Annotated in this window: 42 protein-coding genes; 19 read left to right on the forward strand and 23 right to left on the reverse strand. The window is 69.1% G+C overall.

All coding sequences use genetic code 11. The features are described from left to right. Positions 1-43 precede the first annotated feature (43 nt). The 3 genes from ACTJKF_RS15535 to ACTJKF_RS15545 all read right to left on the reverse strand — a co-directional run bounded on the left by ACTJKF_RS15535 (position 44) and on the right by ACTJKF_RS15545 (position 3,264). On the reverse strand, positions 44-814 hold the full coding sequence (locus tag ACTJKF_RS15535) for an ABC transporter substrate-binding protein (RefSeq protein WP_440624398.1): 771 nt from the start codon (positions 812-814) through the stop codon (positions 44-46). A gap of 151 nt (positions 815-965) precedes the next feature. Next, on the reverse strand, positions 966-2,195 hold the full coding sequence (locus tag ACTJKF_RS15540) for a cyanate transporter (protein ID WP_440624399.1): 1,230 nt from the start codon (positions 2,193-2,195) through the stop codon (positions 966-968). Positions 2,196-2,394: 199 nt separating this feature from the next. Beyond that, positions 2,395-3,264: a helix-turn-helix transcriptional regulator gene (locus ACTJKF_RS15545; RefSeq protein WP_440624400.1), complete on the reverse strand. Its 870-nt coding sequence runs from the start codon at positions 3,262-3,264 to the stop codon at positions 2,395-2,397. A 95-nt stretch (positions 3,265-3,359) separates the two neighbouring features. Here ACTJKF_RS15545 and ACTJKF_RS15550 point away from each other — a divergent pair, with 95 nt between their 5' ends. Further along, entirely contained in the window at positions 3,360-4,253 is an 894-nt protein-coding gene (locus ACTJKF_RS15550) for an SDR family oxidoreductase (RefSeq protein ID WP_440624401.1), read from the forward strand. 21 nt (positions 4,254-4,274) lie between these two features. On the opposite strand, the gene ACTJKF_RS15555 is transcribed toward ACTJKF_RS15550, so the two are convergent. Both ACTJKF_RS15555 and ACTJKF_RS15560 read right to left on the reverse strand, forming a co-directional pair. After that, the gene (locus ACTJKF_RS15555; RefSeq protein WP_440624402.1) at positions 4,275-5,651 is read right to left on the reverse strand and encodes an FAD-containing oxidoreductase; all 1,377 of its coding nucleotides are present in this window, start codon (positions 5,649-5,651) and stop codon (positions 4,275-4,277) included. Between the two features lie 194 nt (positions 5,652-5,845). Then, on the reverse strand, positions 5,846-6,478 hold the full coding sequence (locus ACTJKF_RS15560; RefSeq protein WP_440624403.1) for a hypothetical protein: 633 nt from the start codon (positions 6,476-6,478) through the stop codon (positions 5,846-5,848). Between the two features lie 179 nt (positions 6,479-6,657). Here ACTJKF_RS15560 and ACTJKF_RS15565 point away from each other — a divergent pair, with 179 nt between their 5' ends. Then, a complete protein-coding gene (locus ACTJKF_RS15565; RefSeq protein ID WP_440624404.1) occupies positions 6,658-7,296 on the forward strand; it encodes a LysE family translocator in 639 nt (212 codons plus the stop codon). Positions 7,297-7,429: 133 nt separating this feature from the next. On the opposite strand, the gene ACTJKF_RS15570 is transcribed toward ACTJKF_RS15565, so the two are convergent. Beyond that, entirely contained in the window at positions 7,430-8,650 is a 1,221-nt protein-coding gene (locus ACTJKF_RS15570) for a hypothetical protein (protein ID WP_440624405.1), read from the reverse strand. Between the two features lie 463 nt (positions 8,651-9,113). On the opposite strand from ACTJKF_RS15570, the gene ACTJKF_RS15575 reads away from it, so the two are divergent. From ACTJKF_RS15575 to ACTJKF_RS15590, 4 genes are read left to right on the forward strand one after another with little or no spacing between them, the layout of a single operon-like run. Then, positions 9,114-9,851: a DUF3348 domain-containing protein gene (locus tag ACTJKF_RS15575; protein WP_440624406.1), complete on the forward strand. Its 738-nt coding sequence runs from the start codon at positions 9,114-9,116 to the stop codon at positions 9,849-9,851. A 10-nt stretch (positions 9,852-9,861) separates the two neighbouring features. Then, on the forward strand, positions 9,862-12,669 hold the full coding sequence (locus tag ACTJKF_RS15580) for a DUF802 domain-containing protein (RefSeq protein ID WP_440624407.1): 2,808 nt from the start codon (positions 9,862-9,864) through the stop codon (positions 12,667-12,669). A gap of 3 nt (positions 12,670-12,672) precedes the next feature. Beyond that, positions 12,673-13,317, forward strand: coding sequence for an OmpA family protein (locus ACTJKF_RS15585; protein WP_440624408.1), 645 nt, complete (start codon positions 12,673-12,675; stop codon positions 13,315-13,317). Further along, on the forward strand, positions 13,314-13,949 hold the full coding sequence (locus tag ACTJKF_RS15590) for a DUF2894 domain-containing protein (protein ID WP_440624409.1): 636 nt from the start codon (positions 13,314-13,316) through the stop codon (positions 13,947-13,949). The genes ACTJKF_RS15585 and ACTJKF_RS15590 overlap by 4 nt, the downstream gene beginning before the upstream one ends. A 34-nt stretch (positions 13,950-13,983) precedes the next feature. Here ACTJKF_RS15590 and ACTJKF_RS15595 read toward each other — a convergent pair whose 3' ends face one another. The 7 genes from ACTJKF_RS15595 to ACTJKF_RS15625 all read right to left on the reverse strand — a co-directional run bounded on the left by ACTJKF_RS15595 (position 13,984) and on the right by ACTJKF_RS15625 (position 23,093). Continuing rightward, the gene (locus ACTJKF_RS15595; RefSeq protein ID WP_440624410.1) at positions 13,984-14,556 is read right to left on the reverse strand and encodes an NADPH-dependent FMN reductase; all 573 of its coding nucleotides are present in this window, start codon (positions 14,554-14,556) and stop codon (positions 13,984-13,986) included. A gap of 54 nt (positions 14,557-14,610) precedes the next feature. Continuing rightward, positions 14,611-15,306 carry a histone acetyltransferase gene (locus tag ACTJKF_RS15600; protein ID WP_440624411.1) on the reverse strand — a complete coding sequence of 232 codons (696 nt, stop codon included), beginning with the start codon at positions 15,304-15,306 and terminating at the stop codon, positions 14,611-14,613. A 458-nt stretch (positions 15,307-15,764) separates the two neighbouring features. Further along, positions 15,765-17,048 (reverse strand): isoprenylcysteine carboxylmethyltransferase family protein, encoded by a 1,284-nt coding sequence (locus ACTJKF_RS15605; protein WP_440624412.1) that lies wholly within the window; start codon positions 17,046-17,048, stop codon positions 15,765-15,767. 128 nt (positions 17,049-17,176) lie between these two features. Then, positions 17,177-19,282 carry a collagen-like triple helix repeat-containing protein gene (locus tag ACTJKF_RS15610; protein ID WP_440624413.1) on the reverse strand — a complete coding sequence of 702 codons (2,106 nt, stop codon included), beginning with the start codon at positions 19,280-19,282 and terminating at the stop codon, positions 17,177-17,179. Positions 19,283-19,637: 355 nt separating this feature from the next. Then, positions 19,638-20,624 (reverse strand): alpha/beta fold hydrolase, encoded by a 987-nt coding sequence (locus tag ACTJKF_RS15615; protein ID WP_440624414.1) that lies wholly within the window; start codon positions 20,622-20,624, stop codon positions 19,638-19,640. Positions 20,625-20,631: 7 nt separating this feature from the next. Continuing rightward, complete coding sequence (locus ACTJKF_RS15620) at positions 20,632-22,194, reverse strand: flavin-containing monooxygenase (RefSeq protein WP_440624415.1); 1,563 nt, start codon at positions 22,192-22,194, stop codon at positions 20,632-20,634. Next, positions 22,191-23,093, reverse strand: coding sequence for an SDR family NAD(P)-dependent oxidoreductase (locus tag ACTJKF_RS15625; protein ID WP_440624416.1), 903 nt, complete (start codon positions 23,091-23,093; stop codon positions 22,191-22,193). Before ACTJKF_RS15625 ends, ACTJKF_RS15620 begins: the two co-directional genes overlap by 4 nt. Positions 23,094-23,180: 87 nt before the next feature. Between ACTJKF_RS15625 and ACTJKF_RS15630 the strand changes: the two genes are divergently transcribed. The 3 genes from ACTJKF_RS15630 to ACTJKF_RS15640 are packed head-to-tail and all read left to right on the forward strand — an operon-like array spanning position 23,181 to position 24,594. Next, on the forward strand, positions 23,181-23,840 hold the full coding sequence (locus ACTJKF_RS15630) for a TetR/AcrR family transcriptional regulator (RefSeq protein ID WP_440624417.1): 660 nt from the start codon (positions 23,181-23,183) through the stop codon (positions 23,838-23,840). 53 nt (positions 23,841-23,893) lie between these two features. Next, on the forward strand, positions 23,894-24,175 hold the full coding sequence (locus ACTJKF_RS15635; RefSeq protein WP_440624418.1) for a type II toxin-antitoxin system HigB family toxin: 282 nt from the start codon (positions 23,894-23,896) through the stop codon (positions 24,173-24,175). Next, positions 24,163-24,594, forward strand: a complete 432-nt coding sequence (locus tag ACTJKF_RS15640) for a helix-turn-helix domain-containing protein (protein ID WP_440624419.1) — start codon at positions 24,163-24,165, stop codon at positions 24,592-24,594. The genes ACTJKF_RS15635 and ACTJKF_RS15640 overlap by 13 nt, the downstream gene beginning before the upstream one ends. A gap of 7 nt (positions 24,595-24,601) precedes the next feature. Here ACTJKF_RS15640 and ACTJKF_RS15645 read toward each other — a convergent pair whose 3' ends face one another. Both ACTJKF_RS15645 and ACTJKF_RS15650 read right to left on the reverse strand, forming a co-directional pair. Further along, positions 24,602-25,015 carry an NAD(P)H-dependent oxidoreductase gene (locus ACTJKF_RS15645; RefSeq protein ID WP_440624420.1) on the reverse strand — a complete coding sequence of 138 codons (414 nt, stop codon included), beginning with the start codon at positions 25,013-25,015 and terminating at the stop codon, positions 24,602-24,604. A 17-nt stretch (positions 25,016-25,032) separates the two neighbouring features. Beyond that, positions 25,033-25,986 carry a LysR family transcriptional regulator gene (locus tag ACTJKF_RS15650; protein WP_440624421.1) on the reverse strand — a complete coding sequence of 318 codons (954 nt, stop codon included), beginning with the start codon at positions 25,984-25,986 and terminating at the stop codon, positions 25,033-25,035. Positions 25,987-26,113: 127 nt separating this feature from the next. Here ACTJKF_RS15650 and ACTJKF_RS15655 point away from each other — a divergent pair, with 127 nt between their 5' ends. The 7 genes from ACTJKF_RS15655 (at position 26,114) to ACTJKF_RS15685 (ending at position 34,805) form a co-directional block, all read left to right on the forward strand. Next, the gene (locus ACTJKF_RS15655; protein ID WP_440624422.1) at positions 26,114-26,758 is read left to right on the forward strand and encodes a glutathione S-transferase family protein; all 645 of its coding nucleotides are present in this window, start codon (positions 26,114-26,116) and stop codon (positions 26,756-26,758) included. Positions 26,759-26,772: 14 nt separating this feature from the next. Next, the gene (locus tag ACTJKF_RS15660; protein ID WP_440624423.1) at positions 26,773-28,854 is read left to right on the forward strand and encodes a pyridoxamine 5'-phosphate oxidase family protein; all 2,082 of its coding nucleotides are present in this window, start codon (positions 26,773-26,775) and stop codon (positions 28,852-28,854) included. A 144-nt stretch (positions 28,855-28,998) separates the two neighbouring features. After that, positions 28,999-29,202, forward strand: coding sequence for a DUF2970 domain-containing protein (locus ACTJKF_RS15665; protein ID WP_006750787.1), 204 nt, complete (start codon positions 28,999-29,001; stop codon positions 29,200-29,202). Between the two features lie 550 nt (positions 29,203-29,752). Further along, positions 29,753-31,987 (forward strand): TonB-dependent siderophore receptor, encoded by a 2,235-nt coding sequence (locus ACTJKF_RS15670; protein WP_440624424.1) that lies wholly within the window; start codon positions 29,753-29,755, stop codon positions 31,985-31,987. Positions 31,988-32,046: 59 nt separating this feature from the next. Continuing rightward, positions 32,047-32,655 carry a nicotinamide riboside transporter PnuC gene (gene pnuC, locus ACTJKF_RS15675; protein WP_440624425.1) on the forward strand — a complete coding sequence of 203 codons (609 nt, stop codon included), beginning with the start codon at positions 32,047-32,049 and terminating at the stop codon, positions 32,653-32,655. 23 nt (positions 32,656-32,678) lie between these two features. Then, positions 32,679-33,887: a phosphotransferase enzyme family protein gene (locus ACTJKF_RS15680; RefSeq protein ID WP_440624426.1), complete on the forward strand. Its 1,209-nt coding sequence runs from the start codon at positions 32,679-32,681 to the stop codon at positions 33,885-33,887. Between the two features lie 249 nt (positions 33,888-34,136). Next, a complete protein-coding gene (locus ACTJKF_RS15685) occupies positions 34,137-34,805 on the forward strand; it encodes an O-methyltransferase (RefSeq protein ID WP_440624427.1) in 669 nt (222 codons plus the stop codon). Positions 34,806-34,824: 19 nt separating this feature from the next. Here ACTJKF_RS15685 and ACTJKF_RS15690 read toward each other — a convergent pair whose 3' ends face one another. The 4 genes from ACTJKF_RS15690 to ACTJKF_RS15705 form a co-directional block, all read right to left on the reverse strand. Continuing rightward, positions 34,825-35,976: a DUF1176 domain-containing protein gene (locus tag ACTJKF_RS15690; RefSeq protein WP_440624428.1), complete on the reverse strand. Its 1,152-nt coding sequence runs from the start codon at positions 35,974-35,976 to the stop codon at positions 34,825-34,827. A 223-nt stretch (positions 35,977-36,199) separates the two neighbouring features. Further along, a complete protein-coding gene (locus ACTJKF_RS15695; protein WP_440624429.1) occupies positions 36,200-37,423 on the reverse strand; it encodes an RtcB family protein in 1,224 nt (407 codons plus the stop codon). Positions 37,424-37,501: 78 nt separating this feature from the next. After that, the gene (locus ACTJKF_RS15700; RefSeq protein ID WP_440624430.1) at positions 37,502-38,128 is read right to left on the reverse strand and encodes a LysE family translocator; all 627 of its coding nucleotides are present in this window, start codon (positions 38,126-38,128) and stop codon (positions 37,502-37,504) included. A gap of 316 nt (positions 38,129-38,444) precedes the next feature. Next, positions 38,445-39,353 (reverse strand): LysR substrate-binding domain-containing protein, encoded by a 909-nt coding sequence (locus tag ACTJKF_RS15705; RefSeq protein WP_440624431.1) that lies wholly within the window; start codon positions 39,351-39,353, stop codon positions 38,445-38,447. A 108-nt stretch (positions 39,354-39,461) separates the two neighbouring features. Here ACTJKF_RS15705 and ACTJKF_RS15710 point away from each other — a divergent pair, with 108 nt between their 5' ends. Continuing rightward, positions 39,462-40,544, forward strand: a complete 1,083-nt coding sequence (locus ACTJKF_RS15710; protein ID WP_440624432.1) for a tartrate dehydrogenase — start codon at positions 39,462-39,464, stop codon at positions 40,542-40,544. Positions 40,545-40,743: 199 nt separating this feature from the next. Further along, on the forward strand, positions 40,744-42,054 hold the full coding sequence (locus ACTJKF_RS15715) for an MFS transporter (RefSeq protein WP_440624433.1): 1,311 nt from the start codon (positions 40,744-40,746) through the stop codon (positions 42,052-42,054). Here ACTJKF_RS15715 and ACTJKF_RS15720 read toward each other — a convergent pair. The 4 genes from ACTJKF_RS15720 to ACTJKF_RS15735 all read right to left on the reverse strand — a co-directional run bounded on the left by ACTJKF_RS15720 (position 42,048) and on the right by ACTJKF_RS15735 (position 47,202). Next, the gene (locus ACTJKF_RS15720) at positions 42,048-42,533 is read right to left on the reverse strand and encodes a shikimate kinase (RefSeq protein ID WP_440624434.1); all 486 of its coding nucleotides are present in this window, start codon (positions 42,531-42,533) and stop codon (positions 42,048-42,050) included. The two genes, ACTJKF_RS15715 and ACTJKF_RS15720, sit on opposite strands and share 7 nt — an antisense overlap. Before the next feature lie 220 nt (positions 42,534-42,753). Then, the gene (gene argG, locus ACTJKF_RS15725; protein WP_440624435.1) at positions 42,754-44,088 is read right to left on the reverse strand and encodes an argininosuccinate synthase; all 1,335 of its coding nucleotides are present in this window, start codon (positions 44,086-44,088) and stop codon (positions 42,754-42,756) included. 342 nt (positions 44,089-44,430) lie between these two features. Next, positions 44,431-45,501, reverse strand: coding sequence for an FUSC family protein (locus ACTJKF_RS15730; protein ID WP_440624436.1), 1,071 nt, complete (start codon positions 45,499-45,501; stop codon positions 44,431-44,433). A 168-nt stretch (positions 45,502-45,669) separates the two neighbouring features. After that, on the reverse strand, positions 45,670-47,202 hold the full coding sequence (locus ACTJKF_RS15735) for a sensor domain-containing diguanylate cyclase (RefSeq protein WP_440624437.1): 1,533 nt from the start codon (positions 47,200-47,202) through the stop codon (positions 45,670-45,672). A gap of 460 nt (positions 47,203-47,662) precedes the next feature. Between ACTJKF_RS15735 and ACTJKF_RS15740 the strand changes: the two genes are divergently transcribed. Continuing rightward, a partial coding sequence (locus ACTJKF_RS15740) for an amino acid permease (protein WP_440624438.1) occupies positions 47,663-48,760 on the forward strand: 1,098 nt, incomplete at its 3' end.

The following is a 48,760-nucleotide window of genomic DNA, read 5'->3' on the forward strand; positions in this document are numbered from 1 at the left end:
GCATGCGTGCGCGACGCCCCTTTGCGTTGACTGCCCGCGTCCGTCAGTTATAGATATCGAACGAGAAGTACTTCTTCGCGATTCGCTGATACGTGCCGTCCTGAATCAGGCTCGCGAGTGCCTGGTTGATCTGCATGCGCAGCGCGTCGTCGTCCTTGCGCACGCCGATCGCGGAGCCGACGCCAAGCGTCTTCGGATCATGCAGCGGCGGCCCCGCGAATTCGAAGTTCGCGCCCTTCGCGGTCTTCAGGAAGCCGAGATCGGCCTGCACCGACGACTGCAGCGACGCGTCGAGGCGACCGGAAATCAGATCCTGATAGACGAGATCCTGCGTCTGGTACGTGCGCACGATCACGCCTTTCGGTTCCCAGTAGGTGCGCGCATAGGTCTCCTGCGTCGACCCCTGCTCGACGCCCACGCTCTTGCCGGCCAGCGACTCGGCGCTCGGCTGCAGGTGCGCGCCGCGCCGCGCGACGAGGCGCGGCGGCACGTTGTTGATCTTGTCGGTGAACGCGATCTGCGCGAGGCGCTTCTCGGTCACGCTCATCGACGACAGCACGCCATCGAACTTGCGCGCCTTCAGCGCCGGGATCATCCCGTCGAACGCGTTCTCGACCCACACGCATCGCACCTTCATGCGTTCGCAGATCGCGTTGCCGAGATCGATGTCGAAGCCGACGAGCTTGCCGTCCGGCGCAAGCGATTCAAACGGCGCGTAGCTGGGATCGACGCCGAGGCGCAGGACGGCCGGGTCTTTCGCGGCGGCGGCGCCGGCCGTCAGTGCGAGCGCGACGGCAATGACGCGTTTTTTCATGGTTGTCTCCAATACCGATTGATGTTGTTTGACGTGAAGCGAACGTGCGGCCGGTGGGCGAGACGGCCCGCGCCCGGCCATGCGCGGGTGGCTGGACGAGCGCCGGAAGATGCCGGCGGCCGTCCGGATCAGGGAATCCGGTGGTGGGGTGTCAGTGCGCGGTGCCGATGACGCGCGCCATGCTGCGGCGGTAGCCGGCGGGCGCGAACGTCGCGTTCAGCGCGGCCATCGACGCGATCACGCCGACATGCAGCCACCACGCGATCGAGAAACTGCCGCCCGCATCGCGCAGCCAGCCGATCAGCCACGGGCTCGACGCGACGGTCAGGAAGCCGATGCCCTGCACGAACGCGGCGAGCGCACCCGCGAGCCGCGCGTCGGGCAGATGGTCGAGCGTGACGATCAGGCTCAACGAGAAGAAGCCGCCGAGCCCGGAGCCGACGCTCGCGACCCACAGCCACGGCGCGAGCGCGGGCATCGTCGCGAAGCCGACGAAGCCGGCCGTCTGCAACGCGAGCGCGAGCCACAGCACCGGGCGGCGATCGTGCGAACGTTTCGCGAGCAGCGGCATCGCGAGCGCGCCGGTTGCCTGGAACAGCGCCATCCACGCGAGCAGGTTGCCGCTCGCCTGCGGGCTCATGCCGACGCTGCGATAGAACGCGGGCAGCCACGCGACGAGGCTCGCGTAGCCGCTGTTGCTGAGGCCGAAGAACAGCGCGAGCTGCCACGCACGCGCAATCCGCAGGAACGCGCTGACGGGGGCCGATGCCGCCGCGGGATGCACTGCCTCGCGCGGCGCCTTCGTGCGCCACAGCGCGAGCGTGACGAGCGCGGGCACGGCCCATACCGACAGCGACAGATGCCAGCCGCCGTGCGCGGCGAGCCACGGGCTCGCGACCGCGCCGAACGCGCCACCGCCGACCAGCGCGGCCGAGTAGAGGCCCATCGCGAGCGGCAGCCGATCCACGAACCAGCGTTTCGCGAGGCCCGGCGCGAGCGACTGGACCACCGCGACACCCGCGCCCGCGACGATCGCCGTGACGACCAGCCCGGTGCCGCTGCCGGCCCACAGTCGCGCGATGCAGCCCGCGGCGATCAGCATCAGCGCGGCGGTCAGCGCGCGGTGTTCGCCGATGCGCCGCGCGAGCCCGACGCCGACGCCGGCGACGACCCCCATCAGCACGAACGGCAGCGTGGTCAGCAGCGCGGCCGCGCGAAAGCCGAGGCCCGTGTCGGCCCGCACGAGGTCGAGCACGGGGCCGAACGCGGTCAGGAACGGACGCAGGTTGAGGCCGGCCAGCACCAGCAGCGCGAGCGCGCCATAGGACACGGAAGCCGCGTGCGGGCGGGGAACGGCTTGCGCGGTGCCGGGTTCGGTCATCGGAATGCTCCAGGGAAGGGCCGGTGGGGCCCGGTGATGCGATGCCGAAAGGGTAAAGGCGCGCCAGTCCAGGTGAAAATTAAATATTCGACTGGGTATCAGTGCGGAATGCGATGGCGCGGCGCCGCGTGGCGGGGCCGGATCGGGGAGGCGTCCGGAGCGGGCGGCGCAACGCGTGCGGGCGGGATTCGACGCGCGGTCAGGCCGCCGGCGCGTGCGATTCGCGACCCTGTTCACGGGCTGCTTCACGCGCGCCGACGAGCGCCCGGATGCGCGCGCGGTCGTCCGGCGTCGCAGGCGTGAAGATCACGAGGCTCAGGTCGGCGCGGCCGATCACCGAGAACGCCGAGTATTCGAGCGCGATCCGGCCAGCCAGAGGATGACGGATCTCCTTCGTCCCTTCGTCATGCGAATGAATGTCGTGGTCGCGCCACATCGCATCGAATTCGGCGCTCGTCGCGCGCATCTCGTCGACGAATGCCTGCACGGCGCGCGTCGCGCCGCCGCGCGCGATGTCGGCGCGAAACGCGCCCACCGCGAATCGTGCGACGCGTTCCCAGTTCGGTTGTGCGTCGCGTACGCCGGTGTCGACGAAGATCAGCCGCAGGATGTTGCGCGCGGGCGGCGGCAGCGTCGCGTAGTCGGTCAGCGTCGCGGCGGCCGCGTCATTCCAGGCGACGACGTCCCAGGTCGCCGTGCGCACGATCGCGGGGCTGGCGTCGAGCGAATCGAGCACGTGCTGCAGGCGCGGCGTCACGTCGCTGCTCGCGTGATAGCGCACCTCGGGCGGATGGCCGAGGCCGATCAGGAACAGGTGCTCGCGTTCGGCGTCGTTCAGCAGCAGCGCGCGGGCGAGCCGGTCGAGCACGTCGGCCGACGGTGCGCCGCCGCGCCCCTGTTCGAGCCACGTGTACCACGCGGCGCTCACGTGCGCGCGCTGCGCGACTTCCTCGCGGCGCAGGCCCGGCGTGCGGCGGCGCGCGACGGGCAGCCCGAGCGCGGCCGGATCGAGTTTCTCGCGGCGGCCCCGAAGGTACGCGCCGAGCAGGTTGTCGGGTGCGTCAGCCATAGCCTGTTAGTTCGTTTACCGGTAAACCGTCACGTCTTCACCGCGCGCGGCGGCCGACAGATAGTAAGCCTTCATTTCATCCGGAGGTGTTGAACATGCGTGTCTTTGTTACGGGAGCGTCGGGTTTCGTCGGCTCCGCGGTCGTCGCCGAACTCGTGGCCGCCGGGCATGCGGTGCTCGGCCTCGCGCGTTCCGACGCGGCTGCCGCCGCGGTCGCGGCCGCGGGCGCCGACGTCCATCGCGGGTCGCTGGAGGACCTCGACAGCCTGACGCGCGGCGCGGAGGCCGTCGATGCGGTGATCCACACGGGATTCAATCACGACTTCTCGCGCTTCGCGGAAAACTGCGAACTCGACCGCCGCGCGATCGAGACGATCGGTGCGGTGCTGGCGGGGTCGGCCCGGCCGCTGGTCGTCACGTCGGGCCTCGCGCTCGTCGCGCCCGGGCGCGCGGCGACGGAGGACGATCCGCACGTGCCGGTTTCGGCGGCCTATCCGCGTGCGTCCGAAGCGACCGCGGCGGCCCTGGACGCGCGCGGTGTGTGCACGTCGGTCGTGCGCCTGCCGCCGTCCGTGCACGGCGACGGCGATCACGGCTTCGTGCCGCGCCTGATCGCATTCGCGCGGGAGAAGGGGGCCTCGGCGTATCCCGGCGACGGCGGCAACCGCTGGCCGGCCGTGCACCGGCTCGACGCGGCGCGCGTGTACCGGCGCGCGGTCGAGCGCGGCGCCGCCGGTGCGCGCTATCACGCGGTCGACGATACGGGCGTGCCGTTGCGCGAGATCGCGGAAGTGATCGGCCGCCGGCTGAACGTGCCGGTCGTGTCGAAATCGGGCGCGCAAGCCGCCGAACACTTCGGCTGGTTCGCGATGTTCGCGGGGATGGATGCGCCTGCAACCAGCGAACGCACGCGAGCCTTGCTCGACTGGGCGCCGACGCAGGCCGGGCTGCTGGCCGACATCGACCGGCCGCGGTATTTCGAGACCTGATGCGCGCGTGCCCGCCGTCCTTCAATCGACCGGATGCAGATCCTGCAGCAGCGTCGGCACCAGCTCCGACACGGTCGGGTGGATGTGCATCGCGCGACTGATCGTCGTGTACGGCGCGCCGGCGGTCATCACGTCGAGCAGCCCGTGCACGACTTCGTCGCCCGTCACGCCGAGGATCGACGCGCCGAGAATCGCGTGGCTGTCCGCGTCGACGATCACCTTCATGAAACCCTGGCTCTCGCCTTTCTCGACCGCGCGGCCGACGCGCGTCATCGGCCGCGTGCCGACCAGCAGCCGGCGGCCGGTCTGCTTCGCTTCCGCGAGCGTCATGCCGACGCGGCCGAGCGGCGGATCGATGTACATCGCGTAGGCGGTGATGCGGTCGGTCACCCTGCGCGGATCGTCGTCGAGCAGGTTGGCCGCGACGATCTCGTAGTCGTTGTACGCGGTGTGCGTGAACGCGCCGCGCCCGTTGCAGTCGCCGAGCGCCCAGATGCCGGGCACGTTGGTGCGCAACTGGTCGTCGACCGTGATGTAGCCGTGCGCGTCGGTCGCGATGCCGGCCTGTTCGAGGCCGAGATCGCTGGTGTTCGGCACGCGGCCGACCGCGAGCAGCAGGTGCGAGCCCGCGACCTCGCGGCCGCCGCCGGCGCAGTCGAGGCCGATCACGACGCCGTCGCCGTCGCGCCGCGCGTTCAGGCAGGTCGCGTCGAGCTGCACGTCGATGCCTTCGTTCGCGAGGATCTCGCGCACGGCCTGCGATACGTCCTCGTCCTCGCGATGGATCAGGCGCGCGCCTTTCTCGACGATCGTGACCTTCGACCCGAAACGGCGGTACATCTGACCGAATTCGAGCCCGACGTAGCTGCCGCCGACGATCACGAGATGCGCGGGCAGGAAGTCGACGTCCATCATCGTCGAGTTGGTCAGGTACGGCACCGAGTCGAGGCCCGGCATCCGCGGAATCTGCGCGCGGCCGCCGACGTTGATGAACACGCGTTCGGCCTCGAGCAGTTCGTCGCCCACGCGCACCGCGTTGGGCTGCTCGAAGCGGGCATGACCCTGAAATACCGTCGTGTTGTCGAGCCCGCGCACCCATTGCTCGACGCCGTGGTTCGAGCGGCCGGAGATCTGGTCCTTGCGCGCCTTCACGGCCTTCATGTCGACGCTGACGGGGCCCGCCGACACGCCGTATTCCTGCGCGCGCCGGGCGAGCTGCGCGGCATACGCGCTGGCGATCAGCGTCTTGGTCGGAATGCAGCCGGTGTTCACGCAGGTGCCGCCGAAGCGGCCGCGCTCGACGATCGCGACTTTCATGCCGGCGCCCGCGAGCCGCGCGGCGAGCGGCGGGCCGGCTTGGCCCGTGCCGATGACGATCGCGTCGAAGTGTTGCGTCATGACGTCCTCCTGCGCTGGTTCAACGTGGGAACGGCGCACGCGCGAGCCGCATGCCGTGCCGGCGCGCGCGAACGGCGACGAGCGCCTATGGTAGTCCCGTTGGCGGGCGCTCGCGAGTGCCGCACGGCGGGGTCGCGGGCAGCGGGTTGCAACAACGCGCGGGCCCCGGCGTGACCGGGCGCGGCGCGCAGTTTCTATTCCTTGCGCACCCACTGGCTGAACGACACCGGGTGGCGCGCAGCGGCACGCACCGCGCTGACGAAATCGGGCTTGTCGGGGTCGAGCGGAAACGATTCCGTGTAGATGTCGCTGGAAAACAGCCACCGGTGCGTGCGCGGGTCATAGTGGAACGTCACGTAGTCGCTCCAGTGCTGTCCGCACGCGACGTCGTTTTGCACCGTGAAATAGTGCCCCTTCACCGCGATCCCGCCGTCGGCCGCGGATTCCGGATCGAACGGATCGCACTGCAGCGCGTCGTGCGCGCGCATCACGACGCTGTCGTTGCGCGCGGCGAGCCGGTAGGTATGGTCGGCCTGTTCCTCGTAGATGAGGAGCGGGCGCGGCGACGGTTGCTCGCGCGTATCGGTCGCGCGATGCACGACGACGAGCAGGCTGTGCCGCCCGTCGGCGAGCGCCGGCCCCGGCTGCGCGACGAACGGCCGGTAGCCGGCCGGCAGTTGCGCGGCGACCGACGGCGGCAGCGGCGCGGCGGCCTGCGCGTGGCAGCACCACGCGGCGCACAGCGGCGCGAGGGCTCGACGAACCGCCGCGATCGAGGCGATCGCGGCGGCATCGTCGGGATAGCGGGCGGCGCGGATCTCGATCATGGCGGGCGGCGCGGGAGGGCGGGAACGGCAGCCAGCATAGCAGCGCGCGGGCGCTTTCGGCGGGCGGCGAAGCGTGCCAGAATCATCGACTTCACCGTCGGGCGTCGACACGATTCCGTCACGGCGCGACGCGACACGCAGGCGCCGGCGCTTCGGCGTCGCTGACCCAGGAGACTTCGATGACTGCATCGGCTGCCGTACTCGCCATTCTGGCCGCGCTGTGGCTTGGCGCGATGATTCCGGGCCCGAGTTTCGTGCTGGTCGCCCGCAACTCGATCGGGCTGTCGCGCCGCGACGGGCTGGCCACCGCGCTTGGCATGGGCATCGGCGGGATCGCGTTCGGCGGCGTCGCGCTGGCCGGGCTGTATACGCTGCTGCAGGCGGTCGAATGGCTGTATGTGGGGCTCAAGCTCGCGGGCGGCGCGTACCTGATCTACATGGCGTCGAAGATCTGGCGCGGCGCCGACCGGCCGATCGCGATGGACGACCCGCAGGGCGGCGGCGCGGGCAGCGCGCGCAAGTCGTTCTGGACCGGCCTCACGACCCAGCTGAGCAACCCGAAGACGGCGATCTGGTACGGCAGCATCTTCGCGGCGCTGTTGCCGCAGCATCCGCCGCTGTGGTGCTACCTCGCGCTGCCGCCGCTGGTGTTCGGCGTCGAATTCGGCTGGTACACGATCGTCGCGCTGTGCTTCTCGAGCCGCCGGCCGCGCGAACTCTACCTGCGCGCGAAGAAGTGGGTCGACCGCGTCGCGGCCGGCGCGATCACGCTGCTCGGGTTGCGGCTGATCCTGAACGCGCCGAAAGCGGGGATCTGAAGCGAAGCGGTGCCGCCCGAAAGCGGCACCGTTTCATGCCTGACTGGCATGCCGCCACGGCTGGCCATTCCACGTAATGGTGGCCGGTTCAGCCGGATCCATCCGATCCGCCCGAGCCGCCGACCACAGCCCCTCAGCCCCCTCCGCTCGCCGGAAACCGCTCGAGCAGCGCCGCGAACCGCATGTCGTCCGGAAACGCCGTCACTTCATATCGCACGGGCCGGTGCGCGGTGGCCGTCATCAGGTCGCCGCAGGCGTCCCGCAGCGCGGCCATCGGCACGTGGGCCGACTGCCGCGTCGCTTCCCGGTACAGCACGACGATGTCCGTCTCGGGCAGCAGCGTCGGCACGCCGTCGCTCCACACGCCGACGCTGAACAGCTCGCCGTTCTGCCGCCGGTACACGGTGTAGGTCGCAACGAAGATGTCGGTGCCGTCCCGCTTGTGCAGATCGTCGAGCAGCGCCCGCTGATCCTGGTAGTCGCCGGCGAGCTCGTCCACGCGCAGCGCATGCAGCTTCGCTGCCAGCCCTTCCGGAATGAAGTTCCGCCACGCGGCGCCGTCCCAGCGCAGCATCAGCGGCGGCAGCGGGCGCGGCTGCGCGCGGGCCTGCTCGGCGAGTTCGACCATCATCGCGAGGCCGGTCGCGTTGCGGTCGCCGGTCAGCAGCAGCACGGCCCGGTTCGGCGCCATCACCACCGGTGCGCCGGAGATCGGCTGGCGGTGCAGCAGGTCGGTCAGCAGCAGCCGCGCCGCGTCGTAGTAGTCGCCGAACTGCGACACGAGCACGCCGTCGCGCAGCGCGGCCCACGGCGCGGACGACGCGCCGCGCAGGTTGTCGATCGCGATGTCGCATGCGGCGTCGAAGCTGACGCCCCATTCGGCGAGCCGCGCCGTCGTCAGCCGCGCGACGCTGAACTCGCCGTCGTAGGCGATGCCGACTTCCAGGTTCTCGCAGAGCGGCCGGAACGCGACCTCCGACGCGGCCGGCTGCCCGGCGAGCTGCAGCGCGACCACGCCGCGCTCGGTCGCGCTGCGGATGATCGGGCGCAGCCGGGTCCGGACCTCGGCGAAGTTCGACGGGATCTCGTGCTGCATCATCGCGCTCGCCTGGCGCTTGAGCGTCGCTTCGCGCTCGGCGGGCGTCGCGCCCGCATAGTCGCGGAACAGGTTGTGCAGGTTGATGATGTTCGACGGGACGTCCGCCTGCACGAGACGGCCCTTGTCGTCGTCGTGAAGCCACTCGCGCGTGTCGCCGGTCGCACGCAGCTGGGCGATCAGGCGTTCGGCGAAGTCCTGCCGGGTCGGCGGTTTGCTGAAGCGCTCGCGCAGGCGCGCGACGAAGTCGGAAAGCATCGTGTGCGGTCGGGCGGGCCCGTCTCTTATTGGTCTTTCGTTGTCATGGGCGGCGGCGCCGGTCTCCCGAGACGCTGCCTGCGGCCCGCGGATATCGGCCGGATATCCATCACGCGACCAGCGGCCCGCGCGCCGGTTGCCGGGCGGCGCGGGCCCGCATCGGGCGCGGTCGCGCGGCGGGTGTCGCGATGGTACCGCACGTCCGTGACGGAATCGAAGGTTGTCGAACCCGGCCGGCGCGCGCGCACCGGCGCCGGGCGGGGCGGCGCGGCGTCGGATGGCGGCCGGACGCGCCGCCGACGCGGTGCCGGCCGTGTCCGCGGTGGCGGTCGTCGGCCCGCAAGCCCTTGTGCGGCGGGCGTCCAAGCCGGTTGCACGGGGTGCCGTGCCGGGCCGCTTCCCCGATTCTGGCGGTCCACCGCCCGACGACGTGTAAACTGCTGCCTTTTTGACGGTTTGCAGCATGGTGCAAGCACCCCCGCGCCCGGCACTGAGCGGCCCGACGCTCGTCCGGCTGCTCGCGCGCCTGACCGATGCCGACGTCGCGGAATCCCGGCAGGCGCTGTCGGACCGCCTGAGCCAGTGGCTCGGCTGGACCGACGCGATCACGCTGTCGTCCGCGCTGAATGCGAGCCCGCCCGGCGTCGCGGCCGGCGTGCGCGGTTACGACGCCGAACGCGACTGCGCGCGCGTGCGCCACGACCTCGCGCAGGCGATCACGGCGGACAATCGCCCGCGCACGCGGCGGCGTCCCGGCGAGTTGCCGCCGCCGCCCGCCGACACGGCCGACTTCGCGGATTTCCGCCAGCGCTGCCTGACCCTGCAGCAGGAAATGGAGACCGCGATCGGCCAGTTGCGCGGCCGCCTGCGGGTCGCGCTCGCCGCGCGCGCGTCCGGGATGGCACGGCTCGCGGCGCTCGACGCGATCATGGAGCGCGTGCTCGGCGCGCGCGAGCGCAGCCTGCTGTCCGCCGTGCCCGCGCTGCTCGGCACGCGCTTCGAGCGGCTGCGCGACGCGGAACGGCAGGCGCTGGCCGACACGCAAGCGGCAGCCGACGCCGACGCACCGCCAGCCGCGGCGATCGTGCCCGGCACGTGGCTCGACACGTTTCGCGACGAGATGCAAAGCATCCTGCTCGCCGAACTCGAAGTCCGGTTTCAAACGGTAGACGGGCTGCTCGCGGCCCTTCGTACCTGCTAATCAATACGCTATGTCCAGAATTCGTCTCGATCTCGTTGTTTTCGTCGCCGGTTTGCTCGCGGTGTGCTGGATCGGCGTCGGCTATGCCGCGTCGAACCCGCTCGCGGCGGCCGTCACGCTGCTGATCGGCGCGTGCTACGTCGCCGGTGCGTGGGAACTGCTGCGCTACCGTCAGGCGACTGCCACGCTGTCGCGCGCGGTGACCGGCCTGGCCGAACCGCCGGCGAAGCTCGACGCGTGGCTCGATACCCTGCACCCGGGCTTGCGCGGCGCCGTTCGCGCACGGATCGAAGGCGCGCGCGTCGCGCTGCCGGGCCCGTCGCTGACGCCCTATCTCGTCGGCCTGCTGGTGCTGCTCGGCATGCTCGGCACGCTGCTCGGGATGGTCGTCACGCTGAAGGGCACCGGCGCCGCGCTCGAAAGCGCCACCGACCTCGACGCGATCCGCGCGTCGCTGATCGCGCCGGTGAAGGGGCTCGGGTTCGCGTTCGGCACGTCGATCGCGGGTGTCGCGACGTCCGCGATGCTCGGCCTGCTGTCCGCGCTCGTGCGCCGCGAGCGGATCGACGCGGGCCAGCAGCTCGACGCGACGATCGCGACGACGCTGCGCGTGCATTCGTCCGCGCACCAGCGCGACGAATCGTTCCGGCTGCTGCAGCGCCAGGCCGACGTGATGCCGGCGCTGGTCGACCGGCTGCAGACGATGATGACGACGCTCGAGGCGCGCAGCGTCGCGCTGCACGATCGTCAGGTCGAAAGCCAGCAGGCGTTTTTCGACCGTACCGAGCGGGCATATGCGGGCCTGGCCTCGAACGTCGGCGACGCGCTGAAGGAAAGCGCCGCCGAAAGCGCGCGCGTGGCCGGTGCCGCGCTGCAGCCGGTCGTCGCCGCGACGATGACGGGGCTGGCGCAGGAGATGCACGCGCTGCGCGACACCGTGACGGGCGCCGTGCAACGCCAGCTCGACGGGCTGACGGACGGCTTCGAGAAGACCACCGAAAACGTGACGGCCGTGTGGAACCGCGCGCTCGACGCGCAGCGCCGCGAGGGCGACGCCGTCGCGCAGCAGTTGCAGACGACGCTCGGCCAGTTCACCGACACTTTCTCGCAGCGCTCGACGGATCTGCTGGAAGGCGTCGCGACGCGCCTCGAATCGACCGAGCGCCGTCTGTCGGACGTGTGGCGCGATGCGCTCGCGCGCCAGGAGCAGGTGGGCGAGGCGCTGGCCGGCCAGCATGCGCAGGCGCTGGGCGAAGCCGCCGCGACGTTCGAGCGGCATTCGGGGGCGGCGCTCGCCGCGATGCGCGAATCGCATGCGGGGCTGCAGACGCAACTGGCCGCGCGCGATGAAGCGCGCCTGTCGGCATGGAACGACTTGCTTGCCGCGATGGCGACGAAGCTCGGCGACGAATGGCAGCGCGCGGGCGCGCACAGTGCGGGCCGCCAACAGGAGGTCTGCGACGCGCTCGCACAAACGACGCGCGATCTGACCGCGCAAGCCGCAACGTTCGAACAACGCTCGGCCGATCTGCTGGCGACGATCCGCGATTCGCATACGGGCTTGCAGACGCAACTCGCCGCACGCGATGAAGCACGCCTGTCGGCATGGAACGACTCGCTCGCCGCGATGGCGACGAAGCTCGGCGACGAATGGCAACGCGCGGGTGTGCATAGCGCGGGCCGCCAGCAGGAAATCTGCGACGCGCTCGCACAAACGACGCGCGATCTGACCGCACAAGCGTCCACGTTCGAACAACGCTCGGCCGACCTGCTGGCGACGATCCGCGATTCGCATACGGGCCTGCAGACCCAACTCGCTGCACGCGATGAAGCACGCCTGTCGGCATGGAACGACTCGCTTGCCGCGATGGCGACGAAGCTCGGCGACGAATGGCAGCGCGCGGGCGTACACAGCGCGGGCCGTCAGCAGGAAATCTGCGACGCGCTCGCACAAACGACGCGCGATCTGACCGCTCAAGCTGCAACGTTCGAACAACGCTCGGCCGACCTGCTGGCGACGATCCGCGATTCGCATACGGGCCTGCAGACGCAACTCGCTGCACGCGACGAAGCCCGCTTGTCCGCCTGGAACGACTCGCTGGCCGCGATGGCCGCCGCGCTGCGCGACGAATGGGCGCGGACGAGCGCCCAGGCCGCGACGCGCCAGCAGGACATCTGCGACACGCTGACCCGCACCGCGAACGACATCACCGCGCAGGCGCAGGTGCACGCAAGCGACACGATCAACGAAATTGCGCGCCTCGTGCAGGCCGCGTCGGAAGCGCCGAAGGCCGCGGCCGACGTCGTCGCCGAGCTGCGCCAGCGCCTGTCCGACAGCATGGTGCGCGACACCGCGATGCTCGAGGAGCGCAGCCGCCTGCTCGCGACGCTCGAGACGCTGCTCGGCGCGGTCAACCACGCGTCGACCGAGCAGCGCACCGCGATCGATGCACTCGTCAGCACGTCGGCCGATCTGCTCGATCGCGTCGGCGCGCGCTTCAACGATGCCGTCGATGCCGAAACGCGCAAGCTCGATGCGGTGACCGCGCAGGTCACGGCCGGCGCGGTCGAGGTCGCGAGCCTCGGCGATGCGTTCGGTTCGGCCGTGCAGGTATTCGGCGAGTCGAACGACAAGCTGCTGAACCACCTGCAGCGCATCGAGGCCGCGCTCGAGAAATCGCTCGCGCGCAGCGACGAGCAGCTCGAGTACTACGTCGCGCAGGCGCGCGAGGTGATCGACCTGAGCATGATGTCGCAGAAGCAGATCGTCGAAGACCTGCAGCACATCGCCGGTCGGCGCGCATCGGTCGGAGCGTAACGCATGCACGACGAAATCGACGACGGCGCGCCGGCCGCGCCGGTCTGGCCCGCGTTTGCCGACCTGATGTCGGTGCTGCTCGGCGCGTTCGTGCTGATCCTCGTCGGCGTGATCGGCATGCAGCTGCAGCTCACGTCGAAGCTCGAGGAAGCGGTGCGCGCGCGCCAGCAGGAAGCACAGCAGCGCAAGTCGCTCGAGGAGGCGCTCGCCGGGCCGCTCGCGGCCGGCCGCGTGACGCTCGTGAACGGCCGCATCGGCATCAGCGGCAACGTGCTGTTCGCGCTGAACTCCGACCAGCTTCAGCCCGCGGGCCGCGATCTGTTGAAGACGCTGGCCGGGCCGCTGGCCGCGTACCTGAAGACGCGCGACGAGATCCTGATGGTCAGCGGCTTTGCCGACGACCAGCAGGTGCATGCCGGCAACCGCCAGTTCGCGGACAACTGGGAACTGTCGGCCAAGCGCGCGCTGACGGTCACGCGTGCGCTGATCGACGCCGGCGTGCCGGCGCCGTCGGTGTTCGCGGCGGCGTTCGGCTCGGAGCAGCCGGTCAGCTCGAATGCGGACGATGAAGGCCGCGCGAAGAACCGCCGCGTGGAGATCGCGCCGGTGCCGCGCAAGACCGCATCGAGCGGAGGGAAGGCGAAGTGACGGACGACGCGACGCACGTGCGCGCGACGCTCGATGCGTGGCGCGAGCAGGGCGCGGACCGGCTCGATCCGGTGCGCTTTCATCGGCTCGACGCGCTCGAGAAGCGCGCGGCCGCGCTCGACGGCGATGCGCGCGCGTTGCTCGACGGGCGGCTTGCCGCGTTGCTGGAAGGGTTTGCGGAGAGGGTCGCGCGGGCCGATGCAGCGGCCGCCGCACGCGAGATCGTGCAAGTCACGGCACCCGCGCCGGTGCGCAGCGGGCTCGGCGAGCTCGTCGCCCGGCTCGCGCGCGATGCGCAGGCCGACCGGCGCGGGATCGATCCCGAACTGATCGACTATTTCCGCACGATGTGGTCGAAGGTCCGCACCGAGCAGCAGTATCGCCAGTCGCTCGACCAGGTGCCGCGCAACGCGGGGCCGCTCAATTCGAACAGCCTCGTGCATCGCTCGCTCGCGACGATGCGCGAGCTGTCGCCGGAATACCTGCAGCAATTCCTGTCGTATATCGATGCGCTGGCGTGGCTCGAGGATCTCGCCGGCGGCGCCGCGCAGCCCGAGAAGGACGCGCCGCGCGCGAAGGCCGCGAAAGCGGTGAAGCCGGCGAAGAAGACCACGCGCGCCAAGGCGCGATAACACGCGCGTTCCGGCCGCGCCGGTCGCGTCCGGCCTAGCGGCCGGTTGCCTGTTCGTCGATCGCCGCCCGCAGCGCGTGCAACGCATCGGTCAGCGCCGACGCGAACGGCGGATGCGCGGCGATGCCCGCCGCGTCGAGCTGGCAGCCGAGGATCGGCAACGTGATCGACGCGCGCTCGACGAGGCACGCCGACATGACCGACAGCGTTTCCCGCAGCGCCGCGTCCGCATGCGTGGCACGCGGCGACGCGTTCAATATCGCGACCGGCTTGTACACGACCGCTTCGCATCCCACGACCCAGTCCAGCGCATTCTTCATCACGCCCGTCACGCCGTGCGCATATTCCGGGCTCGCGATCAGCACGCCGTCGGCGGCGTTCAGCCGCTCGATCAGGTCGCGCACCGCGGCCGGCGACGGAGATTCGGCATCGGGATTGAACAGCGGAAATTCACCGAGGCGATCGAAACGCGCGATGCGCATTCCGCGCGGCGCGACGCGTGCTGCCGCGTCCAGCAGCGCCGCGTTGTACGACTGCGCACGCAGGCTGCCGCACAGCGCGACGATATCGATGCAGCGCCCGGAATCGGTGCGGGTTTCGTTGTCCATTGCGGAATGTGTCGATGCGTGGCTCGCGCGGCGGTGGCGCGCGGATCCGGCGAATTATCGCATCGGTGCGCGAGCGAGGTGAGCAACGTGGGCGACCGGACGCGCGTGGCCGACACCGCGCACGGGATGCCATTCGGGTTCGCTACGCCGTGCATTCACGTCTGGACACCTGACGGCATCGACGTCGGTCATCGCGGTTGCCTGCGCCAGTTCATCGAGTGTCCAGCCTTTGCCGAGCAACAGCCGGCGCGTGTGCAGCGCGCCGTGCACGTGATCCGCGACGGTTTCGCCGAGATAACGCAGCGCACGGCCTTCGACGTCGACGAAGCCGTGGCGGTAGTCGTGCGCGAGCGCGGTCCACAGCTGCGCCGCGCCGACCGACTGGCGCGCGCCGCTGATGAGGCACAGGCCCGCGTCGAGCCCCCATCGATACAGCGTCGTCGCGAGGCCCTTGCGTTGCGCGGACCCGCGCAGCCGCGTGTGCGGCGCGCGCAGGTAGCGGTCCGCGCGGCGCGGGAGTTCGGGCAAGCGGTTGAAGATCGTGTAGCCGGCGAGCTGCCGGGCCGCCGGATCCTCGACGTAAAGGAAGTATTCGCCGTCCGCCTCGCGGTGGCGGACGATCAGGCCCGAGCCGCCGAGCGCGACGGCCGGCAGGCCGTGCAGGCGATGGCCCGGCTGGTGCAGACGTGCGTAGAGCGTGTCGAGTTCATCGTCGATGTCGTGCTGGGAATGCTGTACGTCGATACGCATGGCAAAGGGCGCCCGTCTCGGGCGCGTCGAGAAAGTGGGTCATGGCAACGGGAAACGGAAATGGAAGCGGCCCCCGGGCTCGACGCGCGAGCCGGGGCCGCGAATCAGCTGGGGATGTGCTGGAAACCGGCGGCGATCGCGGCGAGGCCCGCGATGCAGAGTGCGAACAGGATCAGGACTTTGTGGATCACGCCTCTCTCCTCTTGAATGCGCGGCGCCGAAGGGCGGGGCCGCGGAGACGGTGATGGCGGGCACGGCCCGCGCGGCCGTCGTGCGCGACGACGGTCGGAGGTCCGGGCGACGGGGCGCACGCGGACGGTCAGCACCATACGCGACGCGCCGGGGGCGGGCAATCGGACTGCGGGAGAAAAGCGACGAAAGGGGGCGAATCGCGGGGGATTCGCGACAATTGGTCGCAACAGGGGGCGGGCCGATGCCGCATCCCGGCGCTTGTCGCCTCACCCCGCCTGCCGCCCCCCGAATGCCTGCCTGATCCGCGCGAACAACCCATGCTGCGCGATCCACTCCGCATACGCGCGATAGTCCGGATCCCGCATCAAATGCCGCTCCTCGGTCTTCGCCCGCGTGTAATAGATCAGGTTGACCGCGACGAGCCCCGCGCAGTGCATCAGCCCGATCTGCCAGCCGAGCGGCTCGACGAACGGCACCGACACCATCCAGTACGACAGGTTCTTCGTGATGTATGCCGGATGCTTCGTGAAGCGGTACGGGCCCGACGTGATGATCCCGCGGTTCGTGAGGTTCGAGAACCGCAAGCCGAACGAGATCGTCGACAGCGCGTAAGTCATCAGCAGCAGGATGATGACGGCGCCCCAGATCACCCGCAGTGTCGGCGCGGACAGCAGCCAGTTGTCCCAGAACAGCGAACCTTCATAGCGGATGTAGTTGTTCGAGATCAGCGACCAGAACGGCTGGTAGCACATCAGCGCGGCGACCCAGCCGAGCGTGGTCGGCTCGACGGTGCGCACGTGGCTGTCGAGGATGCGGAACGTGCACAGGTAGCCGACGGTGCCAAACATCAGGTCCATCGTGAACGACAGGTCGTACAGGAACACGAAGGTCGCGATCGTCATCGGCGCGTTCACGGCGTGCGTGAGCGACGCGCTCAGGTGATCGGCGTCCTTCGACAGGTAGACGGTCATCAGCGGCAGGAAGAACGCCTTCACGCCCCAGCCGGCGAGCATCTCGCGCACGGGCTGCCAGCTCGCGGGCTGCTCGCGGCGGAACAGGAAGCGGCCCCACAGCAGGTACGCGTCGTCGGTTTCGCGCTGGTGGCGATCCATCCACGCGAAATAGAACGGTGCGGCGACGATCACGTACGGCGCGAGCGAACGCAGCAGCGACCAGAACGGCAGGTAGAACGCGCCGTGATATTCGGGCAGCAGCCAGTAGATCATCCCGATGCCGGCGTAGATCGACGTCAGCGCGCCGAGCCGCGTCGCGATGCGGGCCAGCCCGAGCGGGCGCACGGCCTGCCGCGACAGTCCCGCGCTCGGGCGCAGGTAGACGCGCGAGATGAAGATTTCGTGCAGCGCGATCGTGCCGATGATCGCGAGGCTCGCGATGACCGCGCGGGTGGCCGCGTCGAGGCCCGGCTGGTCGCGCGTGATCCATAGCGCGAACAGGCCGGCCGCGATGCCGAGCAGGCCGGCGCGAAATGGCGTGGCGGAACGGGGCGGGCGGTCCTGGGCCGCGGCGATGCCGTCGAGCGTGGAATTCATGATCGGATCCTCGTCGGGATGAGGGCCGGCGCCCCCGCTTGGCGGGTGACGCCGGCCGTCGGCCGGGCTTGGAATGGGTATGTGCCCGGCCATTGGCCTGTGGTTCTGATACGTGAAGCGTTACGTCGTTACTTCTTCGGGGTGGCGCCGAGCAGACCGCCGAGCAGGTTCGTCACCGGCGCCAGCAGGTTGGTCGCGCCAGCCGTGGTGGTGCCGTTCGAATTGCCGGTCAGGCCGGCCGCGACGGTGCCGCTGCCGGACGGCGTCGTCACCGTGCCGGCCGCGCCGCTCGGGCTGGCTGTGCCGACTGCGCCGAGCGTGCCGGCCGCCGAAGTCAGCGAGCCGGTCAGCGTGCCGACCGGACCGCTCGTCAGCGCGCCGCCGAGGTTGCCGGTCAGGTTGCCGCCCGGCGTCGTGACCGTGCCGGTGAGGCTTGTGCCGAGCGGCGTCAGCGCGTTGACGAGGCCGGTGACGGGCGCAAGCAGGCCGCCGACACCCGAACCGCTGGTGCCACCCGTCCCGCTCGAACCGAGGCCGCCGAGCGCGCCCGTCACCGTGCCGAGCAGGCCCGTGATCGGTGCGAGCGGGCCGCCGCCGGCACCACTGGTGCCGCTCGTTCCGCCCGTGCCGCTCGAGCTGCTGCCGCCGCCGAGTCCCCCCGTCAGCGAACCGAGCACGCCCGTGATCGGGGCGAGCGGGTTGGTGCCGCTGCTGGAGCTGCCGCTGGACAGCAGGCCGCCGGTCGACGCGACCGTGGTGCCGAGCTGGGACACGCTGCCGCCGGCGCTCGTGCCGACCGGGTTGCCCGTCGCGCCGCCGACCTGCGAACCGGCGAGGCCGAGGCCGCTGCCGAGCGTGCTCAGCAGGCCGCTGAGCGGGGCGCCGAGCAGGGTCGCGTTGCCGAGCGTCTGCGTGGCGCCGGGCGTCGTGACGCCGCCGGTCAGCGTGTTGGTGATCGGGTTGATCACGCTGCCGAGCTGCGTCTCGAGTTGCTGCACCGGCGCGCTGTTCAGCGCCGTGTTCAGCGACGATGCGGTCGAATTGACTGCCGTGCCGACCGTGTTGACGAGACTGCCGACCAGGGTCGTCGCCGGCGCGAGCGGCGACAGCGGGCCGGTGCCGAGGCTCGTCACGGCGTTGCCGAGGTTGTTGACCGCGCCGCCGGCGCCGCTCAGCAAGCCGGTGGTCGACGTGAGCGTCGGGCCGAGCGGGTTCGGCGACACGCCGATCGAGCCGAGGCCGGCCGCGACGCCGTTGCCGAGCGATTGCACGCCGTTGCCGAGGCTCGTGACCGCGTTGCCGATGCTGGTGGCCGTCGTCGGGTTCGTGCCGGGGATCTGCACGCCGCCAGCCTGGGCGCCGCCGTTCGCGACGGTCGTGCCGAGACCCGCAACGAGCGTGCCGGTTTGCTGAAGGACGTTGCCGAGCGGGGTGACGCTGGTGCCCGACGTACCCGACGTACCCGACGTACCCGACGTACCCGACGTACCCGACGTACCCGACGTACCGGAGGTGCCCGAGGTGCCGGAAGTACCCGACGTACCGGAGGTGCCCGAAGTACCGGAAGTACCCGAGGTGCCGGAAGTGCCCGAGGTGCCGGAAGTACCCGAGGTGCCGGAAGTACCCGAGGTGCCGGAAGTACCCGAGGTGCCGGAAGTGCCGGAGGTGCCTGAGGTGCCCGAGGTGCCCGAGGTGCCCGAGGTGCCCGAGGTGCCCGAAGTGCCCGAAGTGCCCGAAGTACCCGAAGTACCCGAAGTACCGGAAGTACCGGAAGTACCGGAAGTACCGGAAGTACCGGAAGTACCGGAAGTACCGGAAGTGCCCGAAGTACCGGAAGTGCCCGAGGTACCGGAAGTACCCGACGTACCGGAAGTGCCTGAAGTACCGGAAGTGCCCGAAGTACCGGAAGTACCCGAAGTGCCCGAAGTGCCCGAAGTGCCCGAAGTACCCGAAGTGCCCGAAGTGCCCGAAGTGCCCGAAGTGCCCGAAGTGCCCGAAGTGCCGGAAGTCCCCGAACTACCGCCTCCCGACGTGCCCGACGAACCGCCACCGGAGGTCCCTGAGCTACCACCGCCGGACGTACCGGTCGAGGTATTGCCGGACGCCCCGGACGTCCCCGACGTCCCCGGCTTGACCGTCGGCGTGACCGGCCCGTCGACCGAGCCGCAACCGTACAGTGTGACGAGCGACAAGACGGCAAGCGATACCGTCGTTTTCTTTAAGTAATGATGCATGGTGCCCTCGACATTGGAAGTTGTGTCTGGGGCATTACTGCAATTTCCGCGCCATGAAATCTTTCGCGCGATACGCGGGCGCTTTGTTGCGGTAATCGGGAAGATCGGCGCGATTTAAACGGAGGAATGGCGATTTCGTGTGATGGGTGAAACAGATGGGCCGGAGGCGGTTGCCGGAGTGTTCCCGTAAGACGCCGTAACGCGCGGCCGGATGTTACGTAGCGTTCAACGGCTGACGCGGCCGGCCGCGAACCGGGCACCGCATCTTTGACCGGCGCGCCGTGACGGGTGGCCGCACCGCGGCCACGGGGCGCCGCCATCACGCGCGGCCGCCCCGTCTGCTCCGGATGAAGCCTCAATGCTCGACGTGCGCCCCCTGCGCCGGCGCAGCCTCCGCCGCGGCGGCGACGCCGAGCAGCCAGTCCGCGGTTTCGTCCGGAATCGTGACCGGCAGCATGTGCCCGCCTTCGACGACCGTCAGCCGCACGCGCGCCGACTTCGTCGCGAGCGCGTCGCCGTGCGTGCGCCAGTTCAGGATCGGATCGGCGCGGCCGTACAGCACGTCGACGGGCAGCGCGAGCTCCGCGTAGCGGCGCTCCATCGCGGGCAGGTCGACGGGTGCCGACAGCAGGTCCGTCGCCGTCGCATAGAACACGTGCGGGCGCAGGCCGAGCAGTCCGCCGCCCTTCACCGGGAAGTCGCGCGGCACGGCTTCCGGCGCGAACACCTGGCTCACGGCCTTGCGGCCGGTCAGGATCGTCAGCGGGATCGCGAAGGTCCACGACACGAAGCGGCGCACCAGCGGCGACGGCAGCATCAGCGGCTTGAACGGCGCGGGCGGCTCGGTCTGTTCGTGCGACAGCGGCGCGATCAGCGCGAGCCGGCTCACGCTCTCCGGATGGTTGAGGCCGACCGCGAGCGCGATCGCGCCGCCGAGCGAGTGACCGACGAGCACGGGCCGGTCGAGCTTCAGCGCGTCGATGAATGCGGCGATCGTGCGGGCTTGCGCGAACACGTTGGCCTGCGAGCGGGCGCCGCGCAGCGAACGGCCGGCGCCGGGCCGGTCGATGAGGATCACGCGATGGTGCTGCGCGAGCCGCGTGAGCGGCAGGTACGCGAAGTTGCGCCATTGCCCGGCGAGCCCGTGCACGAACACGATCGGCGGCCCGCTGCCATACTCGACGTAGTGGATGCGGTCGCCGCCGATGTCGACGAAGCGGCCTTCGGGCGGAAACGCGCGCGTGACGCGGCGCGCGACGTACGCGGAAAACAGCGCGAGCGCGGCGAGCACCACGACGACGCCGAGCAGGATGTTCTGGATCAGATGGAGCGTATGGCTCATGTCGGCCTCAACGGGTTTCGAGTACGGGTTCGGCAACCGGCGCGGCGGCCGGGCCGGCTTGCGCGCGGCGTTCGAACTGCATCGCGGAATCGGCGAGCCCGCTGAACTTCAGCGACGCGAGATCGAGCACGTAGTTCTGGTGGAATTTCCACGGCTTGCGGTGCCCCTGCTTCGGCAGGATGCCGGCCGCGCGCTGGATGTAGCCGGAACTCAGGTTCACGGCCGGCACGTCGCCGAGATCGCCGGCGCCGAGCCGCGGCACGCAGGTGTCGTAGCCGTTCGCGCGCATGTGGTTCAGCAGCCGGCACACATAGCGTGCGATCAGCTCGGCCTTCAGCGTCCACGACGCGTTCGTGTAGCCGAACGACGACGCGAGGTTCGGCACGTCGCTGTACATCATTCCTTTATAGGACACCGTCTGCGGCAAATCGACCGCGCGGCCGTCGACCGTGACGCGCGCGCCGCCGAGCATCTTCACCTTCAGCCCGGTCGCGGTGACGATCACGTCCGCGTCGAGCTGCTGGCCGCTCTTCAGCTTCAGGCCGGTGGGCGTGAAGCGCTCGATCTCGTCGGTGACGATCGACGCACGGCCCGCGCGGATCGACTTGAACAGGTCGCCATTCGGCACGAGGCACACACGCTGGTCCCACGGCATGTAGCGCGGCGTCAGATGCTTCGCGACGTCGAAATCGGGGCCGAGCTGCTTGCCGGCCGCGCGGATGATGAACCGCTTCGTGCGCTCGGGCTTGCGGCGCGATACGTTGTACAGGTACATCGTCAGCAGCACGTTCTTCACGCGCACGAGCCGGTGCGCGAGCCGCGACGGCAGCACGCGGCGCAGCGCGTTCGCGATCTTGTCGCGCGCGGGCAGCGACACGATGTAGGTCGGCGAGCGCTGCAGCATCGTCACGTGTTTCGCGTCGCTCGCCATCGACGGCACCAGCGTGACGGCCGTCGCGCCGCTGCCGATCACGACCACGCGCCGGTTCGCGTACGACAGGTCCTTCGGCCATTGCTGCGGGTGCACGATCCGGCCTTCGAACGATTCCATGCCGGCCCAGTCGGGCAGGTAGCCGCCGTCGTAGTCGTAATAGCCGCTGCACATGTAGAGGAAGCGGCACGTGCGGACGAGCGTGTCCACCGCGCCGTCGCGCGTGCGCTCGATGCGCACCGTCCAGCGTGCGCGGTTCGAATCCCAGTCGGCCGCGACCACCTTCTGGCCGTAGCGGATCATCCGGTCGATATCGTATGCGCGTGCGGTGTCGCGGATGTAGTCGAGGATCGTCTGGCCGTCCGAGATCGCGTTGTCGCTGTGCCACGGGCGGAAGCTGTAGCCGAGCGTGAACATGTCGGAATCCGAACGAACGCCCGGATAACGGAACAGGTCCCAGGTGCCGCCGATCGCGTCGCGGGCCTCGACGATCGCGACGCTCGCGTACGGGCAGCGCTGTTTCAGGTGATAGGCGGCGCCGATGCCGGACAGGCCGGCGCCGACGATCAGCACGTCGAGGTCGCGGCTGTCGCCGGAGGCGGGCGGCGCGTCGCGCCGGTCGGTCGTCGTCGAGTTCATGCGGCATCCTGGGTTGGCGTGGTCGGGCGTGCGGACGGTGCATCCGTGCGGTCGAGATTGCGGGCGCGGGCACGGCGCACGTGGCGCAGCACCAGCCGCTGGTAGCCGGCGCCGAGCAGGCGCGCGATCTTGTCGAGGCGGCGCGCATCGGCGCCGACCAGCACGCGGCGCGCGTTGCGCTCGACGCCGGCGAGGATCTGCCGCGCGGCCTCGTCGGCCGTCGTTGCGTTGATCAGGCGGTTCGCCTGGCGGCGGTGAGTGGCTTCGTTCTGGCCCGTGAGCGCGTGAATGCTGGTGTCGACGCGGCTCGCATTGACGATGCCGGTCGCGACGCCGCCCGGATGCACGCAGGTCGCGCTGACCGGCGCGCCGTCGAGCTCGAGCTCCATGCGCAGCGCTTCGGTGAAGCCGCGCACCGCGAACTTGGTCGCGTTGTACGCGCTCTGCGTCGGCATCGCGATGAGGCCGAACAGGCTCGACGTGTTGATCACGTGCCCGTCGCCGGACGCGCGCAGATGCGGCAGGAACGCTTGCGTGCCGTGCACGACGCCCCAGAAGTTGATGCCGACGATCCATTCGAGATCGGCGAGGCGTGCGGTCTCGGCGCTCGCGGCCAGCGACACGCCCGCGTTGTTGAAGATCAGGTTGACCTTGCCGTGTTCGGCGCGCACGAAATCGGCCCATGCGAACACCGCGTCGCGGTCGGCCACATCGAGCCGGCGCATGCTCGTGCGCACGCCGTGCTTCGTGCACGCGGCCGCGGTGGCGGCCAGCCCGACATCGTTGACGTCGGCGAGCGCGAGCTCGCAGCCGCGCCGCGCGAGCTCGACCGCGAGGCTGCGGCCCATGCCCGAACCGGCGCCCGTGATCGCGGCGACCTTGCCGGAAAACCCCTTCATCGTCGTTCCTCCCGTTCCGCTTGCGCTGTGTCGGCGGCGCGCCTATTGTGGTGTTGTTTGTCACCACTTTAGTTTTCGGGTGTCATGATGTCAAATAGCGAAATGGAGAAAGCACTCGAAACGGAAAAACGGGGTCGGGCGTACGGCGGCGTCGCGCCTGAGGTGCGGGCGGCGGAGCGGCGCGACGCGTTGATCCGCGCGGCGACGCGCGTGTTCGGCACGGTCGGCTTCCGCAAGGCGACCGTGCGGTCGATCTGCCAGGAAGCGAAACTCAACGACCGCTATTTCTACGCGGCGTTCGACAGCACCGAGGATCTGCTGCGCTGCACCTACCTGCATCACGCGCAGCAATTGCACGACGCGGTCGCGCGCGCGGTGGCCGGGCGCGGCGGCGATCTGCGCGAGCGCGTCGACGCGGGGCTCGCCGCGTTCTTCGACTTCCTGCGCGACCCGTGCGCGGCGCGCGTGCTGCTGCTCGAGGTGATGGGCGTGAGCGCGGATACCGACATGACGTACCAGCGGATGCTGATCGACTTCGGCAAGCTGATCATGGCGATCGGCGCGGCGCGCGAGGCCGTGACGCCCGCGGAGCGCACCGAGCAGCGGCTGGTCGGGCTCGCGCTCGTCGGCGCGATGACGAACGTCGGCGCGGCGTGGCTGCTCACCGGGTATCGCGATCCGGAGGCGCAGATGGTCGCGAGTTGCAGGAAGGTGCTGCTGGGGACGTTGCGGGAAGCGGGCGGGTAGGTCATTTTGTAACAGCCCTTGTTGGCAATCTCAGTCTGAGATAATGTCGTTTGATGCGAGTAATCTCAAACAAGGCTTTGGTCGACTTTGCCGCAATTCATGCGGATGCATCTGTTCCGCTACAGATGTGGCGCAGGACGATCGAGGGTAGCTTTTTCACGAACTTTGCCGACGTTAAGAAAGCCTTTAATGCAACGGACAAGGTTGGGAGCTTTTACGTGTTCGACATTGGCGGAAACAAGTACAGGCTGATTGCCGCCATTCATTTCAACACGCAGAAGCTATATGTGCGGGAAGTCATGACGCACAAGGAGTACAACAAATGGAAGCCCTGACTTTTTCACGGAACGACATTGACGAGTTGGCACGGCACTTCGAAGCTATTTCGCTCAAGGTGCCACTTCATCCGATCACCTCCGATCGAGATTACGACTTTGCGGTGCGCGCACTTAACGCACTGCTCGATGCCGGAGCGGCTGACGAACACCACAAGCTTGCTTCGCTTGCGGATACGCTCGGGGAATTCATCAGCGAATATGACGACGCGCATCACAGTCTGCCGGAGGCATCTGCGGTGGACGTGCTTAAATACTTGATGCTCGAGAACGACGTTCGCCAGGCGGACCTTCCGGAGATTGGCAGTCAGGGTGTTGTTTCAGAGGTATTGAGTGGGAAGCGCGAACTAAACGTGCGTCAAATTACTGAGCTATCCCGTCGATTTAAGGTAAGTCCCGCAGCATTCTTCCCCGTCTGAGCGCAAGTCAGCCCGAGGCGATGTCACGGAATTTTTCGCGAGAGAGTCGCGCGCCGCCCCGCACGAACCGGTCATACGCGGTGACCCTCGGTTTCAGCTTCCCGCGCTCGTCCCACTCGTCCCAACCGGGAAACCGCTGCGGCGTATCCGTCTGCCAGTTCGCGAGCCGACGGCCGAGCGTGTCCCGCTGCGCGGCCAGTTCAGCCGCCAGTGCCGCATCGGCCTGATATGCATAGCCGCCGCGCGCGTCCTGCACGCCATGCGCGAGCACCGGCGGCAGCACGCCGTACCCCATGTAATGCAGCGAGTAATGAATCGGCCATAGCAGCAGGCCGCTGTCGCCGCCGCATCCGCCCGGGCCGAACGTGGCCGCCGGCGCGCCGGTCGTGACCGAGCAGATCGCGCGCCGGCCGCGGAGCATCGTTGACCGACGACGCTTCACCGTGTCGAGCGCTTCGGCCGCGTCGTCCTCGCCGGTGCCGCGCGCGCCGTTTCCCCGATCCTCGCCTTCATCGCGTCGATGAACGCGCGCACCTTCGGCGACGGCAGCCGCGTCGACGGATACACCGCGTGAATCCCGGCCCGCGCCGAGCGCCACGCGGGCAGCAGCCGCACGAGCCGTCCGGCCGCGATGTCCTCCGCAATCGAAAAATCCGTCAGGAGCCCGAAACCGCCGCCCGCGAGCGCGATCGCGCGGCAGGCCGTCGCGGTGTTCGACACGACCGGCGCGACGCAGCGCACGGACGCCTGGCCGCCGCGCGCGTGATCGAGCTCGAGCGTATGCGGGCGCGGCAGCGTCGACAGCATCACGAACGGCAGCGCGGCGAGCGCGTCGGGATCGCGCGGCAGGCCGTGCCGCGCGACGAACGCAGGGCTCGCGACCAGCCATTTCTCGTATTCGCCGAGCTGCACCGCGCGATAGTTCGAATCCGCGAGGCGGCCGATGCGGATCGCGACGTCGAGGTTGTCCGCGACCAGATCGACGACGCGGTCGTTCGCGATCAGTTCGACGTCGAGACCGGGATGCACGTCGCGCAGCGCGACAATGGCCGGCGCGACGACCAGCGAACCATAGTCGATCGGCACGCTTACCCGCAGCGTGCCCCGCAGCGGCCCCGTGTCGGACGACACCGCGTCGAGTGCCGTTTCGGTCGCCCGGACGATGTCGCGGCACGCGTCGTAGAACGTGCGGCCCGCCTCGGTCACGCTCAGCCGCCGCGTGGTGCGCACCAGCAGGTTCGCGCCGACCTCGGATTCGAGGCGCTGCATGTGGGTGCTGACGACCGTCTTTGCGAGGCCGAGCCGCTCGGCCGCGGCCGTCAGCGAGCCGGCATCGACCACCGCGACGAAGATCGCCAGCCGGTTCAGGTTCACGTCGCGCAGGTCGGCCATCGTCGATTGTCCTATGAAAGCGGATAATGTTTCCGCGATTATCCGCCTTCTGGATGCGGCCGGCGAGCGCTACGCTGGGGGCTGTTCGTCGCCGATTCCCGGCGGCGCGAGATCCAGGAGCCTCCCCATGTCCGCCGCCAGCAAGCCCGCCCGTCCGGTGCGTGTCTACTCGTTCCCGCTATCGGGGCACGCGCATCGCGTCCGGCTGTTCCTGTCGCTGCTCGGGCTGCCGTTCGAGACCGTCGACGTCGACCTCGCGGCCGGCGCGCAGCGCGCACCCGCGTTCCTCGCGCTCAATCCGCTCGGCCAGGTGCCGGTGATCGACGACGACGGCACCGTGCTGGCCGATTCGAACGCGATCCTCGTCTATCTCGCGAAGCGCTACGGCGACGCGCACTGGCTGCCCGACGACGCAGCCGGCGCGGCAACCGTGCAGCGCTGGCTGTCGTACGCAGCCGGGCCGATCGCGTCGGGGCCGGCCGCCGCGCGGCTCGTCACCGTGTTCAGCGCGCCGCTCGATCACGACGCGGCCAAGCGCACGGCCGCGAAGGTGCTCGCCGTGATCGACGGCGAACTCGCCGGCAAGCCGTTCGCCGCGGGCGCGCAGCCGACGATCGCCGACATCGCCGCGTACACGTACATCGCGCACGCGCCGGAAGGCGGCGTGTCGCTCGACCCGTATCCGCACGTGCGTGCATGGCTCGCGCGCGTCGAGGCGCTGCCGGGCTTCGTCGGCATGCCGTCGACTCGTGCCGGCCTTCTCGCCGCCTGAAGCGGGAGAACGTGATGAACGCGCCGACCGCCGCCGTACCGGGTTGGGAGCTCGACGCTGCGCCGTTTCATGCGGGCGAACTCGCCGTGCAGCAGCGCGCGGGCGTGACGGAGGCCGCGGGCGCGGCCGGCCGGCGCGGGATCCGGCGCTTCATGCCGGACCAGCACCGGACGTTTTTCGCGCAGTTGCCGTTCTTCGTGCTCGGCGGCGTCGATGCGGGCGGCCAGCCGTGGGCGACGCTGCGGGTCGGGCGGCCGGGCTTCGTGACGACGCCGGATGCACGCACGTTGCGCATCGACGGCGACGCGCTGCCCGGCGATCCGCTGGCCGGCGCGTGGCAGCCGGGCGTGCCGCTCGGCGGGCTCGGGATCGAGTTCGACACGCGCCGCCGCAATCGCGTGAACGGTGTCGTGCGCGCGGTCGACGGCGGCGCGCTGACGATCGCGGTCGAGCAGAGCTTCGGCAACTGCGCGAAGTACATCCAGGGGCGCACGCCGACGTTCGTGTCGCGTGAACGCGGGACGTCCGCGGAAGTCGTTGCGTCCGACGTGTCGGATCGATTGACCGACGCCGACCGCGCGCTGCTCGCGCAGGCCGACACGTTCTTCGTCGCGAGCGCGAACACGTCGGCCGGTGCGGGCGCCGCGCGCGGCGCGGACGTGTCGCATCGCGGCGGCCTGCCGGGCTTCGTGCGCGTCGACGACGCGCACACGCTGACGACGCCGGATTTCAGCGGCAACCGCTTCTTCAATACGCTCGGCAACCTGCAGCACGATCCGCGCGCGGGACTGCTGTTCGTCGATTTCGACAGCGGCGACCTGCTGTATGTCGCCGCGCGGGCGGAGATCGTGTGGGACGGGCCGCTTGTCGCGTCGTTCGATGGCGCGCAGCGGGTCGTGCGGTTTCATGTGCGCGAAGTGCGGCGCACGCGGGGTGTGCTGCCGTTCCGGTGGTCGGCGGTCGAGCGGGCGCCGCAGTTTGCGGGGAAGGGAGCGGCGAACGCGGGAGGGGCGGCGGCATCGGTTTCATCATCGGCATCGGCAGTCATATCCACATCGCCTTCCAACTGGCGCCCGCTGCGCATCGCGAAGATCGTCGACGAAGCGCGCGCGATCCGTTCGTTTCATTTCGAACCGGCGGACGGCAGCGCGTTGCCGGCCTACGAAGCCGGTCAGCATCTGACCTTGAGCGTCGCGCTGCCGGACAGCGCCGCACCGGCGATCCGCAGCTACACGCTGTCCGATGCGCCCGGTGCGTCGCATTACCGCATTACCGTGAAGCGCGAAGGACGCGTGTCGGCCTGGCTGCACGACCACGCGCGTGCCGGGATGACGCTCGATGCGCAGATGCCGCGCGGCCGCTTCACATTCGACGTCGCGAGCCCGCGTCCGGCCGTGCTGGTATCGGCCGGTATCGGCATCACGCCGATGATCGCGATGCTGCGTCGCGCACTGGCCGACGACACGCCGTCGCGCCGCATCGTGTTCGTGCACGGCGCACGCGAGACGGCCGACCGGCCGTTCGCGACGGAACTGACCCGCATCGCGAACGCCGACACTCGCGTGTCGCTGCACTGGTTCGACAGCCAGCCGCGGCGCGACGGCACGGCGCAACCGGGGCGCGTCGATCTTGCGCAACTGAAGCGCCTCCTGCCGTTCGACGACTACGACTTCTACCTGTGCGGGCCGTCCGCGTTCATGCGCGATCTGTACGACGGCTTGCGTGCGCTGAACGTGCCGGACGAGCGGATCCGCTTCGAGGCGTTCGGGCCGTCGAGTGTCGTCCGCAGCGTGGCCCGCACGGCAACGGCAGCGCTGCCGGCAGTGGCGAGCGTGCCCGTCGTGTTCCACCGCTCGGCGCGCGACGCCGCGTGGACGCCCGCCGACGGCACGCTGCTCGAATTTGCCGAAGGCGTGGGCGTGGCTGTGCCGTCCGAATGCCGGTCGGGGTCGTGCGGCACGTGCGCGACGCGCGTGCTGTCCGGTGTGGTCGATTACGTGCAGCCGCCCGATGCGGCGGTCGAACCCGGCTGCGCGCTGCTGTGCGTCGCACGGCCTGCCGAAGGGGACGTGGAGCCGCTCGTGCTCGACCGCTGACGCACGTGCGGCGTCGCGCGGGACAACCGTGCGACACGCGGTCGCACGACGCGTGCTGCGCAAAAAGCGCATGCAACTGCTTCTTTTTTCGGATGCCTGTCGGATCGACGATAGCGTCAACCGATAGAGAAAAGGAGCACCCTCATGAAACTGTTCAGCATGATCCGCCTCGTTCTGTGGAGTTTCTTCGGCGTACGCAACAGCAAGGCGCACGCGTCCGATCTCGCGAACGTCAACTTCACGCTGCTGCCGTTCGTCGCGATCGTGCTCGCGGTGCTGGTCGGCGCGGTGATCTACGGCGTCGTCCATCTGGTCGTCGATCCGACGGTGACGATGCAGGGGTTCTGAGTCATCACTGTTGCGCGAGCGCGTCGTCGCTCGCGTTTCGCTTTGCATCGCGTGACGGGTGCAGTGCGTGTTCGGTTGTCTTCTCCATCCTCCGCGGTTCTATCCGATTCCCGGCCTTCAGCCCCGCCCGGGGTAAAATGCGCGCCACGCCGCGATGTCGCGCGCGACGGGCATGCCGCCGTTCCGACCCACGGCGCACGCAAACGCCCGGCGCCCACCCCGCGGCGTTCGAAGCGTCCCCCGCATGACAAGCCGCGCGAGCCAGCCGGCCGCCCGACACGTACCCGATCCACGGATCGGCGGCCGCGTGGGCGTCCGGCGCGTCACCGGCATCCGCTGTCCCATCCTGCGCTTTTCCGATCGTTCGGCACGCATGCGGCCGGATCGTCCGATTCGTCCGGTGAATGTCGTGTCGACGTACGTGCCCGGAGGCGCGCCGGGGCCGGCGCGGGATCATGCGCGAGGGCGCGCTTCGCAGCTGCATAACGTGTTTCGTGTTGCGTGTTGCGTGTTTCGACAGGGTCGAGTGGCGAGTTTTCCATCCAGAACAATGACGGTAAATAGAACAACAGCGTCGCCCGCACGGCGGCGGCGCGCGAAGGTCGGGCTTGGCGTCGGTCTCGGCATCACGCTGTTCGCGGCGCAGGCTGCTGCGGCACAGGGCGACGCGCCGGCTGGTTCGGACGCCGATGCGCCGGGCAGCACGGCGCTGCCGACGATCACGGTCACCGGCGCGCGTGAGAACACGTTTCGTGCGCGCGAAGCGTCGGTCGCCGGGCTCGACGACGCGCCGCTGCGCGACACGCCGGCGTCCGTCAACGTCGTCACGCGCGCGCAGATCGACGACCAGCAGGCGAAGCGCCTGAGCGACGTGGTGCGCAACGACGCATCGGTCGTGAACGACTACGCGCCGGTCGGCTACTACGAAGGCTTCGCGATCCGCGGCTTCCCGGTCGATCTCGCGAGCGCGATCCGGATCGACGGGCTCACAGTGTCCGGCGAGCAGAACGTGCCGCTCGAGAACAAGGAGCGCGTCGAGATCCTGAAGGGGCTGGCGGGCATCGACAGCGGCGTGGTCGCGCCGGGCGGCGTGATCAACTTCGTGACGAAGCGCTCGGCGAACGTCGCGAGCGTGACGGCCGGCGTCGACAGCCGCGGCTCGACGTCGGCGGCCGTCGATCTCGGCCGCCGCTTCGGCCCCGACCATCAGTTCGGCTTCCGGATCAATGCCGCGAAGGAGAACATGCACTCGACTATCGACGGCACGAACGGACGACGCACGTTCGGCTCGATCGCCGCCGACTGGGACATCAGCCCGCGCGCGAGCCTGCAGCTCAACGCCGAATTCCAGCAGTGGATCCAGCGTTCCGCGCCCGGCTACCAGTTGCTCGGCGGCACGGTCGTGCCGTCCGTGAAGACGACGTCGAAGGCGCTCGGCACGCAGCCGTGGGCGAAGCCGGTGACGACCGACGCGCTGAACCTGAACGCGCGCTTCGACTATCAGTTCAACGACGACTGGAAGGCCTACGTCGCCGCGGGCCGCAGCCGCACGATGATCGACGACAACAGCGCGTTCGCGTACGGTTGCTCGTATGCCCCAAGCTGTGCGGCCGGCACGACGTCGCCGTTCTTCTTCGGCGCGAACGGCGACTACGACGTGTACGACTTCCGCAGCCCGGGCGAATACCGCCGCAACGACGACCTGCGCGCCGTGACGACGGGCAAGTTCGCGACGGGCCGGCTGCGTCACGAGCTGACGCTCGGCGTGAGCGTGCAGCGCCGCGTCGTGCACATGGCGAACGCCGTGTACGACTACGTCGGCAGCGAGAACATCTACGGGCCCGACGTCGCGTTCGCGCCGTCGCCGAACACGGCCGGGCCGTCGTATCCGCAGCTCGATTCGTGGCAGTACGGCGTGTTCGGGCTCGACCGCATCAGCATCGGCGAACACTGGCAGGTGCTCGCGGGCGGCAAGGAAGTGCTGCTGCGCCAGCGCAGCTGGGACAGCCTCGACGGCGACGCGACCCACACCGACCGCTCGGTGTTCCTGCCGCAGGTCGCGCTCGTCTACAAGCCGGTGAGCGTGCTGTCGCTATACGCGTCGTACAGCAAGGCGCTGTCGCTCGGCGACCAGGCGCCGGTGCGCGCGACCAACGCGTATGCGTTCCTGCCGCCGGTCGAGTCGCACCAGGTCGAACTCGGCGCGAAATACGACTGGCTCGACCGGCTGAGCCTGACGGCCGCCGTGTTCTCGATCAGCAAGCCGTTCCAGTTCGCCGACCCCGATGCGTCCGGCACGCGCTACACGTTCGTGCAACGCGGCACGCAGCGCCACCAGGGGATCGAGCTTGGCGCGGCCGGACGCGTGACCGAGCGGCTCGGACTGACGGCCAGCGTCGCGGCGATTCGCGCGCGCGCGTACGATTCGGGTTCGCCGGCGTACGAAGGGCACCAGATCATCAACGTGCCGGCGCTGCGCGCGTCGCTGTATGCGGATTACGCGGTGCCGGGCGTCGCGGGCCTGAACATGCTCGGCGGCGTCGAGTACAGCGCGGGCCGCAACGCGAACGAAGAGGGCACCGCGCGCGTGCCGTCGTGGTTCGTGTTCAATCTCGGCGCGCGCTATACGACGAAGATCGGCGGCCATCGCACGGTGCTGCGCGTCTCGGTGGACAACCTGTTCAACACGTTCTACTGGCGCGACGCGGGCGAGCAGCAGGGCGACGCGTACCTGTTCCCGGGCGCGCCGCGCACCGCGCGCGTGTCGTTGACCTATGATTTCTGATCGTCCGGATCCGGCCGCGTGACGCGCGGCCCCGGCAGCCAACCAGGAGCGTACCGACAATGTCCCCCCTCGAAATCGCCGGCGTGATCGTCAGCGCGCTCGCGATCTGGCTGACCGCGAAGCGGCGCATGCTGTGCTGGCCGGTCGGGCTCGCGTCGGTCGCGCTGTACGGCTGGATCTTCTTCGACGCGAAGCTGTATTCCGACATGCTGCTGCAGGGCGCGTTCGCGGTGTTGCAGGTGTACGGCTGGCGCCGCTGGATCGCGCAGCGCACGCTCGAGGCGAGCGGTGGCGCGGCGCAAGGCGACGTGGCGCCCGTCACCGGCGTGCGGCCGCGGCAGATGCTGCCCGACCTGATCGCGGCGGTCGTCGGCAGCGCACTGCTCGGCGGGATGATGGCGCGCTGGACCGATGCTGCGCTGCCGTTCGTCGATGCGTCGCTGACCGCGTTCAGCCTCGTCGCGCAATACTGGACCGCGCGGCGCTACATCGCGTCGTGGGGGCTGTGGATCGTCGTGAACGTCGTGTACGTCGGGATGTTCGTGTTCAAGGCACTGTATCTGACGGCCGGACTCTATGCGCTGTTCATCGCGCTGGCCGTCATCGGCTGGCGCGACTGGAGCCGGACGGCCGACGCGCTGCGCGCGACGGCGAGCCCGGCAGGCTGATTGACTACGGAGCAACGTCGTTCATGACATTCCCTCTCGAGCCGGACGCACCTGCCTCGCGTGACGCTGTCGACACGCGGGACGTCGCGCCGCCGCAATTCGGTGTCGACGGCGAGCAGGCCGAACGCGACTGGCCGCTGATGACGCACGACGAAGTCGCGGGCGTGCTCGGGCGGATCGAGGGTATTGGCGCGCCGGCGCAGCTCACGTGGCACAGCCCGCGGCCGTTCTCGGCGGCCGTGCTGGTGCGTACGACGGACGGGCGCGCGCTGTTCGTCAAGCGTCATCACGTGAGCCTGCGCGACGCCGCCGCGCTCGAGGAAGAGCATCGTTTCATCGCGCATCTGCGCGAACGCGGGACGCCGGTGGCGGACGTGCTTGCCGGCCGCGATGGGGCGACCGCGTTCGCAGCCGGTGACTGGACCTATGAAGTGCATGTGGTCGCACCGGGTGTGGATGCGTATCGCGGCGTGATGTCGTGGAAGCCGTTCACCCATGCTGCGCATGCGTATGCGGCCGGTCGCGCGCTGGCCGAACTGCATCGCGCGTCGGCCGGTTACGACGCGCCGGCGCGGCCCGTGCGCACGCTGCTGTCGAGTTTCCGCGTGCTGTCCTCCACCGATCTGGCGGGCGCGCTCGAACGCTGGGTCGATGCGCAGCCGTTGCTGGTGCGGGCGCTCGGCACGCGCGACTGGCGCGGTGATGTCGCGACCGTGATCGGCCCGTATCATGCGCGCCTCGTGCCGCTGCTGCCCGCGTTGCCGCCGCTGTGGACGCACGGCGACTGGCATGCGTCGAACCTGCTGTGGACCGATGCCGGCCCCGGCGCGCAGGTGCGGACCGTGCTCGATTTCGGCTTGTCGGATCGCACCTGTGCGGTGATGGACCTCGCGCTCGCGATCGAACGCAATACGGTCGACTGGATGGCGCCGGCCGATGCGCGCCGTGTCGAGTACGAACAGATCGATGCACTGCTCGACGGCTACGAATCGCTCGAACCGCTGGGCGACGATGCGTATGCGGCGCTGATGGCGATGCTGCCGATCGTGCATACGGAGTTCGCGTTGTCGGAAGTCGCGTATTTCGGCTGCATCGTCAATGCGCCGGACATCGTCGACATCGCGTACGACGGTTATCTGATCGGGCATGCGCAATGGTTCGGCGAACGCGACGGGCAACAGTTGCTCGACTGGCTGGTGCAACGCCGGCGCGCGAAGCCGGGGCGTGCGTGACGCGCGTGCGCGTGCCGGAGCTTTCCGCGCGCATGCCGACTGCCTGAGCTTCATCTTCCTGCCGTGCGGCGATCTCGCCGCACCTTCACCGAAACCGTCTGAACGCCGAAGCGGGGGGGCTGCTGCCGCGGGGCGCCGCACGCCCGGACGTGATAGGAGCACGCACAGCGCTTTCTTTGGAACGAATGGTTTGTTGCTTATGGGGGCGCTGCGCATAGAATGCGTTGTCCCGACGACGAGAGGTGCACGATGGATCAGGATCAGTGGAACCAGGTGGATGCGTATTTCTCCGCGACGCTCGTGCCGTCCGACGACGTGCTCGACGCCGCGCTCGCGGCGAGCGCCGCCGCGGGGCTGCCCGCGATCAACGTCGCGCCGAACCAGGGCAAGCTGCTGCAACTGCTCGCGACGATTCGCGGCGCACGGCGCATCCTCGAAGTCGGCACGCTCGGCGGCTACAGCACGATCTGGCTCGCACGCGCGTTGCCGCCGGGCGGGCAGCTCGTCACGCTGGAATTGAATCCCGACCACGCGCAGGTCGCGACGCGGAACATTGCGCGCGCCGGGTTCGCGCAGGCCGTGTCGGTCGTCGTCGGCAGCGCGAAGGACAGCCTCGCACGACTCGTCGAGGCGGGCGAGGCGCCGTTCGACTTCGTCTTCATCGATGCGGACAAGGACAACAATGCCGTCTATCTGGACGCCGCGCTGAAGCTGTCGCGGCCCGGCACGGTGATCGTCGTCGACAACGTCGTGCGGAGCGGGCGCGTGGCCGATCCCGACAACCATGAGCCGGACGTCGTCGGCGTGCGCGACGGGTTCGCGCGGCTCGTCGCCGAGCCGAAGCTGTTGACGACCGCCGTGCAGACGGTCGGGCTGAAGGGTTGGGACGGGTTCTCGATCTCGATCGTCGGCGGATGAGCGCGCCGACGCCGGTGCATCAGCGCGTCGTGTCGGTCGGCCCGGCCGTGCGATACAACCGCGGCCACTGATCCTGGAACAGCCCGTTGCAGGCGCCGTGCATCGCGACGTCGTTCAGCACGAAGCGCCGGCCGTCGAACACCCATGACGCGCTCGACCCGCAATCGCCGGCGCCGCGCACGCGGTCGAGGCTCGACAGCGTCGCATGCGCGGGATCGTAGCTTGCTTCCGTCAACTGGTTCGCGAACGACGCCGGGTCCAGCCCGGCGCTCGCGTGCTCGCCGAAGTCGAGCGGTGTCGGCGCGTACGGTGCGCTGCGATGCACGCGATACCACAGGTCCGTATGGTTGTAGGCGCTGCTCGTCTGGCACGGAATCGACACGATCGCGTCGGTGGCCGAGATCGCGATGGCCGATGCCGTCTTGCGTCGGTCGCGCGTCGACATTTCGTCGCCGGCATCGGCCACGCAACGCTTCACGTTGCCGCCGAATTTGTCGAACACCGCGTCGACGAGCGGACGTTGTTCGGCGGGGGTGAGGTCCGCCACGCGCGGCGCGGGAACGGGCGCGGGCGGCAATGCCGGCGCGGCGGGCACCGACGATGCGGGCCGCGTGCCCTTGCGCAGCAGCGCGGTGGTCGTGCCGATGCGGCCCTGCGTGTCGTCGATTAGCAGCAGCGCGGCATTGAGCCCCGACAACGACACGCGCGGTGTCTTCGCGGCGGCCGGATCGCCGAAACTGACCCTCTGCGCGTTGTGCGAGATGGTCAGCCACGCGTCGACGGTCGTCGGGTCGCTGGTGCGGATGTGGAACGGATAGACGTCGTCTTCGTCGCCCGTCTTCGCGACGGCGTGCCACTCGGCCGGCACCGCGTCGAATGGCACGCCGTCCGCGCGCGCGGTGCGCAGATCGAGCGGCGCCGATGCGAAGATTTCGAGCACCGGGCGCGCATCGGCACCGGCATCGCGCGTGAGTCGCACGATCATGCTGGTGTGCGTGTCGTCGATGTCGTCGTTGCCGCCCTCGGCGATGCAGCGATTCGCGTTGTCGCACACGACCGACCAGTTCTTGAAATCGCGCGCGACCGAATGTTGCGCGGGATCGTGCGCGGCGGCGGAGAGCGACGCGGTGAGCAGCATGACGGCGACAGCAAGCGGGAGACGACGAAACATGACGGTTCGTATCGGCGTTGACGGGGCGAAGGGTGGATGTCCGGTTGCAAGCGCATCGTAAGCGCGCGATGCGGATCGGGCGCGGCCGGACAGCATCGAGTATACCGCTGCTACGGTGACGATTCGTCTGATGGTGGCCGAGCGCAGGCGGATAGGGAAACGGCGCGATGCCGGCGGGCACCGCGCCGTTCGTTTGTCGACGGGCGTCGCTTCCGTTGCGCCGCTATCCTTTCACGCACACCACCTGACGCAGCGTGTGCACCACTTCGACGAGGCTGCGCTGCGCCGCCATCACCGCATCGATGTCCTTGTAGGCCATCGGGATTTCGTCGACGACGCCCGCGTCCTTCCGGCACTCGACGCCGCGCGTCGCGTTCGCCTGGTCGTCGACCGTGAAGCGGCGCTTCGCCTCGGTCCGGCTCATCGCGCGGCCGGCGCCGTGGCTGCACGAACAGAAACTCTCCGGATTGCCGAGCCCGCGCACGATGAAACTTTTCGCGCCCATCGAGCCCGGAATGATCCCGAGTTGCCCCTTCTGCGCGGATACCGCGCCCTTGCGGGTCACGAGCACGTCCTCGCCGAAGTGGCGTTCGCGCTGCACGTAGTTGTGGTGGCAGTTCACCGCGTGCTCGTCGACCGAGAACGGCTTCGCGATCACGCCGCGCGCCGCGCCGATCACCGCATCCATCATCGCGTGCCGGTTGCGGCGCGCGTAGTCCTGCGCCCAGCCGACCGCCTCGACGTAATCGTCGAAGTGCCGGCTGCCCTCGGTGAAATACGCGAGGTTGCGATCCGGCAGGTTCGCGATGTGCTGCCGCATGTCGGCTTGCGCGAGTTCGATGAACAGGCTGCCGATCGCGTTGCCGACGCCGCGCGACCCGCTGTGCAGCATGAACCACACGCAGTCGGCCTCGTCGATGCACACCTCGATGAAGTGGTTGCCCGTGCCGAGCGTGCCCAGGTGCGCGTAGTGGTTCGTCCTTTCCAGCTTCGGATACCTGGCGACGATCCGCTGAAAACCCGGCAGCAGCGACTTCCACGACTCGGTCACGGCGGCCGGCGTGCGCTCGCCCCAGGCACCCGGATCGCGGCGGCCCGGCACGCGGCCGTGCGGCACCGCGCGTTCGATCGCGCCGCGCAGCCCGCCGAGCGAATCCGGCAGGTCGGCGGCCGTGAGTGTCGTGCGCGCGGCCATCATCCCGCAGCCGATGTCGACGCCGACCGCGGCCGGGATGATCGCGCCCTTCGTCGGGATCACGCTGCCGATCGTCGAGCCCTTGCCGAGGTGGACGTCCGGCATCACAGCGACGTGCCTGAAGATGAACGGCATCTGTGCGGTGTTGCGCAATTGCGTGCGCGCGTCGTCCTCGACCGCGACGCCTTGCGTCCACATCTTCACCGGCTTGCCGTTCGCCAGTTCCATCACCTGAAAATCGTCGTGACTCATTTGCATCACCTGCGAACCTGCCGGTGCCGCAACCGGGATCGAGCATCCGGTGCCGCGCCGTCTTGCGACATGCGTGCGTCAGCGCTGCTGCACCGCGACGCGCAACCCGAGCGCGATGAAGATCGAGCCGATGATCTTGCCCTGCCAGCGCGTGAGCCACGCGAGCCGCTTCACGAGGCGGCCGAGCGGGCGGATCGAGTACGCGATCAGTGTGGTGTAGAGCGAGCTCAGCATGACGAAGATCAGCCCGAGCACCGCGAACTGCACGAAGGTCGAGCCGCGTTCCGGATGCACGAACTGCGGCATGAACGCGAGGAAGAACAGCGCGGTCTTCGGGTTCAGTACTTCGGCGGGGATCGCCTGCAGATATGCCTTCAACGGCGTGACGAGCGACACCTTCGGCAGCGACGGATCGGACGGCCGGTCGAGCAGCGCGCGCACGCCGAGATAGAGCAGGTACGCGGCGCCGGCCAGCTTCACGACGTTGAACGCGAGCGCCGACGTCATCAGCAGCGCCGACAGCCCGACCGCCGCGAACAGCGTATGCACGAAATCGCCGCTCGCGATGCCGAGCCCGGTCAGGATGCCGGTCTTGCGGCCGCCCTGCACGGTGCGGCTCAGCACGAGCAGCACGGCGGGGCCGGGGATCAGGAACAGGCCCAGGACGACGGCCGTGAAGGTGGTCAGCGTGGTCAGGTCGAACATGGCGGCTCCAGCGAGATTGGCGCAGCGGCGGGGGATCGACGCATTGTATTCGGTCCGGCGCGCGGCTGCCGACGCCGGCCGGGAGCCGCGCAGCCGCAACGGGGCCTTGCCGGTATGAGCACGAAAGGCCGCACGGGCACGCCGTCCGGGCCGTGGTACGCGAGGAAATGGAAATATTCTGGCGTTTTTTGTGAAAAATCGCCGGAATATCGGCATTGTGCCAATCGGCCGATTCCGCACCGGACGCGGTTTGCACGGGACGCGCGGTGTCGCTTCGCGCTGCAGTACGCATTGGGGCTCGTCCGCCCGCACCCCGTCACCCGCCCAGTTCCCCCGCCAGGAAATCCACGAACGCCCGGATCCGCGCGGACATCTGATGCCGCTGCGCATACACGGCATAGATATCCGCGCTCGGCGTCTCGTAGTCCGGCAGCACGACGACCAGCCGCCCGTCGGCCAGGTAGTCGCGGATATCCCATTCCGCGCGCATCAGGATCCCGTGTCCGTCGAGCGCCCACTTCACCGCGATCTCGCCGTCGTTCGTCGTCAGGTTGCCGTTGATCCGCACAGCTTCCGTGTTGCGCGCCGCGCCGCGCCCGCTCGCCAGCCGCCAGATCCCGTATCCCTCGTCCCCTTGCCGGATGCCGATGCAGTTGTGCCGCGTCAGCTCATGCGGCGTGCCGGGCGTCCCGTGCCGCGCGAGATAGGCGGGCGCCGCGCACAGCAGCCGGCGGTTCGGCGCGAGCCGCCGCGCGACCACACGCGTGTCGGGCGGCTCGCCGAAACGGATGCACACGTCGAATGCGTCGTCGGTGAGCGGCGGCGGCATCACCGACAGCTGCAGCTGCACCGACACCTCCGGATAGCGTGCGACGAAGCGCGAGATCGCCGGGCCGACATGGCTGCGGCCGAAGCCGAGCGTCGCGTTCACGCGCAACAGCCCCTTCGGCCGCTGCTTCGCGCTGCCGAGCAGCTCGCCCAGCTCGTCCATCTGATCGAGGATCCGGCGCGCGTAGTCGAGATAGACGTCGCCTTCGGGCGTCAGCATCATGCGCCGCGTCGTGCGGTTGACGAGCGTCACGCCCGCGCGCCGTTCCATCTGCGTGAGCCGCTTGCTGACGGCCGCCGCGGTCAAGCCGAGTTCGCGCGCGGCCGCGCTCAGGCTGCCTGCCGCGGCCAGCGTCGAGAAGAAGCCGAGATCGGCGGGCTGGACGGTTTCCGCCATGACGGGATTCATGAATTAAAGTTAAAGATGCTTTGAGTATAGCGCCGGTTACAGCAATTCCGGTTCGGTAAAGTGCGTTCACGCTCACGATCAATCGAGGATGTCAGCATGAAGACCTACCGTATCGCGACCATTCCCGGCGACGGCATCGGCAAGGAAGTGGTGCCTGCGGCCAAGCAGGTGCTGGAAGCACTGGCGCGCGGCAGCGACCGCTTTGCGTTCGAGTTCGAGGATTTCGACTGGGGCGCCGATTACTACCGCCAGCACGGCGCGATGATGCCGGCCGACGGTCTCGACGCGCTGCGCGGCAAGGACGCGATCCTGTTCGGCTCGGCGGGCGACCCCGACGTGCCCGACCACGTGACGCTGTGGGGCCTGCGCCTGAAGATCTGCCAGGGCTTCGATCAGTACGCGAACGTGCGGCCGACGCGCATCCTGCCCGGCATCGACGCGCCGCTGAAGCGCTGCGGGCCGGACGACCTGAACTGGGTGATCGTGCGCGAGAACTCGGAAGGCGAATATGCCGGCGTCGGCGGCCGCGTGCACCAGGGTCATCCGATCGAGGCCGCGACCGACGTGTCGATCCTCACGCGTGCCGGCGTCGAACGCATCATGCGCTTCGCGTTCCGGCTCGCGCAGTCGCGTCCGCGCAAGCGGCTGACCGTCATCACGAAGAGCAATGCACAGCGTCACGCGATGGTCATGTGGGACGAGATCGCGAAGCAGGTCGCGCAGGAATTTCCCGACGTCGCGTGGGACAAGGAGCTCGTCGACGCCGCGACCGCGCGCATGGTGAACCGCCCGGCGTCGCTCGACACGATCGTCGCGACCAACCTGCACGCGGACATCCTCAGCGATCTCGCGGCCGCGCTCGCCGGCAGCCTCGGCATCGCGCCGACCGGCAACCTCGATCCCGAGCGCCGCTATCCGTCAATGTTCGAGCCGATCCACGGCTCCGCGTTCGACATCATGGGCAAGGGGCTCGCGAATCCGGTCGGCACGTTCTGGTCGGTCGTAATGCTGCTCGAGCATCTTGGCGAGACGACCGCGGCCGCGCGCGTGATGCAGGCGATCGAGGCCGTGACGGCCGATCCGTCGCTGCACACGCGCGACCTCGGCGGCAGCGCGACGACCGCGCAGGTGACGGCCGCCGTGTGCGAGCGCGTCGCGCACGCGGCGGTCGCGGCCTGACGGCGGCGACGACGTTGACGCCCACGGCCGCGCGCGTGCGTTGCCGTTCGCCGTCGATTCACCGCCCCCGAATTTTTTGCCCGCGACTCGCGCATTCGACGCGAGCCGGGCGCCCGCGCACACGCTTCGTCGTGACGCCGGCCGGTACCCGCCGGGCGCGCGCAAGCAGCGCACGGCTCGACCTCGAAGGAGGAGACACATGCAAGCGGATCTGGAAACCCGCGTCGCGCGGAAACTGATGTGGCGCATCATTCCGTTCGTGATGCTGCTTTACTTCGTCAGCTTTCTCGATCGCGTCAACGTCGGCTTCGCGGCGATGACGATGAACCAGGCGATCGGCCTGTCGCCGACCGCGTTCGGGCTCGGCGGTGGCCTGTTCTTCATCGGCTACTTTCTGTTCGAAGTGCCAAGCAACCTGATTCTCCATCGCGTCGGCGCGCGCATCTGGATCGCGCGCGTGATGATCACGTGGGGCATCGTGTCGGCGGTCTCCGCGTTCGCGGCCGGGCCGACGAGCTTCTACGTGCTGCGCTTCCTGCTCGGCATGGCGGAAGCCGGCTTCTTCCCCGGCATCATCCTGTACCTGAGCCTGTGGTTTCCCGCGAAGCAACGCGCGGTGGCCGCCGCGTGGTTCATGGCGGCCGCGCCGATCTCGACCGCGATCGGCTCGCCGCTGTCGGGCGCGATCATGCAGATGCCGCCGCTGTTCGGGCTTGCCGACTGGCAGATGCTGTACGTCATCGAAGCGCTGCCGGCGGTCGTGCTCGGCTTCGTCGTGCTGAAGTGCCTGTCCGATGCGCCGTCGAAGGCCGCATGGCTGCAGCCGGACGAGCGCGACTGGCTGATCGCGAAGCTGAAGTCCGAAGCCGACGCGCGGCACACGCATGCCGGGCATACGGCCGGCGCGTGGCAGGCGCTGCGCGACCCGCGCGTGCTGGCGCTCGCGCTGATCTACTTCGGCACGTCGGCGGGGCTTTATACGCTTGGGCTGTGGGCGCCGCTGATGGTCAGGCAGTTCGGCTTCACCGCGTTGCAGACGGGCCTGCTGACCGGCATTCCGAGCATCGCCGCGGTCGTCGCGATGATCGGGTGGGCGCGGCATTCGGATCGCACCGGCGAGCGTACGTGGCACGTCGTGATTCCGTGCGTGCTGGCTTGCGTCGGCTTCGTGTTCGCGGGGCAGGCGAGCACCGCGCTGTTGACCGTGCTCGCGCTGGTCGTCGTCAACATCGGGATCAGCGCCGCGAAGGCGCCGCTGTGGGCGATGCCGAGCGCGTTCCTGTCGGGCGCCGGCGCGGCCGCCGGGATCGCGATGATCAACTCGATCGGCAACCTCGGCGGCTTCGTCGGGCCGTTCGCGATCGGCTGGCTCAAGCATGTGACGGGTGGGTATGCGGCGGGGCTGTATGTGGTCGCGGGGACGCTCGCGGTGTCGGCGGTGGTGACGCTGATGTTGAGCCGCAAGGGGGCGCGCGAGCAGGTCGTGTCGGGGGTGCGGCAGCATCATTGAAGGCGGCGCGCGATTTCCAGCGCGCACGCATCGACCGACGCCCCCGACGTATCGATCACGCAATCGCTGAACTCGCGCGCCGCATACCCTTCGCGATACATCTCGGCGATACGTTGCCGCTCCCATTCCGTCAGCGCCCGCGTGCCGCGATTCGACGCCGCGACTGCTTCGGGCGGCGCGAGCGTCACGACGAAGAGGCGCGCATCGCGGGCGTCGCAGGCCGCGCGCAGCCGCTCGAATTCCGTTTCGCCGATCGGATAGGCGATCACCAGATGGCGTTCGCCCGCGTGCGTGATCTGCGTGACGAGACGCTCGAGCGCGATCGCCCATTGCACGTCGAACGGTGCGTCTTCCGGTGCATCGTGATCGTCGCCGTCGACGAAGCGTGTATCGGGCAACACGCGTGCGAGTGCGTGGCCGATCGTCGTCTTGCCGCTGTTGATCGGGCCGTTCAGGTGGATGACGGTGAGAGGACGCATGACAAATCGCAGGAACCGGACGACTCGCAGCATGCCATGACGGGCGCGGCGGTGCAGTGCCGTTGGTGCGTCACGCGACGCGATGGCAGAGGGAAAGCGGAAGGGCGGGGAAAGGCGGGAAAGGCCGGAAGGAGCGGCAGGCTGCGTGCTCGACAGTCTCGCACGCAGCCTGCCCGGCCGCGCCGCATGCGGAGATGCGGCACGGCGTCGAGCGAATGACTTACTTGTCGTCGCCCTTGATCTGCGGCAGCGCCGACGTTTCACCCGGCGTCAGCAGCCCGACTTGCGAATACACGCGCAGCTTGTCGCGCGTATCGGTGATGTCGAGGTTGCGCATCGTCAGCTGACCGATACGGTCGCGCGGCGAGAACGTCGATGCGACCTTCTCCATCGACAGGCGTTCGGGCTGATACGTGAGGTTCGGCGACTTCGTGCTCAGGATCGAGTAGTCGTTGCCGCGGCGCAGTTCGATCTTCACTTCGCCGGTGATCGCGCGCGCGACCCAGCGTTGCGCGGTTTCGCGCAGCATGATCGCCTGCGGGTCGAACCAGCGGCCCTGGTACAGCAGGCGGCCGAGGCGGCGACCGTTCTCGCGGTACTGCTCGATCGTGTCTTCGTTGTGGATGCCGGTGACGAGACGCTCATACGCGATGTACAGCAGCGCGAGGCCCGGGGCTTCGTAGATGCCGCGGCTCTTCGCCTCGATGATGCGGTTCTCGATCTGGTCGCTCATGCCGAGGCCGTGGCGGCCGCCGATGCGGTTCGCCTCGAGCAGCAGCTCGACCGGATCCTTGAACTCGACGCCGTTCAGCGCGACCGGCTGGCCGTTCTCGAAGCGCACCGTCACTTCCTCGGCGGCGATCTTCACGTCGTCGCGCCAGAACGCGACGCCCATGATCGGGTTCACGATCTTGATGCCGCTTTCGAGGCTTTCCAGATCCTTCGCCTCGTGCGTCGCGCCGAGCAGGTTCGAGTCGGTCGAATACGCCTTCTCGGCCGACATCTTGTACGCGAAGCCGGCCTGGTTCATGAATTCTGACATTTCGGCGCGGCCGCCGAGTTCGTCGATGAACGTCTGGTCGAGCCACGGCTTGTAGATCTTCAGGTCCGGGTTCACGAGCAGGCCGTAGCGGTAGAACCGCTCGATGTCGTTGCCCTTGTACGTGCTGCCGTCGCCCCAGATGTTGACGCCGTCTTCCTTCATCGCGGCGACGAGCATCGTGCCCGTCACGGCGCGGCCGATCGGCGTCGTGTTGAAGTACGTGACGCCGGCCGTCGTGATGTGGAACGCGCCGCTTTGCAGCGCCGCGATGCCTTCGGCGACCAGCTGCGCGCGGCAGTCGATCAGGCGGGCGCCGGCTGCGCCGTATTCGATCGCGCGTTTCGGGATCGCGTCGTAATCGTCTTCGTCGGGCTGGCCGAGGTTCGCCGTGTATGCGTACGGGACGGCGCCCTTCAGTTTCATCCAGTGCAGCGCGGCGCTGGTGTCCAGGCCGCCGGAGAAGGCGATACCGACCTTCTGGCCGGTCGGGAGGCTTTCGAGAATCGTGCTCATAGGAATTACCGTGGATTGAAGCCGGTGGGATCGTATTTCGCGGAATATGCGAGTATCGGCTGTCCGGGAAGTTGGGGCAAGACCTGATTTTCGCGCCAATACGTCGGTGGGCCCGTCGCGACGGGCCTGGCGGCCGGTTAACCGGCCGGAGAATCCGGCCTGAAACACGCCCGCACGGCGGTCGAAGCCGGCGGGAACGCGCCGGCGCGCCGGCCCGGTTTACAGGGCCGGATCGGCCGTCCGCGGGAGCCACCGTCGTCAGGATGGTGGCTCAGCGCGAACGAAAGGTAATTGAAATGTTCGCCGGCGCCGCCCGGCATCCGCCGGCCTTCGGCTTCGGATTCAGATATTCCACGCCTGCGCGGTATCGAGCAGTTTCTCGCGCAACTGATCCACTTCGCCGGCCAGCTTGGCCGTGATCGACACGTAGCCGGACAGCTGCGGCGGTGCCGCGTCGTGCGGCGCGTCGGCCGGCCGGCGGCGCGCTGCGAGCCGGCTCGGCGTGCCGAACTTGAGCGCGCGGCTCGCGCCGACGAGCGTGTCGCGGATGCGCCGGTTCACCGCCTTCATCCCGGTGCGCATGTATTCGCGGGCGGCCAGGTCGTCCCGCGCCGGCACCGTGCTCGACAGGATCTCCAGGTAGCCGATGCACAGGCGCAGGCCGCGCTGGATCGCCTCGAGCTGCGTGACCGGGATGTCGCATTCCTTCGACACCGACGGCATCAGCGAGCGCAATTGCACCAGCAGCGCGCTCAGCGCGGCCATTTCCTTCAGGTGCGCATCGTCGCTCACGTGGCGGTCGCCGGCGAGCCGCGCGTGCACGGCCGCGCACGCGCGCAGCGCGTCGGCAAGCTTGTAGCGCCACGAGTAGGTCGCATAGAGCGGCAGCGCGAACGAGAACGCCAGCGCGATCGCGATGCCGGTCAGCACGTTCACGGCGCGCCACAGGCCGTCGACGATCTCGTTGTCGCCGTGCCCCGCGACGATCACCATCGTGATCGCCGACAGCAGCGCGATATAGCCGGCCTTGCCGATCGCGTGATACGCGCAGAAGCCGCACGCGATCGCCATCAGCAGGTAGATCGCGACCGGCGCGTGCAGGAACGAGTAGAGGAGGATCAGTCCGAGCCCCGCCAGTGCGCCGATCGACGTGCCGAGCGCGCGCTCGGCCGCCTTCTTGCGGATGTTGCCGTGGTGCTGCAGCCCGCCGACGACGATCAGCACGGTGATCGTCGACCATTCGCCATGCGGCACGCGCAGGCCGGTGGACAAGCCGATCGATACGAGGATCGCGAGCGCGACGCGCGCCGCATGAATGAGCTTCGCGTGCCGGTAGCGGCGGTACGGGTCCAGCAGCGGACGGAGCGCGTGGCGCAGGAGCGGTGACAGTCGGGCAGGGAACTGGGCGGTCATGACGGAGCGGGGATGGCCGGGGGGCGGCCGGCGGGGTGGCCCGAATACGCGCGGGCGGCCTGCGCGGGCCGGCGCCGCGCCGCACGCGCAGCTGACGTAACGCTAGCCGAACGCGCGCGGGCTGTCCACGGCGAGGCGGCCGGCGGCGAGGCCTGGCCGGCCGCCGCGTCACGCGTCGGCCGTGCTCGCCTCGGCGTTCGCCACGCGATTGCGGCCGCCGGTCTTCGCGCGATACAGCGCTTCGTCGGCCTGCCGCAGCAGCGTCGCGGCGTTCACGCGCCCGCCGGCGGCGGTGGCCGCGCCGATGCTCGCCGTCACGTGTCCGTACTGGCTGCGGCGGTGTGCGATGCCGAGCCCGGCGATCGCGCGCCGGATCGCTTCGGCGACGATCGCCGCGCCCTGTGCATCGGTGTCGGGCAACGTGACGACGAATTCCTCGCCGCCGTAGCGCGCGACGTGGTCGCTGGCGCGGCGCAGGCAGCTCAATGCGGATTGCGCGACGCGGCGCAACACGTCGTCGCCGGCCAGGTGGCCGTAGTCGTCGTTGAACGCCTTGAAATGATCGACGTCGACGAACAGCACCGACAGCGGGCGGCCGCTGCGCGACGCGCGCTGCGCTTCCTTCGCGAGCACCGCGTCGAACGTGCCGCGATTGTCGAGGCCGGTCAGCGAATCGGTGCGCGCGAGCCGGTACAGCTTCGATTCGGCGATCTGCCTGCGCGTGAGTTCGCGCGACAGCGCGAGCGAGCCCCACGCGATGAACACGGTAAACAGGCCCATCAGCACGGCGGCCCAGATCGTGCGATGGCGCCACGATCGGTAGATGTCGATCTCGGCGGGCGCGACGTCGACGACCAGCGGCAGATGCGCGAGATGCTTGTAAACATAGATGCGCCGCACGCCGTCGATCGCGCCGACGCCGGTCAGCGCGCCTTCCCTGCTGCGCTGTGCCTCGATGAAGAGCGGCGAGTCGTGAAGATCGAGGCCGACCACGCGCGCATCGTACGGCAGGCGGGACACGAGCGCGCCGTTGTCCTCGACGATCGCCGCGCTGCCATGCCGGCCGACCGCGAGACCGTCGAGCAGCGCGCGGAAGTAGTCGATGCTGAGCGTGCCGACGACGATCCCGCCGAAGCTGCCGTCGGCCAGCGTGATCCGGCGGCTGAGGGCGATCGTCAGTGCGCCGCCGCGCAGCCGGGATGCATAGGGCCGGCTGATGTAGAGGTCCTGCGCGAGCCGGTCGCGATGGACGGTGAAATACGCGCGATCGGCGAAATTGCCTTGCCGCGGCGGCGACGCGCTCGAATCGATCACGATATTGCCGTGCGCATCCATCACGAAAATGGCGCCGAGATACGGGCCGCTGGCCGCGCGGTCGAACAGCAGCCGGTGACGCTGGCGCGGCGGTAATGCCATCAGTTCGGGATCGGCCAGGCCGTCGACGACGTTTTGCAGCGACAGATCATACAGTTCGATATTGCGGGAAATATCGCGCTCGATCAGCAGCATCAGATTGCGCGCATTTTCGACCGCATGGTCATGCGCGTCCTGCCGCGCCTCGATTAAAAGCGACGTGGAGAGCCCCCAGCTGAACAGCAGCAGCACGATGCCCGCGACGAGTACGCCGCGGGGCGACAGAATGCGTGCCACGACCGACGTGGTGTGGCGGCGCAGCGCAGCGAGCAGCGGGTGTGACTTCATCCTCGGGAAAGGGGCGGGGCGGCGGATATTGGCGCGGCGACGATTCCGCGCGCTGATTATTTCGAATTAAACCGTATTATCTCGCGAATTCCCGATTCGCGCCGCGCGATGCAAAACATGCATGCCTCGCCAATCGCGTTTGAATCGGTTACGCATCATTACCGTGTTTCGCCTCGCCGATTTGACTTAAATCAATTTTCAGTGCCGGGGTTTTGTCTGAATATTGGGCGCGGGTCGATCGAATTGGCGTATTAATGCGCAGGCGCCGTGCGCGATGGCGGGGCGTTCGGATCCGAGCGGCCCCCATGACGAATCAGGTAGAATCCGCGCTTCGCCGCAGGCGCCCGGCGCGCAACGCGTATCGGGGCCGCATCGAAAGCATCGCAGCAGGCGGCGCGCGGCGCCCCGATTCCGCATGCGCCGGCTCCGGATGCCGGCTCGCTCAACGTTCGTCTCGTTTATGTCCGCAATTCCGAATTCCGACCCACCCGGTTCGTCCGCGAACCCACCCAAGCTTCATCGCGCGCTGAAGGCGCGCCACCTGACGATGATCGCCATCGGCGGCTCGATCGGCACGGGCCTGTTCGTCGCGTCCGGCGCGTCGATCTCGCAGGCCGGCCCCGGCGGCGCGATGCTCGCCTACATGATGATCGGGCTGATGGTCTATTTCCTGATGACGAGCCTCGGCGAGATGGCCGCGTTCATGCCGGTGTCGGGCTCGTTCGCGACCTACGGCTCGAAATTCGTCGACGAAGGCTTCGGCTTCGCGCTCGGCTGGAACTACTGGTACAGCTGGGCCGTGACCCTCGCGGTCGAACTCGTCGCCGCGCAGCTCGTGATGAATTACTGGTTTCCGCACGTGCCCGGCGTCTGGTGGAGCGCGATCTTCCTCACGCTGATCTTCGCGCTCAACGCGCTGTCGGTGCGTGGCTTCGGCGAGGCCGAATACTGGTTCGCGCTGATCAAGGTGCTGACCGTGCTCGCGTTCGTCGGCGTCGGCCTGCTGATGATCTTCGGGATCATGCAGGGCGGCCCGAGCGCGGGCTGGGGCAACCTCACGATCGGCGATGCGCCGTTCGCGGGCGGCTGGGCGACGATGCTCGGCGTCGCGATGATCGCGGGCTTCTCGTTCCAGGGCACCGAAATGATCGGCGTCGCGGCCGGCGAATCGGAGAACCCGCGCACCACGATCCCGCGCGCGGTCAGCCAGATCTTCTGGCGGATCCTGCTGTTCTACGTGTTCGCGATCTTCGTGATCGGCGTGCTGATTCCGTACACCGACCCGAGCCTGCTGAAGAGCGACGTGACCGACATCGGTGTCAGCCCGTTCACGCTCGTGTTCCGCCACGCGGGCCTCGCGTTCGCGGCCGGCGTGATGAACGCGGTGATTCTGACGGCCGTGCTGTCGGCCGGCAACTCGGGCATGTATGCGTCGACGCGGATGCTCTACAACCTCGCCGTCGAAGGCCGCGCGCCGAAGCTGTTCGCGAAGCTGTCGCCGGGCGGTGTGCCGCGCAACGCGCTGTATGCGACGACGGCCGTCGGCGCGCTGTGCTTC

The organism is Burkholderia sp. 22313 (assembly GCF_052045245.1).
Lineage (GTDB): Bacteria > Pseudomonadota > Gammaproteobacteria > Burkholderiales > Burkholderiaceae > Burkholderia.

Coding starts and splice junctions, on each gene's coding strand:
- ACTJKF_RS15535 (WP_440624398.1), bottom strand. CDS start 814: ATGAAAAAACGCGTCATTGCCGTCGCGCTCGCACTGACGGCCGGCGCC.
- ACTJKF_RS15540 (WP_440624399.1), bottom strand. CDS start 2,195: ATGACCGAACCCGGCACCGCGCAAGCCGTTCCCCGCCCGCACGCGGCT.
- ACTJKF_RS15545 (WP_440624400.1), bottom strand. CDS start 3,264: ATGGCTGACGCACCCGACAACCTGCTCGGCGCGTACCTTCGGGGCCGC.
- ACTJKF_RS15550 (WP_440624401.1), top strand. CDS start 3,360: ATGCGTGTCTTTGTTACGGGAGCGTCGGGTTTCGTCGGCTCCGCGGTC.
- ACTJKF_RS15555 (WP_440624402.1), bottom strand. CDS start 5,651: ATGACGCAACACTTCGACGCGATCGTCATCGGCACGGGCCAAGCCGGC.
- ACTJKF_RS15560 (WP_440624403.1), bottom strand. CDS start 6,478: ATGATCGAGATCCGCGCCGCCCGCTATCCCGACGATGCCGCCGCGATC.
- ACTJKF_RS15565 (WP_440624404.1), top strand. CDS start 6,658: ATGACTGCATCGGCTGCCGTACTCGCCATTCTGGCCGCGCTGTGGCTT.
- ACTJKF_RS15570 (WP_440624405.1), bottom strand. CDS start 8,650: ATGCTTTCCGACTTCGTCGCGCGCCTGCGCGAGCGCTTCAGCAAACCG.
- ACTJKF_RS15575 (WP_440624406.1), top strand. CDS start 9,114: ATGGTGCAAGCACCCCCGCGCCCGGCACTGAGCGGCCCGACGCTCGTC.
- ACTJKF_RS15580 (WP_440624407.1), top strand. CDS start 9,862: ATGTCCAGAATTCGTCTCGATCTCGTTGTTTTCGTCGCCGGTTTGCTC.
- ACTJKF_RS15585 (WP_440624408.1), top strand. CDS start 12,673: ATGCACGACGAAATCGACGACGGCGCGCCGGCCGCGCCGGTCTGGCCC.
- ACTJKF_RS15595 (WP_440624410.1), bottom strand. CDS start 14,556: ATGGACAACGAAACCCGCACCGATTCCGGGCGCTGCATCGATATCGTC.
- ACTJKF_RS15600 (WP_440624411.1), bottom strand. CDS start 15,306: ATGCGTATCGACGTACAGCATTCCCAGCACGACATCGACGATGAACTC.
- ACTJKF_RS15605 (WP_440624412.1), bottom strand. CDS start 17,048: ATGAATTCCACGCTCGACGGCATCGCCGCGGCCCAGGACCGCCCGCCC.
- ACTJKF_RS15610 (WP_440624413.1), bottom strand. CDS start 19,282: ATGCATCATTACTTAAAGAAAACGACGGTATCGCTTGCCGTCTTGTCG.
- ACTJKF_RS15615 (WP_440624414.1), bottom strand. CDS start 20,624: ATGAGCCATACGCTCCATCTGATCCAGAACATCCTGCTCGGCGTCGTC.
- ACTJKF_RS15620 (WP_440624415.1), bottom strand. CDS start 22,194: ATGAACTCGACGACGACCGACCGGCGCGACGCGCCGCCCGCCTCCGGC.
- ACTJKF_RS15625 (WP_440624416.1), bottom strand. CDS start 23,093: ATGAAGGGGTTTTCCGGCAAGGTCGCCGCGATCACGGGCGCCGGTTCG.
- ACTJKF_RS15630 (WP_440624417.1), top strand. CDS start 23,181: ATGTCAAATAGCGAAATGGAGAAAGCACTCGAAACGGAAAAACGGGGT.
- ACTJKF_RS15635 (WP_440624418.1), top strand. CDS start 23,894: ATGCGAGTAATCTCAAACAAGGCTTTGGTCGACTTTGCCGCAATTCAT.
- ACTJKF_RS15640 (WP_440624419.1), top strand. CDS start 24,163: ATGGAAGCCCTGACTTTTTCACGGAACGACATTGACGAGTTGGCACGG.
- ACTJKF_RS15645 (WP_440624420.1), bottom strand. CDS start 25,015: ATGCTCCGCGGCCGGCGCGCGATCTGCTCGGTCACGACCGGCGCGCCG.
- ACTJKF_RS15650 (WP_440624421.1), bottom strand. CDS start 25,986: ATGGCCGACCTGCGCGACGTGAACCTGAACCGGCTGGCGATCTTCGTC.
- ACTJKF_RS15655 (WP_440624422.1), top strand. CDS start 26,114: ATGTCCGCCGCCAGCAAGCCCGCCCGTCCGGTGCGTGTCTACTCGTTC.
- ACTJKF_RS15660 (WP_440624423.1), top strand. CDS start 26,773: ATGAACGCGCCGACCGCCGCCGTACCGGGTTGGGAGCTCGACGCTGCG.
- ACTJKF_RS15665 (WP_006750787.1), top strand. CDS start 28,999: ATGAAACTGTTCAGCATGATCCGCCTCGTTCTGTGGAGTTTCTTCGGC.
- ACTJKF_RS15670 (WP_440624424.1), top strand. CDS start 29,753: ATGACGGTAAATAGAACAACAGCGTCGCCCGCACGGCGGCGGCGCGCG.
- pnuC (WP_440624425.1), top strand. CDS start 32,047: ATGTCCCCCCTCGAAATCGCCGGCGTGATCGTCAGCGCGCTCGCGATC.
- ACTJKF_RS15680 (WP_440624426.1), top strand. CDS start 32,679: ATGACATTCCCTCTCGAGCCGGACGCACCTGCCTCGCGTGACGCTGTC.
- ACTJKF_RS15685 (WP_440624427.1), top strand. CDS start 34,137: ATGGATCAGGATCAGTGGAACCAGGTGGATGCGTATTTCTCCGCGACG.
- ACTJKF_RS15690 (WP_440624428.1), bottom strand. CDS start 35,976: ATGTTTCGTCGTCTCCCGCTTGCTGTCGCCGTCATGCTGCTCACCGCG.
- ACTJKF_RS15695 (WP_440624429.1), bottom strand. CDS start 37,423: ATGAGTCACGACGATTTTCAGGTGATGGAACTGGCGAACGGCAAGCCG.
- ACTJKF_RS15700 (WP_440624430.1), bottom strand. CDS start 38,128: ATGTTCGACCTGACCACGCTGACCACCTTCACGGCCGTCGTCCTGGGC.
- ACTJKF_RS15705 (WP_440624431.1), bottom strand. CDS start 39,353: ATGGCGGAAACCGTCCAGCCCGCCGATCTCGGCTTCTTCTCGACGCTG.
- ACTJKF_RS15710 (WP_440624432.1), top strand. CDS start 39,462: ATGAAGACCTACCGTATCGCGACCATTCCCGGCGACGGCATCGGCAAG.
- ACTJKF_RS15715 (WP_440624433.1), top strand. CDS start 40,744: ATGCAAGCGGATCTGGAAACCCGCGTCGCGCGGAAACTGATGTGGCGC.
- ACTJKF_RS15720 (WP_440624434.1), bottom strand. CDS start 42,533: ATGCGTCCTCTCACCGTCATCCACCTGAACGGCCCGATCAACAGCGGC.
- argG (WP_440624435.1), bottom strand. CDS start 44,088: ATGAGCACGATTCTCGAAAGCCTCCCGACCGGCCAGAAGGTCGGTATC.
- ACTJKF_RS15730 (WP_440624436.1), bottom strand. CDS start 45,501: ATGACCGCCCAGTTCCCTGCCCGACTGTCACCGCTCCTGCGCCACGCG.
- ACTJKF_RS15735 (WP_440624437.1), bottom strand. CDS start 47,202: ATGAAGTCACACCCGCTGCTCGCTGCGCTGCGCCGCCACACCACGTCG.